Raw genomic sequence first — 52,622 nt, forward strand, 5'->3', positions numbered from 1 at the left:
TTTGTGCTCGCTGAGTCCACGCCCGCACAAGCTTGCGAATTTATCTTGGGCATCCAGGGCTGCCCTTGCCTCGTACCATTCCTGGATGAGCGATGGCGCGGCCCGCTGACCATCAAGGATATCCAGAACCCAGCGACGGAAATCTTGAGCCTTTGCAGTGCGAGCAAACATTCCGATGAGGTGGGCTCCGCGCAGACTAAAAACCCGCGTCTGGGTCAAGAGGTTACCCGACACCCCCGAAGTGGGGGTCTCGACAATTGCGGTCATTGACGCAGTGAACTCCACGCGGTGACGATCAAAAATACGCGTCACCTTGTCCGCGCGCGAATACCCGAGCGCCCGAGCTATATCGGCAGCACTTGCCCACTTCTTCCCATCCTTTTCGATGAGTCGGATCGGCTGGTTTTGGAACATCAGTTCTTTCATCATTTGCCTTTCGGAAATATAAAAACCGCCTCGGCGGGCGGTTTGATGTGAGGCTGCTGAGCAGCTCTTTGGATGCGAAAATGAAAAAGCCCGCAATGCGCGGGCTTGGGCTACGGCCAATTGGCACCAGCTTGCCTGAAAACTACCACAAGTCTCTATGGTGTAAAACTCATTTCACCAACTTCGCCATCATGAATTTCAGCAGCATCGGCTAGATGCCGACTCCACTGTCATAGATGCTGGCCTCCTGCTCGGCCTGCTTGCCAGGCATTGCGCGGCCGATGGCCATGATCAGTGCTACGGCTCCGTCAATCTTGTTGTCGTTGCCTTGCTTGATGGGGCGCACGATGTCGTCGTTGCCGACCAGGTGTTTGCCGATCACATTGCCCATGCACCAGGTCATCAGCGGGTTGCCGTCGTGATGAAAGCGCCCGGACATGATGGCCGCCTCGAGCTCCTTCATCGGGTCGCTCATGTTGGTGTAGTTCTGCACGATGGTGATCGGAAGCAAGCCTTCATCGTCGAGCTGGTGGGCCAGGTTGGTGGCGCCGTGCGGATCCATGGGCGATGCTTCAACAGGATTTAACCTTGCGGCTTCCTTGGCTTCTTCCAGAATCTCGCGGTAGTCAATCTCGGCACCGTCGGTGGTCAGCAGATGACCTGTGTTGACCCACTTCTGCAAGCGCTCGGCCATCCGCCGGTTGTCGCTGTTGTTGACCGTGTCCTCTGGCACCCAGAAGCGCGGAGCGATGCTGTAGTAGTGCCGCTTTCCATCGATGTCGCGCCAGAACAGCCGGGCCATGCTGTTCATGTCCAGCTTGCGAGCCAGGTCGAACGACAAGACCACCGACTGGCCTTCGAAATCAGCCAGATTCAGTGTGTCGTCTTCACAAGACTCCCACTGAGTCATGTTGAAGTAACCAGTTTTGGCGGTTACCCAGAGACCCAGGTGCTTGGTTTTGAAGGTATTCGTGAAGCGCGCCTGCTGGATGGCTCTTCGCTGCTGACTCTCCAAGTACTCTTGATAGACTGACACACCGATATTGGGGTTGGCCTTGGCTAGCACCTTTGGATCCGTCCAGTCATCCTCTGGATCAACCGTCCAGATCCAGCCAAACAGCTCGTCGTTAGGCACCGTACCGTCGAGCATTTCCACAACTTCGCGCCGCTTGTCGTAGCACGGACCTTCGATGTTGTAGCCAGCCGTGGTGATGATGAACATCAGAGGCTGTTTGCGCGCGCCCATGCCAGTGAGCATGGTGGTGTAGAGCGCATCGCTGTCGTGCTCGTGGTACTCGTCAACGATGGAGCACGAAGGACTGGCACCGTCACCGGGGTTGCCGATGATGGGCTCAAAGCGGCTGCCATCGCCTGGCTTGTTCAAATTGGAGGCATTGACCTCGATGCCGGCAGCTTCCAGCAGCATGGGAGAGCGCATCGCCATGAGACGCGCTGGCCGAAACACCTCCCATGCCTGCTTTTCTGTAGTGGCCCCGGAGTAAATCTCGGCGCCAAACTCGTTGTCGGCGGCAAACATGGCCAGACCCACGCCGGCTGCAATGACGCTCTTGCCGTTCTTGCGATTAACCTCCCAGTAGCTTTCACGAAAGCGGCGAAGACCATCCTTCTTGCGCTTCCATCCAAAGGTGCACGCCAGACCGAACTTCTGCCACGGCTCAAGGGTGATCAACTGGCGCTTGAAGCCCCATTCGCCCTTGGTGTGCGGCAGCAGCTCAATCAGAGCAATCTTCTTCTGCGCCTCCTTCGCATCAAACTCATAGGGGTACGCTTTGCTTTTGCTGGCCAGCAGATCATCCAGATGACGCTGGCAGGCCTGCCGGACATATCGACACGCCGGAATCTTGCCGGCAACAATGGCCTTAGCGAACTTGTTGGCTGCATCCACCGCCGGATATTTAGCCATTGATGACCCCTGCAAACGGGTTGTCGCTCTGCTTCTGTTTACCTGTGCCCATCATTCGCTGTCGACTGGACGGGTCCAGCCCCAGCATTCCGCCATAGCTGGCCATCATGGCCGTCGCCTCTTTGAGGGCCGTCGCGGCGGGGTTCTTGATCACGCCTCCCATGGCCCCAGAGACCGTCACTCCGTTCTGGGCGATATCCGCCTGGGCCATCCGAAACTGGTCATAAGCGGAGCAGTACACCTCAAGGTTCTGAATATCTGTCGCCGCCAAAATGCGCTCTTTGCACAACTGCGGCGCCACGGTTTCCCAGAGCATCCGGCCGTTATCCCCCATCCAATCCGGGCAATCGATATTCAGAACCAGCTCGAAGTCTGGTTCAGATTTATTGAGAGCTCGCTTGCCTGGATTACCAGCCAATAGCTTCTTTGCCGTAGGTTTGGGGCGACGGCCAGAGCGCCCAGCAGCACCTGCCATCGGGCCTCCAGTTAAATTTCATATTTCGCGGGCGTAAAAATGTGACGAACCGGTCGGTCTAGAGCGCGAGGGCACCCTGGTTTCGACCCTCCCCCCTCCCCGCCCAGAGCCACCCAAGCTGCACGATGCGTGCCCACATGCGAAGCGATCAGGTCAAGAGGGAGGTGAACAGACCCTGCGACTCCCGCGCCGTTTTGACGGCGTGACAAGCCTTGCAGATCGCCTGCAGATTTTCTCTTGCGTCCATCTGTTCTCGCGTCCAACCCAGCCGCTTGGCCTGGGCCTTCGGGACAATGTGATCGACCTCTTGCGCGCCCGACACCGCACCGAGCTTGAGGCATGGCTGGCACAAGCACGCATCGCGTTGCATGACCCACTCTCGAATCTTCTGCCACGCATAGTCATAGCCACGCGACTTGGCCGAGCCTCGCCCCGGATGATTCCAGCCGCTGGCTTCGGACTGGTGTTCATCGCAAAAACCCGAGGACGAGCGCGACAGAGTATTGCAGCCTCGATGGCGACAAGGCTTGTTAGGGCGCTGAGGCATTACCAACCCGTCCCTGATGCTGCACCGCCTTTTCGATGCGCATCCCAGCAAAAACCCAAGGGTTAACACCTAGCAACCTCCTACACCAGAAGATCAGAATGGAATCACTCACCAGAAGCTCCATCCAGAGAGAGATCACGACTGAAGTTCATTTACACCCTCGTCTATCGGCAAGTTTCAGTGAGTGAAGGGCCTACCTAGTAGGCCCTTTCTGTTTATGTCACAGACATAGGTGCCGCCACCGAGTGATCCGCCCCTACTGCAATGTGCGTGATCGTCGGGCGTGCTCGGTGGCAGCGAACCGTGAATAAAAAGCTGTCGAGGTGATCGAAGAAAAGTCCCTGCAGCACAGCAATAGGGAACACAAATCGTCTTGGACGGAATGTAGGCACATCCACCTACACCAACACACTGCTAGCAAGCACCAAATCGATAGTGAGCTTTCACACACATTCAGGAGAAGTCAATGAACTCAACCTATCAATACTTAGGGTGCATCGATGCTTGCAACGCCTGCATCACTGCATGTAACGCTTGTATTGCCGAGTGCCTTAAAGAGCAGGACGTAAGCCCCATGGCTGGTTGCATTGCAATGAACATGGATTGCGCGGCCGTATGCGCACTTGCTTCAGGCGCTATGGCTCGCAACAGTGAGATGGCCAAGCACTTTTGCAAGCTGTGTGGCGAGATCTGCCTAGCATGTGCCAACGAATGTGAGCAGCACCTTCGCGAACACACTAGGAGGTGCGCAATTGATTGCCACGCTTGTGCCAAGGAATGTCATGCACTGATCAATTGACCAATGCAGATTGCAAAAAGCCCCAGCGATTAGGCTGAGGCTTTGGAAATTTTGGACGCGACTATCCATCAATTACCTAAAGTCATAAGGCTCCACGCCTCAAGACCGTTTAGCGATGATGGCAAGGCGGTTTAATTGCGCCTGCGCTATTCCTGCGCATTCTAGGCCAACTTTTGGCCAGCGGCAAACTCCTTGTATCGCTTCATGCACCGCAGGTTGCTTTTTGTGAGCTGGCGGGATCGATCTACGTGCCGAGCGATGTGCTCCGAGATCTTCAGCCCGTCGGCTCCATGAGGCACATCGCGGGTACCGAAGCCGTGGCACGCCTTGCAGGTCTTCCCTCGGGCAAGGTTCGTGCCGCCGCACTCATGGCAACGGCGATCGCACCACCAGAGCAGCACATCCGACAGCTTGGCCAGCCCTTCCTCTATGCCCTGCGCAAGAACCCATGGAGTGAAGCCAGCATGCTGGTCTGTCAGCTTGATGAAGCTGGGCAGCTTTGCCAGGATCTCGCGCCGCGTCTGCGCCTGCCATTGGGCCGCTGCCGCCTGGGCACCCGCAATGTCCAGCACCTCCGTCACCCGCTCGCCGCGCTTGTCCTTGGTCTTCTTGGCCAAGCGGGGCATGCCTTCCGCAACGCGCTCAATGTCAGCCGCAGTCAGCATGCGCGGCTTGAGGCGAGAGTCCCACTCAGCCATGAGCTGGTACACCAGCCGCCCCAGCTTGGCGGGCTGCATGCCAGAGGCAATCAGGAAATCGGCATCACCTCGAAAATCAAGGCTTACGGAGAGGTCGGAGCTGTTGCTGGCGCTGGTCATGCGTTCAATTAAGGTTGGTTTGGTGGGGTCGCTACTCATCGTGTCCTCTTTCTCAATTTCCCATCAGGCGCCGCACAGTCACGTTCAGCGCGTCTAGTTCGCTCATCTTTTTGATTGCCCACATGCGGCGCTGGCCGTGCAGCCCCATCAACGGGCCGCGGTGGCAGCTCTCGCACAAGGCAACGACCGTGTATTGCTGGCGCTGCTCGATGTGGTGAGCCTCACTGGGCCCGGACTGGTCGCAGACGCTACAGGGCAGCTCCTTGACCGCAGCCAGGTGAGCGCGTTCTTTGTCGTTCAGTCGATTCAGCATCCAGCGCGCTCCCCAAAGTCCTGCACCTCCAGACCCAAATCCAGCGCCAGCCCATGCTCGATGCGGGCGCCACGGGATGCGCGCCAGCCAGGCAGCATGTAAAGACAGTCGCTGGCCGCGATCTGGCACAGGGACATGCGCATGTAGCCCTGCCAGCTTCCACAGGCAGGCGGCGGGTTCTCTGCAGGGTTCTCAACGTGGTGACCCTGGGCGCGCAGCACAGCAGCTGCTGCATGAAAAGCTGGGTAGTTGAACTCGGGCAGGCCACTCATGGGGCCGGCGAGATAGATGCGCTTCACCACCATGCACGCCCCCTGTCCTCTACCGCCACCAAACTGCCGTAGTCGTCGACCACGCAAACCATGCTGCTGCCCACCTGCACCCGGTTGCAGCAGCGGTTCTCCATCCAGTGCTCGATCAGGTAGCGGCCGTCGCTCAGGCGCTTATAGGTCGGCCACACCAGCCGCGTGATGCGCGAGGTGCTCGGCGGCTTGCGCTGGCCAGCCAGCGGCACGACCTTGCCAAAGAATGCGGGGTTCAATGCCTGCGTCACTTGACCACCCGTACTTCCCGACCCAGCAGTGCCTTCATCAGATGGCGCTTGATCTTGAATTCAGGGGTCTCCACGCCCTTCACATCCTCGATTACTTCGATGCCCTTCTCCAGATACACGAAGTCTGCGATGTAGCGAATGGCGGGCCGAGCGCGCGCAGCGCCAACAAACTTGACCGATGGGACCATCTCGAACACAACCTGCCGGCGCAAATCGCTGATGTGGCCGCCACGCTGCAGCATTTGCAAGTGACCCCAGCGGTTCAACTCGGCCAAGCTGTCGAACTTGGTGCCGTCTGCCGTGATGACCTTCCTATTGCCGTACTTGTGGCCAGATCGCTTTGCAAACATCAATGCACGCCCTCCTGCTGCCTGCGTGTGCTCAGGCCCAAGGCTTCTTTGGCATCCTTCAACGCGCGATAGCTCACGGTCTTGTCGCCAGCCTCCGAGCGGGCCAGGATCTTCCGCGCCCAGTCCTTGCCATCACCATGGGCCACGATGCGCACCTCCAGGCGTTGAAACTTGGGCGCGGGCAGCGCCAGCAGGCCGGCCTCTTCCGCATAGGTCTTGCGGGGCGTAGCCGCTTTGCACAGGGCCTCAAACTGCGGCAGGCTGGGCGGGAACTCGGGGTGGTGGTCGGCAATGCGATCGGCTGCAGCCTCAATCACCTCCGGCGCGTATTTGCGCAGCGAAGCCCCCCAGACCTTGAGCGCAGCCAGCATGCCGATGTCCTGCCCGTCATTGTCCAAAGCTCCAGAGCCGAACTTGCTCAGGAAAGCGGTACCGTAGGAGCCCTGCATCAGCAGGAACAGCTTTGCCACGCCGGCACTCACGGCCTGAGACTCTCCGCGACGGGGCGAAGCCGCCGCATGGGCCAGTTGTCCAATGGATTTCATTGCAGACCTCCGAGAATGGCAGCCATGGCGCCAGCGTGCTTGCCACCTGCTGCGGCTGCAGGTGCCATGGATGGACGGCGGGCCGCGGGCATTTCGGTGGATCGACGGATCCAGTTGCGCCAGGTCGCCCCCCAGTCGGCCTTGCGCCCGTCCTTGCCAGCCTTGGCGCGCCAGTGATCGGCAAACATCGCGGCCTGGCGGCGCACCTCTTCCTCGGTCAGGCCGGCATGTTCGGCAATGGCCCAGTCACCCCAGCTCTTGGGCAGCTTCCAGTCTTCGGGCAGGCGTGTTCCTGTCGCTGTCGCAGTCTTGCCCCTTCCCTTGCTGGCTTCTGGCTGAGCCGAAGGCGAAGTGTCACGGTCAGCATCACCTACAGCCTTTGAATAGTTAACTGTCTCTTCTTTATCTGTATCTATATCTGTATCTGTACGCGTGACATCCGTACCCGTCACGCGTGACTCGCCAGTGACCTCATCGTGACCACCCTCTTCTCCCTCTGAAACAGCGTCTTTTTTGCGCTGGCGCTGGCGGCGTTTACGCTCTGCTGCGGTGTTGTCGGTGTCGCTGCGCATCTGCAAGGTGGCCCACTTGGAAGGCTGCAGGGTGGCCTGTTCGATCAGCCCAACTTCTGCCAGGCGGCGGGCCACCTCTTCCAGGCTGCGCACATCCAGACCCAGCTTCACGGCGACCTTGCGCATCAGCAGCGCAGGTGCATCGCCCTTGTCCAGCAGCCCCTCGCCCTTGAGGCACAGCAAGGCCACAAAGTGCCAGCGATCCTCAAAGGCCAGCAGCTTCAGCTTGTCGTCGTCGACCATCCGCGTATAGGTACGGAACCATGGGAGCTTGCTCATCGTCCAAACCTCGCGTTATCTGCGGCGTGCTCTGCATCCAGGGATTGCTGAACAGCAAGCAACGCAGCCACGGCCTCGGCGATTTCACGCTGCACCACGCGCTTGTCGTTGTCGCTGACGTTGTTGTCTGCCTTCGCCATCGTGGTGGCCATCAGAACGTCGGCGCATTCACGCACCGCGATGGCTGCAGACTTGGAAAGGCATTTTTCAGCGCCTGGCTGCGCTTCGGGCAGCGCCAGCATGCCGGCGTTGAATGAGAAGACCGTGCCCAAGGCATGCGCTTCTGCGCTACCAGCCTCACGGCACATAGACGCAATCTCATCAGCGTCAGCGAGACCCATCTTGTGGCTTGGGGACACGCCGCTCAGCTCCTTGCGCAGAACTTCGTCGGATTTGTTCAGGCGGGCTGCAAGAGCAGCGCGGCCGCCTGGGTAGTTGGCGACCATGCGTCGCAGTGCATCAAGAGCATTCATGTCGTCCGGACTCCGAGAAAAAGGACGTTGCGGGCTTGGCCGCCGAGAAAGACACTGCCTGCATGCAAACGAAAACAGGCCAGAAGAGAAGAAAAGGTGCCCGCCGCACCCTGGGCTATGCTGGTGGCGTCCAAACCATTACCAACAGCCACAGGGAGGGCAGACATGAAGCGAGATATGGACTTGATCCGGCGTATTGCGCTTGCAGCGGAAGAGTTACCAATGGACGAGACACTGGATGGACTGGACGGTGTAGAGCAAGACGTCTTCTCTCTCCACGTCATTTGGATGAAAGAAGCTGGACTAGTCCATGCCGCAATCAATGAATACATGGACGAAAGCGCCGTAGCTTTTGTGTTCAGGCTGACTTGGAGTGGATGCGAGTTCGCAGATGCAGTGAGAAGCGATACCTTGTGGAAAAAGGCCAAGGACAACGTGATGAAGCCATCCATGTCATTCACTTTCGACGTGCTGAAAGACTGGCTCAAAACCGAAATCACGCAAGGCCTGCCGACCATCAGGGCACTGAGTCAGTAGCGCGCGCAAATCCATCGCAGCGGCTAGAAGCCCGGCTTTGGCGGTTCCCTCTTCACGAGCGACGTGCGATGCATGGTGCTGAAATGAAATATGAGAATCAGCCATGCTGAACCAGCGCGCAGCAGTTGCTGTAACGGCGGTCAGCAGGGCCGAATGGTCTCCGTCTCGCACGGCAACAAAATCCACGCGGGGCAACTTCGCACTATTCATTGCCCACCTCCTTGGTACAGGTGGATGGCCGCACCGCAGCCCCAAAGCCAGCGATGGCTATGGCGATGGACAAATTAATGATGTGATTCATGGAGAGCATGCAAATGGACTGGACAGCAATCGGTGGCATCGCAGGATCAATCTCCGCTGCCCGCGACATCGCCAAGGGAATGAGCGCGATGCGCGACACCGCTCTCATCAACGAGAAAACCGCTGCCCTTCTGGAGCAGTTGCTCAAGGCGCAGGAGGGACTCCTCGCTCACAACACCGCTCTTTTGCAGCTCCAATCGGATCTGGCCAAGGTGCAGAAGGAAAATCTGGAACTGAAGGCAACCATCGATGAGCGCGGCAAATACACGCTGGTCACGCTCGCTAGCGGTGCGGTTGCGCTGCGCAGTAATCCCACCAACGCATTGGCCGGAGCAGACGAGCCAGGAATCGATGAGGCGCCCCACTATGTCTGCCAGCCCTGCTTCTCCATCGGCAGGTCTGTTGTGCTCCAGCGCACTTGGGTCATGGGTACCGACAACGGACTTGCCTGTCCCGCCTGTAAAGCCCAAGTCTTCGATAAGTGACATCACTCCACCTCCTTGGTTGAGGTGGATGGCTGCGCCAGCTCAGGCCAAATCTGGGTGTACTGGTCGGGGAACAGATCCCGCCTAGTCACAGTAGTGAGCTTTTCAAGGCTTGCAGCGCAAGCAGCAGGGATCGGGCGCCGTCCGCTGATCCACTGGGATATCTCGGAAGGGGATTTGCCTAGGGCTCGCGCCAGAGCAGTCGGGCCACCTGCCTCGGTGCTGGCTCGCTTTGCGAATGCTGCATGTTTCATTCATAAAATTTAGCATAGCTAATCATAAAAATCAAGCCACGCTAAATTCATTAATTATTAGCATCGCTAACATGAAAGAATGGACTACTGAGGAAGAGGCTGCAAACCTGCGTCGCCTTCTTACCGGCGTTAAGAACAAGGCTCAGTTCGCCAAGGACAATGGAGTTCCAGGCGGTGCGTCCATGCTTTCCCAACACCAAAGTGGGCATCGCCCCATCAGCTTGGATGCGGCCAAAGCGTATGCAAAAGGGCTGGGTATCGGAATCGGAGAGATTGCACCTCGCTTTGCAAAGCTGGTGTCTGACGTCTCGGAGCTTGCTCAGCCAGCGCCTTACCCAAGGGGTCACGAGATAGACATGTCAGCGTACAGTGCTGTTCCGATGTATCACGCACCTGACGCTGTAATTGTTCCTCTGCTCTCTAACTGCGGCAGCATGGGCCCCGGTTCTGAGTTGCTGGAGTCAGATGTCATTGTGGGTGACTTGGCCCTATCCCCACACTGGATCAATCAGCAGATCAGGCCCCAGAACCCGCAAGAGCTGCGCTTCATACACGCATATGGCGACAGCATGGCCCCAACATTCACAGATGGCGATGTCCTGCTCGTTGACACAGGGCTTAGTGCACGTGACCCCAGTTCACGCGAAGGCGTCTACGTTTTGCGGGCGAATGATCGAACTTTCATCAAGCGTGTCACCCCCACCTTTGACGGCAAGCTGCAGGTGACCAGCGACAACCCCAGCGCCAAGACTGTACAAACACTGAATGGCGATCATCAAGTGGATGTGGTTGGTCGGGTGGTGTGGGCCTGGAATGGGAAAAGGCTGTAATCGGTGCGACTGATTCAGATCTTCCTAAGAGGTGCCTCATGAAAAATAACTGTGCAGCATTGCTTCCGGTTATTTTCTACTTCTGCGCCGCCCCCGCCCTGGGCCAGCAAACATGGCAGGCCGACCTCAGCAGCTACGTGGGCCCGGTCGCAAGAGTCGGGCTTCCTTCAGAAGGCGCCACGAGTCGCTTGGTTTTGATTGCATTTGAATACGCGACACAGTGCAACCCGCTATTTACCTACGTAGAACTGCAAGGCCCAAAGTTCGGAGTAGCTGAAAAGCAGTCTTCACTGCCTCCATCAAGCATCGGCGGAGCCATCAATGACAAGCGCTACTCAGGCAACTCCGCAGCAATGACGCTTTATAGCAATGGGATTGAGGTGGGTTTTGCCATGCCTGATGAGATGGCGATGACACTTGCATCCGATCCAATCACCTCGATCTCATTTACAACACCCACTGGCAAGGAAATACCGCTTCCAACAGCTGGTCTAAGCAACGCCGCTGCAAAGGCACTAGACGCCTGCACGAAAAAGGTTTTTTTCTAGGACTACTGGTTCTCGCTGTTTCACGGAAGCAATGGGTGCAGGCAGACTTGCGGGCGCTGGCCTGCATTGACCATCATTCCGAGACCCGATGACCGGCCTGCTTGTACTAATCACAGACAGCAAACGACCCAAAGCAGACAGCCAAATTACTAACGAATGAGTTCAGCGGTCGCCGCAGGCGGTCCGCTTGGACGATGGGTTAGGCACGGAGCTGCTTCCTTGAGAGCAGCCGAACGATTGGCAGAAGTACCCAAACCAGAACTCCAACTAAAAGAAGCTGGGCGAAGCCAATCCATGTTCTACCAGCTGAGTAGCCTCCACTGAAACCGGCAAAAATGGCTAAAAGCATGAACGCAAACCACCCGATGCCACCAATGATGAGCCGCCCGAGAGCTTGAAGGACAGCATCCGGCCCCGTGATTTTGGGCTTCAAGACACTAGGTACAGACGTTGGCTTCCACCCCTCGGCGTTCGAAAAGTTTGCGCCACAGTACTCGCACTCCTGCGCCTGTGCGGCGATCTCCTTTTCACAGTGGGGGCAGTACGCACTCATGTAGTGGCCTAACTAGATTTAGGAGACATGCGATGTACATGTTTAACTCGCCTAGTAGTGTATGAGTGCACAACCCGACAGGCAAATTCGCTGTGATTGTGTTTAGAAAAGCCTAAAAATTTTGATCTCAGTCTTTGGTGGATACTGAAGATCAATGTCCGAAAGACTGCTTCTGGCCGAACTCAGTCGGTCATGAACAGCAGCCTGGTCAGCCACAGCCGGCACAGGCGGTCAGCTCGACCGGAATACGCGCAGACCTTCCGTGAGCATTCTGCACAGCGCTGCTTTGCCATCACTTGTCGAGGACACAACGTAGAAGCGCTCATTGCTATCTGTAGCCGGCCCGAACTGGCTGTCTCAAAGCCCGCATCAGCGGGCTTTTTTGCATCTTTGTGATGTGCGCGCATGATCAATAGTAGCAGCGCTTCATTTTATATTTAGCAAAGCTATTGCTTATTTAGTTTAGCAAAGCTACATTACATCCATCGCAGCAAAGCGATGGGTGCCAAGTGATCGAGCCAGCACCTCAGGTCCTTAAAAAGCCAGAGATTCAATGCACGTCGTGAGACACGCTGCGCCCCGATGACTTACCGGAACGCGCCGCGACTCTGCCGCCCCGAAGCGGTGGATGGTGCTAACCGGCGCAGATAGTGATCTGCATAAAGCTGCCAGAGCGAAGCGCAAGCCAGTGACAGTGGGAGATATGCGCCGCCACCCGGAGCGCATCCGGGGTTCAAACGAAAGCCTTGCTAGCAGCGCGTTCGTTTGAGTACAGTGAATCCATGACACGCATAAACACCACCGAAATTTGGGAGCGACACGGCTACAGAGTCGAGCGCATCGAGCAAGTCATGGGCGCTCCACAGCGCAATATCTATGGCCCTGATGGCGTGCTGCTGATCGAGGACGCTGAGTACACCCAGGAGACAGAAGCGCTGCGCGACCTCGGCTTCATCGACTGACTGCGGCTTCAGCTGCGACAACATGGTGGGGCGTCTATTTTTTCAAGAGCACCGTTTAAGGTCATTTAAAAGCGTACTGTGGGACAAGGCAGTCAATCTTGACCAGCCACCTTAGACCGGAGGTCTATTTGTCAGGTAACCCCATTCCCATCTCTACCCCATCTTTTTGGAACACCTTGAAGCTGATGTTTTTTATCACTGATGGGCTACCAGCTCCACAGCAACAAGGCAAGCCTCGTGTCCCTAAAGAAAAGAATGAGGAAGAGCAGCAGCAGCAACGCAAACAGTAGCGAAAGAGAGCTACTTTTTAACTCAGGGTTGCGCTACCGCCCTAGCAAGCACACCAGCCACCTCCGGGTGGCTTTTGCTTGCGCCGTTTAAGGTCATTTAAAAGCGTAATGTGGACGCATGCGAGTCACTTTTGCTTCGCAGCTTTAGACCGGAGGTCTATATGTTTCCACTCCTTGTGTACCAAAGATATGTCGCGTTTTGGCATGACATGTGGTCGATCATCCTTGAGCCCATCTCTGAGCTCCCGCCAAGCCCTTCAAGCTTCGATCAAGAGCCTTCAGCAAAGCCAGAAACGCCACCATCCACGCTCGGCCCAGATGCAGCCAACGACAAGCCCTGATTGACACGTTCACGCCCCAGACTAAGCAGAAAGCCATGATCCTCAGCCACCTTTTCAGGTGGCTTTTCTTTGAGGAAACTGCTGCGGTTTAAGGCCTATTCGAGCATTGCTGACATGGACTTTGAGACCGCCGTTTAAGGTCATTAAAAAGAGTACCGTGGACTCATGTGGCCTATCTTGGACCGCTGCCATAGACCGGAGGTCTATATGTCTTTCATCGACAAAACTATCTTCAACATCCGCTCCCGGCTTCCCGCCGTGAAACAGGAAGTCGATTCCCGGAGCGTGGCGGATGACGACCGAATCTTTCACACGCCATTTCAAACGGATGCACAGCTGCAGGAGGAATCACCTGAGCAGATGCTGCGCAAAAAAACGAACCGCCTTTTGCTGCAAGCGGTCCTCAACAAAATCTCTGCCGCTTGAGCAAGCTTCTGACCGGAGGTCTATATGTTTTCACTACTTGGCTACAAACGTCAGTCCGAGTTCTGGCGTGATATGTGGGTGATGCTCCTCGAGCCGATTTCAAAGATTCAACCCATCGAACCCAGTCTCGATTCACCACTCGCACCGACGCCAAAAGCCCCACAGCCCAGCTCCGAAACACCTGCTGTCAACGACAAGGCGTGACAGCACCATACGGAGACGCAGCGAGCCCGTAGCTCGCGCGTGTCAGTCTGGAGGTCTATATGTCAGTAAGCCGCATCCCATCTTCATTCCTGAGGGTTTGGAGAACAGTCAGACGAGTCTTCGCCAGAGGCGAGCCACTCCCCAGTCCACCCAACATCGAACAGTGCGGACCTCCTGAAAAAGACAAGAGGAGGCAAGAGGAGAGGCAATCGCGCATGCGCCATAGCTATCGATACTGGTAGCAAGAGTGTTCGACAGCTCCCACGATTACGTGGCTTCATTTTCAACAGCCACCTTCTAAGGTGGCTTTTTTGTGCCCGGAGATCTTGAGATGTGAGCATTCAGCCAACATGTGCCATACATGCGCCCTCTCCCGCAGGGCTATAGCGGGGCCATCAAGAAAGAGCGCGGCAATGAAAAACTGCAACGTGGGTGGAGTTGGGTAATCCGCTCTTTTTCTTGATGGTGCCGGGGGTCGGCTCCCCGGCTCTTACAAAGCAAGCCTGAAAGGGCCTGGCTGGAAAACTGCAAGAGGGTAATCGCACTGGCCACAGGTGCCCATCATGACCACCCCGGGAAAGTAGCGGGGGCTATCTGGCGTGACTGCTCGAGCAAGTACGGCAACTCAGGAATGGGCCTGGGTTGGCGGCAGTCACGAGCACGGCGCATCCGCGTCGTGGCGACAGTGGTCACGCCAGAGGGTTTAACAACTTTTCTTAACGTAAATAAGCTTCAGATGTGGTTCGTCGCGGCGAGCGAATGCGACAAAAGCACTCATTGCGCAGCATCAGACGATAGGCTGTGAATTTATTTCAGTAACATCCGCCTTAGGCCCAGCTATTAGGACGTAGGTGGAGCCTCTTACGCCACCCACAAGGTGGCTTTTTTTGTCCTGAATTCAGGGCCATCCGGCGTTACTGCTTGAACAGGCATGCCCCCAAGAATTTGCCTGGGTCGCCGTCTATTGGGAGCGCGGCGCGGCTTCCGCGTCGTGAGCGACAGCGGTCACGCCAGATGACGTAGAGCCCGTTTATGAGCCCACACACATCTTGATTCCGTCACTCTCTTTGGGCAAAATTTGCGTCACGTACCTGTTTTGCCGGGCCTGGGGTCACAGACTCCTTTCACTTCCGCAACTTGCCCAGGCATGACCAAATAGGTCGCCGGCTTTTTATTCGTGCCCGCAGCAACTGCTTGCGGGCTTTTCTTTTGCCGCCGGCAGTTCAAGCTAAAAAACAGGATACACATAGTGGAAAACAGGCCCCCTAGATGCGCACCACCACAGCCGCATGAGTAGACATGGGGCTATCCAGTTTGGTGTAAGACGAGCTCCTATTGATCACCCAAAAAGCATCGTGCAGAATTCGACGCCATCTACCTGTTACGCCGGGCCTGGGGTTAACTCCTCCCTCCCTTTCTGACCTCTTCCCCAGGCATGGCCCGAAAGGGTCACCGGCTCTTTACTCAAGCCCGCAGCTACCGCTCGCGGGCTTTTTTTGCCCACAGGAGACCACATGCACTCAAGTCCAATCACCACCCGCACGACAAAACTGCTACTTGCCAAGCAATAGGCGCTCACAGGCTTAGGCCTCGCATGTACCTTCCCCCGCAGGGCTATAGCTAGACCACATCAAATAGTAAATATGAATTAATTCTTGAACACCAATAGAAAATGTTGACAACATCAGATGTTAGTGAAAGTATTCACCCTAAGTAAGTCTTTGAATGAGCGCTGCTCGTGTGTGAGTGAAGCCTCTTTAAGCCACCCTCCGCAGGGTGGCTTTTTTTGCACCAAAGTCAGTGCCATCCGGTGTGACCACTCGAGCAGGTACGGCAGTTCAGGAATAGGCCTGGGCGGGCGGCAATTAGGAACGCGGCACTTTGCGTCGTGGCGACAGTGGTCACACCAGATGGCAAGTCAGGTTTACTTCTTCCCACCACCGACAAGGTAGACGTTGCCCTCGGCCACGTTATTGAGAAGCTCGCGATACGCATTCACCAAGTGATCGCGGCCAAGCCTGAACTCGGGATCCGTTCTATCAGGTCCGTCCTGATGCTTAGCATCCAGCTGTGCAGCGCGCAGCTCTCTCGCCGCTTGATGGGCAGTCTCGCGCGGTAGCGCCTTGACGACTGCCGTCAAGATCATCGACAGCGCAGCAAATGCGCCAGATTCCTCCTGGGTCATGAGGCACCTCCAGTCTGATGACCCATTCTAGTTTCCAGCCGGGCCTGGGGTTTATCTCCTCCCTCCCTCTCTGACCCATTCCCCAGGCAGACCCGAAAGGTCACCGGCTCTTTATTCAAGCCCGCAGCAAACGCTCGCGGGCTTTTTCGTTACCCACACAGGAGATTCCATGCATTCGACTCAAACCACCGCCTACAACACAAAGCTGCTGCTCGCGGCGCAATGGGCTCTTACCGGCCTCGGCCTGTTCTGCCTGGTCGGCGCAGCCGTGGTGATCGCACTCACGCCAGAACCCTGGCCCCTCTGAGCATTCAACCTTGAAAACTGACAGGAGAGACTCATGCTGAAGACGATTGTCGACTCCCTGCTGGTCATCGTTGGCGCAATGCTTCTCGCAGCCTGGCTGTCCGCGCCTGATGCCCAAGCCGATGAACCCAAAACCTTCACCCAAAGCCTGCGCGATGAGTTCGCCTGCCCGGGCATGCATGCCGAGTGGCTGGACGAGAAGACCGTGCAATGCCTGAAAGAGCAACCGTAGATTGGCCATGACATGACCTTTTTGCAGGAAGTCTTTTCGCTCTTCTTGCACATAAGGATAGAGAATAGGCATTGCAAAATTCATTGCAATAGTTTGTCTTCAGACAGAGCTTTTGCCTTTCGCTGCGCAGACGTCCATTGGAGGTCATCAACATGCGAGCTCTAAGGCGCCAAAGGGTGCAATAGCGGCCGTTGCGTTCGCATCCATCAACATAGACTGAAGCGTATGGCAAAGCCACCAATCCAGCTTGAGTACCTACCCAAGAGGCGAAGCAGCAGGAACCACCTCCTCTGGAGGGCAGGATTCTTCTTGAGCGCCTCGGCGGTTCTGCTGACTTGCCTGGTCATGGAAGGCTGTAAGCCCGAATCGGGAAAGAAGTTTGAGGAAACAACTGCTGCATTCAAAAATTCAGCGCTTAGCGCCTGGCATTGCCCAGGAATGACAGCCATTTGGGTCAGCGAAAATATTGTGAAGTGCGTCAAAGAAGAGCGTTGAGCTCGAAAATTTAAAAATGCAAAAAGCCCACACCTTTACAGATGTGGGCTTTTTTACGCCAAGTAAAAATTACTTGCGTGTGTTGGCTAGAGATACAGAGATAACTCGACCACCCAATGACTGATCATTCAGGGAGTCGATCGCTGTCTTTGCTTGGGCAGCAGTGCCCATTTCAACAAAGCCGAAGCCGCGCGATTGACCTGTATTGCGATCCATTATGACTTCAGAGGAAATAACATCCCCACAGCTTGAAAAATGTGATTTCAGTGTTTCGCGATCGATGCCATAGCCAAGATTGGAGACGTAGAGATTGCTTTGCATACAGTACCTTCTAAATGAATTTCGCTACTTATTTTTCAGAGCGAAAGATGATTCCCAAGAGAACCACGAGAGTGCTTTGGTGAAGATTAGTCAGTAGCCAAAGCTTCTACTGAGGGTTGAAAAATGATCCAGCTCAATTCAGCTGGTGGCCAAGCACCATGCTCCGGCCTTCAGCCAAAGCATATTTAGAGGCAAGCGACTCATCAGAAAAATTCGGAATGAACCGAAAAATTCGGTCATAAGTTCCGCGACGAATAGAGACAGCAGCAGTGAATTGACCACTTGCGTCAGTCTGGGTGAGAGGTGTGACCACGTAGCGGCCAATCTGCTCTGTAGTGTTTTTGTGCAGCATGAAAGCGAACGATCACACGCACGATTGCGCAGACCGTCAAATGAGATAGGGAAGGCCCGTGCTAAGTGCAGGGGGCAACGCAGATCCGCGAGGATGTTCAGGATCTGGTGGAGTTCGCCTAGAGGGGTGTGACCACCGCGTGCTTTGCTAGAAGAGCGGCTACCTGCGGCCAAGGGGCGGCATTGGTGTCAGACAGGCGCTGTTGGGGCGAACGGCCTTAACAGCGAGTGAAACCAGTATAGGTGAACTGAAAGACCTTTGGTTGGAAATCTTCCGTTACCCCGACCTGACGCCCCTCACATCAAAGACTTCAAAAATAAATTGATAGACCACTAAGGATTAACCATGTACTGTGGGCCTAGCGTTCGCATATTTATAGAGAGCCTCACCAATGACCAAAACTAAAAAATCAACAGTTCACCATGTCGTGGAGGCCAAGCGATGGGAGCTCAGTCGCGAAAAAGAGCGCATCACCTACCCTCCTGAACATGCCGGCCCCGTGCAAATGGAATGGCGCAAGCGAGAAAACTACTCCGCCACCGACCTCGACTACCGAGGCCGCAGCAAGATTTAGAGAGCCTCCACAGAATTGCCTTTGCCCGCCATTGAGCGGGCTTTTTTATGAGTATCACCAGCATGACAAACACCACCACTGACAAGCGTTGCGGAAGCTGCGGCGCCCCTCTTCCTAAAGACTTCAAAGAAGAGCAGGGTCAACCACTTCCTTGCGGCCACTAACAGCCACAACTTCCCCAACATCAGAGCCCGCCAATCAGCGGGCTTTTTCTATTTCTGGAGTCTCAATGTTCAAGAGCATGACCATTTACCGCCTTGCCAAGAGCTGGCAAAGCGATCTGCAGGCGCTGAAAAATTCCCTGCAAAAGACGGTGTTTGAAGAGTGCGGCGCGACCCAAGAGCGCTCCGTGGGCTGGGTTCCGCCGCGCGGCGAGCAGCACGGCCCGCTGGTCGAGTCCGTGGCCGGCCAGTGGGTCATGCGCTTCATGACCGAGGCCAAGGTGCTGCCGGCCAGCGTGCTCAACCGTAAGGTCAACGAAAAGGCCGAGCACATCGAAAAGACCGAAGGCCGCAAGCCCGGCAAGAAGGAAAAGCGCGAGCTCAAGGACGAGGCCAAGCTGGACCTGTTACCCATGGCCTTCACCAAGCAGGGCAGCATGTGGGTCTGGATCGATCCGCAGGCGCGCACCCTGGTGCTCGATACCAGCGCCCAGGGCCGCGCCGACGAGATGGTGACGCTGCTGGTCGAAGGCCTGCCCGGCTTTGCCCTGGCCCTGCTGGATACCCAGACCAGCCCACAGGCCGCCATGGCGCACTGGCTGATGACACAAGAGCCGCCCGCAGGCTTCACTGCCGACCGCGAGACAGAGCTGAAAGCCGCCGACGAGTCCAAGGCCGTGGTGCGCTACGCACGCCACCCGCTGGATATTGATGAAGTCCGCCAGCACATCGAGCACGGCAAGCTACCCACCAAACTGGCCATGACCTGGGACGACCGAGTGAGCTTTGTACTGACCGAAGGCCTGCAGATCAAGAACATCACGCTGCTGGATGCTGTCATGGATGGCAACAGCAAGGACGATGGCGGCTTCGATACCGATGTGGCCATTGCCACCGGCGAGCTGTCGCGCCTGATTCCCGACCTGATCGAAGCATTGGGCGGCGAAGGCCGCACCCGCCTGGGCGACCTGCCCGCCTCGCTTCAGAACGCGCCTGCTGCGAAAACTCTGCCAGCAAGCACTGCCAGGACCGCGCCCGCCCCGCACTGCGAAGCTGCTGGCGACGGTCGGGACCCGCTCTATGCCGAGGCCGTTGAACTGGTGCGCAAGGACCAGAAGCCAAGCGTCTCCTATGTGCAGCGCAAGCTGTTGATTGGCTACAACCGGGCCGCCGCCTTGCTGGAGCGCATGCAGGCCGAGGGACTGGTGTCGCGCATGGATGGCAGCGGCAAGCGCACGCTTTTGACGCCGCCCGCCTAGGAGTCCAGCGCCAACAAATGACTAGGCTCTATCGACTCACTTAGCTGCTCAGCAGTGCAAAGAGTAGGCAGTGAAGGCTTGCTGGCCAGATCCAGGAAATCAAGAAGGTAGTCGCTTGAGCGTACGGATGATCCTGCCTATTGCTAGCTCTAAATGCCATAGTTGCACACGTATCAATGCTCAAAATTTCTATGTAAGTGTTTGCGTTAAGACGGTTTTTTCCATGAAATGGGCGTACCGTAGGGACAAGGCAATTGGTCAAATAACCTGCCTGTATAGATCCGAAACCTGCAGCTCTCAAATTGATAGAGCGGCTTGATCTCTCCAGATTTCAAGCGTGCCCGAAATCGAGCTAAATCAAAGATGGGCAAGACGTGGCGCAGTCAGTTGACCATCTAAGTGAGCGTCTGCCTCTTGTGCTTGCTCAAGCCTAGTCCCCTTTCGGAACTGCTTTCTTTTCCACTGAAGCAAAGCGAATCCTTGAGGATTGCTCAACTGACAAGACCGGAGACTTAATGCAACGTGAAGATCTAGCAATCACTATTGCTACAGCGCCACAGGCGCTGCAACCAGAAATCATCAGTCACTCGATTTCTCACGATGACCATGCACGGTCGCCGAATGTGCCTATGAAAAATAGCGATGTGGACATCGACAATCCGGATGCAAGGTCAGCGCAACCCTCCAATGCTATGCAGCTGGAGGCTGAGCATGGTTGGGATGTATATCCAGATCGGATGGCGTAAGGAGTTTTTATGCATGAACTTTCTCAACGCAAAGTTCACGGCTTCTGGGAAAACCTGAAGTGCATGTGTTTCCCGTGGTCAAAAGCAGAAGCGCCGGAAACGAGCGCATCCCCAAAAACAGAAGGCAATAAGCTAGCCGGCTTTCAACCAGGAAACACTATTGCAGGAATCATGCTGACGCTTGCTATCTTTGGCATGATTGCTGCAGGCTACTTTGCTTACAGGTATGGGGCTTTCTGAAAAGCCTTCTTTCTGTTTCCAGGGATATTTGCCATAAATAAGATAGCAAATATCTCCAATCTAGAGAGGCCCGCCATCGAGCGGGCTTCTTTATTGGAGCATGGATGAGAAGCCTAAATTAGTGACAAGAGCAAGCGCTCAATGCCCATCCTTATTCTTTCAAGCCTGTCCCTGAAGCTCTTTCCCTCTTCCACAAGCCGCGCTAAATCGGACTGCTGCCTGGCCTCTTTAAGAGCCGCAAGATGCAGATCCAGCTTCTCCCGCTGCTTAGTCGCCTGCTCTAGCAATCGCTCTATCTCCGCCTGATCAGACGCCTTTGCGCTCGCTTTCTGTGCATGCTTCATAAGCAGGTCAATATGATTCAGGCTAGCTTCGGATTCGCGGATGTGTCTGTCAGCCATCTGCTCTATCGTTTCCATCACGAGCTCCTTGCAGTGAACCCACTGCCTTGCGAATCCAGCTGGCGTGCCTAAGAGAGCTGACTCCTTAAGAAGGAGCAGGTCAAAACTACCAGCAAACCTTTCCCATAAGGTACTACAACGGACCTACTGATGCCAAGAGATCCGTTGCCATCCTTCAAGCAGCTGCCCAGCAATGCAAAGAGCTGGCTGGAGGTTCAGCGTCAGGAAGTCAAGAAGCTTGTCTCTTGAGTTGCACTCGCTGAAAGAGCACAAGACAAAGAAAAAGCCCACGCTTTCCGCGTGGGCCCTTCTTACAGATCGAAGAAGATTACTTGCGTGGACGGGCCAGGGCCACTCCCACAGCGCGACCGCCCAGCGGTTGGTCGTTCAGCGACTGGATAGCTTTCTGGGCCTGCTCAGGAGTGGCCATTTCAACAAAGCCGAAGCCGCGTGAGCGGCCGGTTTCGCGGTCGGAAATGACGTCTGCGGAGATCACTTCACCGCAACCGCTGAAATGTGCGCGCAGGGCTTCGCCGTCGATGGAATAGCCGAGATTGGTGACATAGAGATTGTTTTGCATTGTGTTCTTTCAAGTGAGCTCATGCATTTCAGCGATGAGCGAATAAGAGGTAGAGCGGGTTAGCGACGGCGCTTGAAGGCTGGTGCCGCGCCAGTGCGAGGAGCAAGATGACGGAAGGTCACTCGCCCCTTGTTCAAATCGTAGGGAGACATTTCAACAGTCACTTTGTCGCCTGCCAGTACGCGAATACGGTGCTTGCGCATCTTTCCGCCGCTGTAAGCAATGAGCTGATGACCGTTTTCCAGAGTGACACGAAAGCGGGCATCCGGCAGTACTTCATCAACGCGACCGGGCATCTCGATTAGTTCTTCTTTAGCCAAAGTGTCTCCTATGAGTAAAAGCAATAAGAACTCAGTTCAGGCGTTGGCTCATCACCATGCTCCGGCCTTCAGCCAAGGCGTAGTTGGAGGCGAGCGACTCGTTAGAAAACTGAGGGACAAATCGAATGACGCGGTCATAAGCGCCGCGGCGAATGGAAACGGCAGCCAGGAACTTGCCGCTGGTGCTCGGCTGTGTCAGAGGTGTGACCACGTAGCGGCCAATCTGCTCTGTAATGTTTTTGTGCAGCATGAAAACGGACGGCCGCACGCACGATTGCGCAGACCATCAAGTGAGATAGGGAAGGCCCGCTGTGAATTCAGGGGCAACGCAGATCCATAAGGATGTTCAGGATCTGGGGAGTTCGCCTAGAGGGGAGTGACCACCGCGTGCTTTGCTAGCAGAGCGGCTACCTGCGGCCAAGGGGCGGCAATGGTGTCAGACAGGCACTGTTGGGGCGAACGGCCTAAACAGCGAGTGGGACCAGTATAGGTGAAGTGAAAGACCTTTGGTTTACAACACGCAGCGCCGACAAGGGAGTGGTGCTTGAGCCAGATCTCCCCCCTGCTCTTTCTAACAAGAAATCGATAGACCTGCCTGTGGTAACCCTGTACCGTGGGATCAACTGTTCTGCAATCTACTGAGAGTCTTAGCCATGAGTACAACTAAAAAACCCGCCGTTCACCATATCGTGGAGGCCAAGCGATGGGAGCTCAGCCGAGAGAAGGAACGCATCACCTATCCCGCCGACCATGCCGGCCCCGTACAGATGGACTGGCGCAAGCGCGAGAACTACTCTGCCACCGACCTCAACTATCGAGGCCGAAACAAGGCCTAGAAGCCCTCTAACCAATTGCCATTGCCCGCCCTTGCGCGGGCTTTTTTATGAACAGCATGGACATGACAGAATCAATACCGCCAAGTGCTGCTGAAGCTGCGGCTCGCCCTTTTTGAAGCCTCAAAGAGGAGCAAGGTCACCCACCTCCTTGCCGCCACTAACAGGCACATATTTACAAGATCACAGCCCGCCACTGAGCGGGCTTTTCTCATTCTCTGGAGCTGAAAATTGTCTCGCTACTGTGGGACAACCTGGACTTGGCTCAGGTCCACACCGAGCGATTGGGCCTTCTCCAGCAATCGCCTAAAGTGTTGCTCCGGGATGCTCTTGCTTCGGGAAAGCAGCCAGAAGTAGTCGAGGCTGTTGCCAATCACCAAAGACGTCTGGTACTGGTCATCCAGACTCACCACGTTGTAGCCGCCGTAGAACGGACCGAAGAAAGACACTTTGAGCGCCGCGATGCTGGGATCGCCCAGGAATCGCGCCTTGCCGTTGGCTTGACGCCATTCCTTCTTCGATGCGTCATAGCCTCGATTGACCACGGCCACAGTGCCATCGTCGTTGAGACTGTACTGCGCAGAGACCTGAGTCAGACCTTTTTCAAAACTGTGCTCTATGCGGGCCAGTTCGTACCAAGTTCCCATGTAGCGCTTGGCATCAAAGCCAGCCACAGGCTGTATGCCCTTAGGCACAGAGACAGCGCAGCCATACAGCGCAGCAACTCCCGCTGCAACCACGGTCAACGCAGCAGTACGAATTAGAGAGCTTCTCGAAAAACGCATTGTTGTTTCCTGAGGTTGAAAGCCTCATTCAACCATCTACCAACCAGCCCGTCCTGAAGAGCGGGCTTTTTACTTTCTGGAGCCCTATGCGACTCAACATCGACAGCGATCAGGATGCCAAGCTCGCCAAGCTGCTGGAGAAGACCTCTCTCAGAATGCACTCGACGCCCGATATGCTCCGCCACCTGCCTGACGGAACTATTCAGCTGAGCTGCCCGCTTCCTGAAAAGTACAAGCCAGAAATGAATCCGTGGGCCAAAGAGTTACGAGCTCGCATCGATGCAGGTTGGCGGATTTTTGAAATCAGCGAATGCTCCCAAAGCGTCAGTGGCGGCTGGATGGCCTCATGCATACCGCCACCCCTCTTCCGAATTTTTTTCACTGCCTGGCTGAATCAACCCGAGCCGCTCCCCCTCGGGCAGCTTGAGCTGTTTCCCGCTTGACCACCAACACCCCAGCCCGCAGCCGCGGGCTTTTCTCATTCTGGGAGCCACCAAGATGACAGATAAGAACCCACTCGCGCACTACAGCGGCGTATTGTCAGAGGCCGTGCAAGAGATCGCGGCAGAGCCTGATCAGGCACAAATCAAAGCGCTGATGCGTAAGCATCGCATTTGGATAGAGCATTCCACGCTGTTCGAGGATGATGAGCCGCCGCGTGAGCTTCGTGCAGTCCAAGCCGAGCAGCATCAGTTCGAAGCCTTCGTTAAGGACTTGGTCGCACTTGGTACCGCTCCAGCAGCTCAGGTGGCTGATTTTCAGCAGCGCGTGCAGCCCTGGATGATGGCCTGCTTTGGTCCTGAAATCTCCGCTGACCGCATCGAGCGCAACCACCGCTTTCTGGAAGAGTCCTTGGAGTTGGTGCAGTCGCTTGGCTGCACGGCCAGCGAGGCGCATCAACTGGTGGACTATGTATTCGGGCGGCCTGCTGGCGAACCCGTGCAGGAGGCAGGCGGCGTGATGGTCACACTCGCGGCTCTGAGCCTGGCTAGTGGCCTTGACATGCACGCATGCGGCGAAACGGAGCTGGCCCGCATCTGGACAAAGGTCGAAGCCATCCGGGCCAAACAGGCAGCAAAGCCGAAGCACTCGCCTCTGCCCATGCATACACCCCAGGCGCAGGATGTGGACGGCATTTACTACCTGCAGGACGCGCGCTGGAGCGCCATGGTTGGAAATTGCCCGAGCTTCTGGCGCTTAGGTGGCGGCTACACGACGAGCCTTGATGATGCAGAGCGCTTCACCTTGGAAGCCGCAATGAAGCAGCACAAGTGCCGCGAAACCGATTTGCCTTGGCTTTGCTCGGAGCTGGATAAGTTGCGCCGCCCAACAATTGATTGCCAGTACATGCCGCGAAGCTGGGACGATCAGCGCGCCGCCATCGCCGCCCAGGCAGCTCAGCAGGGAGATGACAAGCAATGAGCAAGGCAGAACGACTGGGACATGCGAATGCCCTCATAAAAGTCATCAGCAGTCATGGCCGCCGCTTCTTCTACAACGCCAAGGCTGGGACCATTGGCAGCCTGGAGCTTGATACGCGCGGTCGGGTCTGGTGGATTGACGACTATCGCGGCGCTCGCATCTATACGGCGTACCAAGGGCGCTGGCGAGGTTTCAGCCATGGCGGCACGATGCGCGACCTAATACGCGCCCTGCGCGAATACATCCAGCACGGTAAGCCGCTTCACCCCGAATACATAGCCCCGGCCATGAGCTACGGCGATATGTGGGGGTACGGCACTGATGCAGCGAAGGCTGTTCGCACCGAGGCACACAAGCTGCCCATGTTCGCGGCAGCCCAGCAGACACAAGGGGGCGAGTGAACGGCAGCACCAACTATTCCAGACAGCCCGGTCGCAATGCGCCGGGAATATCTCAACACCGCCCGCGAGGTGGCAACCAGGCGGCCAACAGAGGAAAACACGGCCTACCTGATTGCTCTGACTCAGGCGCTGTTGCGCGACGTGTGCGGTGAGCCATATTTGGAGATCCGCATCGGCGTGCCACGGTCTGCAGTGAAACGCGCCCAGGCTCAGAAAGGCCAAGCATGAGCTATCGACGTGAAGACTACTGCCCCACCTCAGGGGAGCCATGCCAGTCGATGTGCGAAACGCCTTGCGGATCGCATGAAAAAACAGTGGCCGAGCTGGCGATGCTTGTGCGCAAGCTAGTCCAGCAGCTCCGCAAAGCCGCGCCGGGTAACGATTCTGCTGAAAAGGCGCTGGACTACCTGAAGCGCAAAGGCTTGGCAGGAACATTTCTTCGTGGAAATTCCGCACCTCATTCAAGAGGCTGCCAACGCCCCGAGTGCATGTCGAACGGCTGCTTTGGCCATTGCATGAAGGACAGCACATGAGCCGCCGAGCCCGCAAACGCGGCGACAAGCGCGACAGATGGCGCGAACCAATCAACCACCCCGAGCCCCGCTGATGCGGGGTTCTGCATTTTGGGTGACCTCATGGCGACCAGCGCCAGCACTGCAGGCCTGCCAGAAGACAAGGCCTACATAACCCACCACTTCAACTGCCCTACCTGCTGCGCTGCCGGTCTATCTGGCGGCAAGCAGGCGCGCTGCGCCGATGGAGTTCAGCTCTGGGATGCATACAACCAGGCTGCAATCGCTTCGCAGTCTCAGAACAACAAGAAGACCCCAGCCGGGCTTCACTTTGAATGAGGAACCTGAAATGACTCAACAAGACACCGCCATAGCCATCAAAGAACTGACGTCAGTCAATGAGGACCTAAAGGCCCAGGTGGACACGCTGGTCTATGCGGTAAAGGCACTTTGCGTTCAAAACGGGGGCCGGCTCAATCGGCAGCAGTTTGCAGATCGGCTGGGGATCCATCGCAACACCCTTGTCAAATTCTTGGCCAGAGACAGATCCATGCCTCGCCCTGGCGATGACGGGAAATGGATGCTGACAGAGATCATTGACTGGGAGCTACGCACCCGCCGCAAGCGCATCTAACTATGCAATGCCGTCCAGCCGCTCCGCAATTTGGTCGGCGGTCGGGTTGTAATAAGTCATCGCCCGCTTTGGGTCTGTCCAACCAAAGACCTTGCACAGGTCGAGCACGTGCAGCTTTTGCGCCATCCGCGTTGCGGCGGTGTGGCGAGAATCGTGAAAAGTAAAACCGTCCAGCCCGGCACGCTGGCGGTTTCTCCTAAAGATCGCATCCAGCACAGATGCATCTATATTGAACACGAATTCATCGTCGTTCCCTCGCAAGGATTCCAAGTTGCGCAATGCAGCTCTGGTCAAGGGCACATTGCGGCCCATGCCTGTTTTTGTCTGTCCTTTGTGCAGGACGCAAAAATTCTTGCGTACATCCTTCCAACGCAACTTAGTCACCTCCCCTGCTCTCATGCCGGTTTGCAGAGCAGCAATGAAGCATCGAGCAGCAATCTGCTTTGCCTTCGTGATGCCACCTGAGCGCGACCACTCCATCTCCCTAAGCATCTTGCGAATCTCAACCCCTTCAATAATCCTCTCTCGGCTATGGGGTGTAGAGGGCCTGCTCACATCCGTCATTGGATTGCGAGTAATCCAGTGCCATTCCTTGCGTGCGTACTCCAGAACATTGTTCACCAGCGCCATTTCGCGCAGCACGGTTGAGTCCTTTACGGACTTCCTTCGTGCGTTCTTCCACTGGATAAGGTCTTGCTCGTCCAGTTCGGCAATGGTTCGCTCACCTGGCCATTTAGGGTGTTTCGTAGTGATTGCCTCAATCCGAATCTGCTCCCAGCGCCAGCCACGCTTATCAGGCGAGACCTCTTCCTTGTACTTGTTCATGGCGTCATTGAGGGTCTTCGACTCCCCGTGCAACTTGGCGCCAGCCTTGCCGCCTTTGGCTGCAGCCCTCAGCTCTATAAGCCTGATGCGTCCCCATTCCTGCGCCTCTCGCTGGGTATTGAACGTGGAACTATCTCGCGCTCCGTCAAACTCAACCTGTTGACGCCATTTTCCAGATACAGTTTTAGTGGGTTTTCTCATTGCTGCGGGGTGCAAAAATTGGGCGAAATTGGGCGCTGAGTGTGTGCAAAAGGTGTTTTTTGCTGCAACCCTGCGCCTACCCCGGATAGCATAAGTCTTTGATTTATTTAAAAAAGTGCAGCTATTGCACAATCTTGAAACCCTGTCGATTCATCTCTCCGGCACCAAGTCAGTAAAGAAAAGCCCGCTATCCAAACGATAGCGGGCTTTCTTCTTTTTTGCTCCGTGTAGCCACCAGTACATAGTTTTCGCGCTTTGAGCACCGGCTGATTCTGTCCCCACCCTGCTTTCGCTTTCAGCTCCTGCTGCTTTTGGATGCCACATTCAAGAGAGTAACTTCTGACATCTACGACCTTCGCTTTTTGTAGCAATCGGCAGACAAAAAACCCACTGGATTAGCAGTGGGCTATATGAGGTTTTATTATGTTGCGACGTGAGGTTTTGTGAAGTCGCAATATTGGGTTTTGCTGCGCAGTTCCCCTCCAGAGGGGGCGCCGGTCGTGTGCTCAAAAACCGGCGCAACTCCTCTTTATTTCTTCTTCAACGGAATCACATAAAACCTCAGCCATAAATCCAGCATCAGTATCGTTGGCAGCGCGATGAACGTTGGAAAGTCAACGATCCGCGAATCGACCTTAGTCAGGCTGGTCATGATCACAAAACCAATGGACAGCGCGGTGACCAAAGTCAACGGCAGAAACCAATACGATGCTTTGTGCTTGCGCTGGCACTGGGAGCAGCGAAAGCTCCATGCTGGGCCAAAATGCAAAATCTTGCTGGCACTCACCCCGCATTCATGACAGTGTGGGCATTTGAGCTTGCGCTTGCGTACAAAAAATACCTGAAACACCAGCATCCAAAAAATCAGACCACCCACTTTGACACCTCATTCTTTTGTGCATGCAGTCACGGCACCCATAAATTAGTGACATGAAGCAGCGCCAGCCAGCCAGCCAGCACTGAACTGACGCCACGAGCGAGGGTGATCAAAATTCACGGACCATCAAAATACGGCTTTTGTGCATATAGCCCTGTGTGTTGGCATTCACCCGTACCTGCCACCAATCGCCCGCCTGTGGGTGGGTGTAGAAAGACTCTTCTTTATCGACGCGAGCAATGATCGCGCTCTTGCCATCGGGGGCCTTGCGCAGGTTGGTGTAGCCATCAGGGTCGTTGATCACAGCCGTCACCGAGAATGGCCTGCTGGAATACACATCCGCCACGACCTTGCCGTTGTCTGTCAGCACGCCATCGGCAAACACATATTTGTGCTGACCTTGCCGCCCCTCCATCTCAACCACCAGCGACTTATTCAACAGCTGGATCTTGTGAGGCTCATCACAGGTACCAAATGTGGGCGATGAAACCGCCTTGCCTGCGTCCAGCGTGATGACGTTGAACAGCTCCGGGCAAGCTGTGCCACCGATATTGGTGGTAAGCACCAGAACCTTGCCGCCGACATCGTAGGCTTTCCCGATAGAGAGACTGCTATTACCCATCACCCCCGGAATGACGGGCTTGCCATTGAAATGCAGCAGCCGGTTCTCATCCACCGACAAAGTTCCAAACTTGGTTTTCAGATAAGTCTCATAGGCCTGCACCTGCGATGCGGCCAAACCCAACAACACCAGAGCGCCCAGTTTCCAATTCATTTTTTTCATCACATCCTCTCCTTCCTTATTGGTTAACCAATTCACGCAATCAATTCATCGCAAGCGAATGAGTGCCCCAAACTACTGTCGACATACCAGACAGTCTCATTGAACCGAAGTCAAACCAGGCCTTGATTTGGGGCATCAGCCGACTCAGCGCAGCCACGCGCCCCTAGCAGTCTCGCAATGAATCAACCGCCAAAAACTCAGGCCGCCAGTCGCTCAATCGCGATATTGGCGGGCTGCCTGAACAGCAGCAGCTGATTGACGGGAGACTGCATCAGCTCCAGCAGCTTGGGCTTGTACTCGGCAAAGACGCGCTCACCCTGCTGGCCCAGCTTGCCTGCCACCACTTCACGGTTGAGTTGGTTCATCAGCCCCCGATAACTGCCCAGCACCTGCTCATACTTGCGCGAACCGCTCCACAAAATGGACTGCGCCAGTGAAGGCTTGCCAATACGCGCTGCCAGCAAATGCTCGGCATGCAATGCACCCGGCAAGATATCCACCAATAGATGGATAAAGTCCAGCATCAGCTTGAAGTGCTTGCTCTCGCTACGCTCTGCAGCGCTGGCCTTGACATAACCAGCGATGTTGTCCACCAGCGATGTGATGTGATTGCGCTTGCTGCCCAGTTGCGCCAGCAAGGGGGCAGCAACATCGTGAATCTCGGCAGCCAAGGCGCGCTCTTGCAGCAAGTCGCGGGTGTACTCCACACTGCCCATGTAGTCGCTAATCTTGTCCATATAAAAGACCAGATTTTGCTCATGCTGAGTTAGTGCAATTTCATCGACCGTGTCTTGAATCGCATCCAGCTTGCGGCCCAGGTACTGCGTCTGCACCACGATGGCACCCACAATCACCACACTGCTGAGCACCTGCGTCGCCATCAGCACGTTTTGCATGCTTTGCACGGCTTGCGCAACATTCTGGGTCGCCGTGGCCACCGATTGCAGTTGCTCGATCACTTCCTTCACCGACTCTACCGAGCGCTCCGTGAACTTCAGGTGCTGGATGATGCCCGTTTTACCGCTACCTTTTGCCCAGTAAGCGACGCCATCGACCACGACCGCATGGCCTTTTTGCAGAGCCTCCAGCAGCACAGGGCGAATCTCGCTCTCGTCAAGTACCCAAATCTTGCTGGCCAAATCACCAAAGGTATTGATCAAAACACATCCCTCTCTAAATACTTCTTGCGCATATAAGCAATCTGAATCACCGCCGGCATGGTCACGCGATAGGCCGTGCCAGAGAGCATGGGCACAGTCAGCGCCACACCCAGCACCACGGCAAATGGCCCTGCAAAAGCCGCAGCACCCAAACGCGTACCAATGAACTGCGCAGCCATGGGGCCTGCAAAACGCGCAGCCAGCCCGGCCCCCAGCGAAGCCAGCATGGCACCCGCCACATATTCATAGAGAAGCATGGCTGCCGCACCACCCGTCGCGAGCGCCAGGCGCACGGGCGACAGACCCGCTGCATCCTTGAAGCGATCCAGCAGGTTGATCTTCTGCAAGAAGTCTGTGCGCTGCGCCTCGTCCATCTTCTCCCAGGCCTTGTCCGCCAGAAACTCGATCAGCTTGGCCTCTTTCTGAACAATCTCCTTGTCCTCTGCCCCCAGCTTCACGCCGACGCGCTCGCACACATCGGACAAAATTTCCTCGTACAGCACGCCCGTACCCCGGAACAGATTGACCACCGAGTCACCGCCATACAGCTGCAACTCGCCCGCCACCACCTGCCAGCTCTTGAGCCATTTCTGGGGCAGATCCAGATGCGCGGTAAAGCCCGGGTCCGTCAAGATGCTGCTGGTGCGGCGCTTCTCGCCATCAGTGTCGTAAATCAGAATCTGCGCCAAGTTGGACACATCGTCGTTGTCACACATGGACAAAAACTTCAGGCCCGGGTCTTCACGGTACTTAATTGCCATAACGGCTCGCCTCTCTCTCTTAAAAATTTTTCATTCATGGCCGCCCGCACTGAGTGCTTTTCCGGTGCGGGATCCGGTGCACCAGGTGCTAGCGGCAGGTATTGCTTGGCAAACGTCAGGCTGTCGCCGCCTTGCGGCCACGCGTTTTTTTGACCGGGGCTTCGGCTGCACGCGCCTCGCGCAAGCGGCGCAGCAGCTCGGTGGCCGGTTCGTCGTTCGGGTCTTGCGGCACCAGCTCGCCGCGAAAGGCCTTGGCCAGCAGAGCGGGCGTGAGGCGGTCGGCGGCGGAGCGGGCGGTTTGCAGCCGGGCTTCAAGCCGGTCGGCATAGGCGAAGAGGATTTCTACGCGGCGGACGATTTCGGTTTGTTCTCCAGCTGAAGCAACTGGCACAGGGATTTTTCCCAATTCCTTAGTGTTTATCTTTGGCAGAACTGTTCGACTTTCTGCATTAGAAGCCCAACTTGTGAAACGCTCGCCCAACATCCATAACAGCAAATAATCATCGTTAAGCTTCGTTGATATTGGATACATATCAGCACTGCATAAACCTGAAAAATCAGGTATTGCAACCTTGCATAAATTCGGACGAATTTTTGAGTAAACAATTTGCCCGGCATTAAACCAATTCTTAGGGCTCTTTACAGCATCATCCGCGATTGTTTGACAGCCAGATATTCTCCCAGACCAAGGTTCAATGTGATTAGGCGCAAGGTGGACTTCGTTTTGATATTTACTTGGATCACGCAAATCACTTTTTACACCCGCAATTTCAGAGAACTCTACCCATTTCCAAGAATTGGGTAGATCAAGCAGTGTTTGCTCTCTAAACTCTGTTATCGATTTCCAAGACAAAGCAGGTAGATCATTTTCTTGACGCCAATCCTCCGTCAGTCGCCCCGAAGTGGCGGCGGCCAAGACCGACTGGCGAAAGCGTTTGAGCAAGGGGGTGATGCGGGCGAGACGGTCGTTCAGGGCATCGACACGGGTCAGGACGGTGTCGAGTTTGTCGGCGATGCGGCGTTGTTCCTCGTATGGAGCTACAGGAATTTCTGCCGCTCTAATCTGCTTCAGGACAAGCCTTTTAATCGCTGTCCCAGTCATGCCATTAGTCATAGTCTTTTTCGTGAGAGGACTATTCAACCAATGCTTTAGATACGCTGAATTTAAATAATTCTTTTCAGGCTTAAGCAATGCCACACTTGAAAGCAGAGAAAATTCTTCTCTCAATGTATTTATTGCTGCGATTCCCGTTGTGACGCCATCTTTAATGTATAAAACATCCCCATATTCAACAGGACATCTTGTATATATTTCTCTATGAACACTCTCGTTAACATAATAAATATCACTTAAATCCAATCCCCAAGGCCTGATATTTTTTGCAGTTACATAACGAAAATCGCCTGTTGGGGTATTGACTGGAGAGTGGTGTGTTCCATCTGTGACCAGTGAGCAGATTTCATCCAAGCGAATCGAAGCCCAATTACTCATCAATTTCCCCCAATTCCGCCAATATCCCCTCCAACTCCTCCAGCGCCGCATCCAACTCGCCCTTAATCTCCCGCGCCAGCGCCGCAGGTTCGGGCAAGTCCGCTGCGTCTTCCACGCTGTCGTCCTTGAGCCAGGCAATGTCCAGGCTATCTTGCTTCTCCGTGCGAATCCATTCGCGCGAAAAGCAGCGCCAGCGGCTTTGGTCACCGCCGTCGGTGCGCGGACTGTTGCCGTTCACGTCTTCGCCATAGGCCGCGATGAATTCGGCAAAGTGCGCGTCGGTCAGCGGCGTGCGCTTGCCAAACTTGGGGGCGTTGGCGCGCATGTCGTACACCCACACATCCTTGGTGCTGCCCGTGGCGGCTTCGCCCACTTTTTCAAAGAACAGCACATTGGTCTTCACGCCCTGCGCATAGAAGATGCCGGTGGGCAGGCGCAGCACGGTGTGCAGGCGGCATTTGTCCATCAACGCGCGGCGAATGTCGGCGCCTACGCCTGCTTCAAACAGCACGTTATCGGGCAGCACCACGGCGGCACGGCCACCGTCTTTGAGGTGCTTGATGATGTGCTGCACAAAGGCCAGCTGCTTGTTGCTGGTGGCGTAGGTCAGGTCATCGCGCGTGGCACCGCCGCCGCCTTTGGCCGTGCCAAAGGGCGGGTTGCTCAAGATGATGTCGCTCTTGGGCAGGCGCTGGCCGGCGGTGCCCAGCGTGTTGCCCAGGTGAATGGCGCCTTCGGCATCGCCTTCAATGCCGTGCAGCAGGCAGTTCATCAGCGCCAGGCGGCGCGTGTTGGGCACCAGCTCCATGCCGGTGTAGGCCTTGCGAATCTGAAAGGCGCGCTGGGGCTCGGTCAAATCCAGCAGGTCATCGGTTTGGGCGCGAATGGCGCGGTCGGCGGCAATCAAGAAGCCAGCGGTGCCGGCGGCCGGGTCTTGAATGGTTTCGCCCACCTGCGGACGCATGACGGCGATCATGGCGTCGATCAGCGGGCGTGGAGTGAAGTACTGGCCGGCGCCGCTTTTGGTCTCGCTGGCATTCTTTTCCAGCAGGCCTTCGTACAAGTCGCCCAGGCCGTCTTTGTCGGTGTCGAACCAGTCGATGCGGTCGAGGTCATTGATGAGCTGCTCCAGGTGGCGCGGCTCGCTCAGGCTGGTTTGGGCATTGGCGTAGATGGCGGCAATGCGGGGGTTGGTGGACTCGGACAGCTGCTGCAGCGTGCGGCGATAGGTGTTGAGCAGGTTGATGCCCGAGAGGTCGCGCAGCTGGTTCCAGCGGGCGTAATCAGGCAGCAGCGGCTGCTGGAGGACGCCGGATTCGAGGTTTTCGTGCTCCATCTTGATAAAGAGCAGCAGCACCAGCTCGGTGACGTAGTCGCTGTAGTTGATGCCATCGTCGCGCAGGACGTCGCAAAGGTTCCAGAGTTTCTGGACGATGTCAGAGGTGGTCATACCGAAATAAAGGTTCCGTTATTTTGATAGCTTCTTGCGCTTTCTATTCATGCGTTTCAGCATGTTTTATGCATGAAATCTAATGAATACAAGCGCAGCAAGCTATTGTTTTAGATAGCTGCGCTGCAGCTGGCAGCGGTGATGGAATGAGATTGATGCATTGCATGCGATGGGGCGTGAGCATAGTCGCTGCCAGAGGGCTTGCGCCGTAAGTCTGGCCGCGCAAGCCGCTGGTGGTGGCGGTGGGCATGGGTCGTTCAGGCCACTTTTTGCCATAGCGCTTCGGCCAGTTGGGTGACAACGGTATCGAGCTCACCGCCCAGCACCTTGTCCACCTGCTTGGTGCCGCCTTGCTGGCGGAAGGCTTCGTTGAGAAAACGGCTGTCCACCACGGTCTCATGCTTGAGTTGCTTGGCAATGCGGTCCAGCCAGCTGCGCTGTGCGGTGCTCCAGCTGCGCAGGCTGTAGATGCGCTGCATGGCGCGGTTGACGCGGTCTTCAAAAGGCAGCAAGGCCTCTCCCAGCGCGGCTTTGCGGATATGGGCCACGATGCCGGCGGCAATGTCCTGGTTGCTCTGGTTGCGCCAGGCGGCCTTGAGGGCCGCTTCTGAAAAACCTGCACCGTCGAGCAGCAGGCGCACTTCGCGCAGCAGCTCACGCGTGAGGTCTTTGGGGCGGTTGACCACTACCGACAACGCCACCGACTGGTTGAGCTGCTCTTTGATGAAGTGGGCAAAGCCGTCCAGATAGTCCTCGGGCATGGCGTAGCTGCCCCAACTTTGCTCGCGGGCGACAAGCTCGTCATGGTGGTCAGACAGCACGGGGCGGTAAGCCGTGCCCATGAGTTCTTGCACCTCACCCAGTTGCTGCAGCAGGCGCGTGTGATTACGCAGAAAGTGGGCGACGGCCTGGGTGCCCTGCTTTTTGGCCATGTCGTGCAGGTGCTTGTGCAATTGGGCCGGGGGTATGCCCCAGCTTTGCTCCAGCTCTTGGAGGCGTTCTTTGAGGGCCGGCTTTTTCTCGGCCTTGTGCGTGGCCTTGCGCAGCACGCGCATGAGCTTTTGGTTGAGCTGATCGAGCACATCATCGGCATGTTTGCGCTCAGCCGTGCTGCCGGGGGCTGTGTAAGAGGCCGGGTTGTGCAGCTCGTCGATCAACTGATCGATGGTGACGTTGGGGTCTTTGACCAGCGGCTGCATGGTGTTGACGCCCTGCAGCGTGGCGTACAAATCCACCGGGTCGTAGATGCGAAACACGGTTTTGCCAATGTCATCGCAGCGGCGGGTGGCGCGGCCAATCATCTGCTCGTACAAGATGCGCGAGCGCACGCGGCGCATGAAGACGAGGTTGCAAATGCGCGGCACATCAATGCCGGTGGTGAGCAAGTCCACCGTGACCGCCACTTTGGGGTATGTCTCGTTTTTATAGTTGCGAATCATCTGGCTGACCTTGTCGGTCTTGCCGGTGATTTTGGCAACGATGGCCTGGTTGTAGGCGTCGCCATGCAGCTCCTTGAAGGCCTCGCCCAACATGCGCACCACGGTGTCGGCATGGGTGTCGGTGGCGCAGAAGATCATGGTCTTATCGTCGCTGAACGGGTCCAGCTCCTGCGCCAGCTGGTTGCAGATGACTCGGTTGAAGTTGTCGTTGAGCACGGTTTTGTTGAAGCTGGCCACATCAAAGTGCAGCTCGTCCTCCAGCTCGGCCGTGTCGATTTCGCCGGTTTGCAGGTGGATGCTTTCAACGGCATCGCCTTTTTCAAAGTGAATGCCGTTTTGCGTGAGCAGCGTGGTGTAGCGAATGGGCGGCTCGTGGTCGATCAGCCAGTCATCGGCCACAGCTTCGCGATAGCTGTAGGTGTAGATGGGGTGGCCAAAGATGTCGCTGGTGTGCTTGGCCGGCGTGGCGGTGAGGCCTACCTTGAAGGCATCAAAGTAATCGAGCACACGGCGGTAGGTGGAGAGGTACTGGCTGGCGTCGCGCAGTTCCTGCTCACCTTCGGTCATTTCCTGGTCTAGCGTGTAGCCGCGGTGGGCCTCATCGACGATGACGCAATCGAACCTGTCCACGGGCGGCGGGCTGTCACTGTCAAAGATACGCTTGACCATGGCCTGCACGGTAGCGACCTGCACGCGGTCTTCGGCCTCGGCCGCCATGTCGCCCAAATCTGCAATGTTGTAGAGCTTGGACAGGGGCATGTTCTGCTCGAGCAGCATGTCGTCAAAGGCCTCCAGCGCCTGGTCGCCCAGCGCGGTGCGGTCTACCAGAAACAGAATACGTTTGAAACGTTCGGCCTTTAGAAAACGGTAGATCAGGCCAATGATGGTACGGGTTTTGCCCGTGCCGGTGGCCATGGCCAGCAGGCTGCTGCGCTGACCTTGGGCCAGACATTGCTCCACCGCGCTGATGGCGTTGAGCTGGTAGCTACGCAGGCCCAGATAGGCGGCGGTCTCTGTCTCTAGCTTGCCCTGCGCCTTGGCAATATCGCGCCGCAGCACATCAAGCAACCCCTCTGGCGAATGAAAGCTAGGCAAAGGTCTGGCCAGATTGGCCGTGTGGCGCAGGTCACGAAACCAGGTGCCGCTGGATTGCTCGTGCTGCCGGACAAATGGTCGGCCGTTGCAGGAGTAGGCAAACGGAATCTGGAACAGAGCGCCCTGCCCGTCTTGCCAGGGCTGGGGCGGCTGCTCATGCTTCCAGGCCGCCTCACAGTCAACAGAGAGCAAAAAACTGCGCGCATAGCGCTCAGCCTGACCGATCTTGCCGGCCACGTTCTGATTAAGGCGCTTTGCCTCCACCACAGCTACAGGCGTGAGGCCAGCAAACAAAACGTAGTCTGCGCTCTGTTGCCCCTTCATCGGCCACTCGGCAATCGCCATGTTCTGGCCCCGCGCCGGTCGTGCGCCCTTGGCATAAGTCTGGGCTACGGTGTCTGCACTCCAGCCTGCGTCGCGCAGCATCTGGTCGATGATGAGGCGCGTGGCTGGCTCATCCATTTGCACCAGACTGGCAGCTTTGCGGGAGCGGCTGCTCCAACTGCGCACGGTTTCTGGGCTGGGGGCTTTCTCAACGGCATCGCTCTTGGCAAGCTCGGCCTTGAGCTGCTCGATAGTGGCGCTTGCCTCCATGGCCAACTGCTCATAAATATCGCGTTCTTGCAGGGCTTTGGCCGCCAGCGCTTTTTCCTGGTCAGCCTGTTGCTGCAGCAATTGCTGCATGGCCTCCTGGTCTGAGCTCAGGGCCTGCGCACTGCTCAGGCGCGCATGCAGTGCCTCCATCTGCTTTTGCAGGTCATAGAGCTTCTGGCTGGGATCATCCGGCAGCAAAAACGGGCCGGCCTTGTAATCTGCATTGCTGCCAAAAGTGCGGTGAAACCAGAGAGCTACTTCGCGGGCGACCTTGAGAGATTCAAGTGCCTCCCGATAGCCAATCGCAGCTCCAACCTCATGCACCGCTTCATTGCCTCGCATGCGCAGCAGGTGAAACATCTGCCGCAACTGCGGGTCCAGCCCCAACTTGGAATCAATGCTGCGAATGAGGTCCGACTGTGTGGATGGCTGCAACTGCGGCTGCAAGCCAATGCGGCCGGCGACCTCTTTGGCAATGGCTTCGGCCAGTAACCTCAGTTTGGCAACACAGCTGGGCGGGTCGTGGGGAAAAATTTTCTCTGCGGCTAAGCCCAACGCTGCCAATGATTTGGAATAAGCGCCCAGAAAAGCGAAATTACTCACCCGCTGCCTCGATTGATATTGGTATAGCGCATATTATGTAACCATGCGTTGCAATATCAAAAATTAATCCCGGCCGGGACAGGAATTAAATTGGAACGTCCTCGGCAGCTGGTCAACGATATTTTTGGATCAAGGAAATAGCGGGGCAGACGAAGGCCTGCCCCCTTACGCGCCACCAAATTGACAGTTTGAAATTGGCTCCATCGACAGTGCAGGCCCATGGACTAAATACCCCGCGCATGTCTAAGACATTGCGGCACAGCACCCCAATAGACATGGCACATGCTTTTGCTTTTCACTGGCGTTGTTGCATAAATCGTTCTCTACCGTCGGGTAGCCTCGAGCGATGAGTCAGTCTCTGCATTCCAAGTCCCGCTATCGCACAAACAACTGGAAGCAGTACCACGCTGCGCTCAAAGCGCGAGGCGCCTTGACTTTCTGGTTGGACAAGGGTATGTCATGGTTTGCCGCTAGCAGCGGCAAACGCGGGCGTAGCCCGCAGTTCTCGGATGCAACTATCCAGTTCTGCCTGACCATCAAGAACCTGTTTGGCTTGGCCTTGCGACAGACACCGGCTTTGTGCAATTGCTGTTGGCTTTGTCTGGACTGCCATGGCCTGTTCCAGACTTCAGTACGCTATGTCGCAGACAACGCAGTCTGGATGTGCAAGTGGCAATCGCCCCAGTTCGTGTGGACTGAATTTGCTGCACGCCTGCACGGGCATAAAGTTCCTGGGCGAAGGCGAATGGAAGTGCAAAAGCATGGCGCGGAACGTCGACGTCAACGGCGCAATCTGCACATCGGCATTGATGCCCAGACGCTGCAGGTGCGAGCCATCTGCGTGACCTCCAACAACGTCGGCGATGCGGTGGTAGTGCCACACTTGTTGGAACAACTGCCGGCAGATGAGTCATTGCTGAGCGTTACCGGTTATGGTACCTATGACACACAGCCTGTGTATGCCGCAGTGATGAAGCGCAATGCCATGCCCATCATCCCTCCGCGAAAGAATGCCCGGATGCGCAAAGGCGCTGCCTTTGCGCACCGCAATGCGGCGATTGCCGCATGCAGGCGCTTTGGGCGCAAGCTATGGAAGAGTTGGAGTGGGTATCACCAGCCCAGCCTAGTGGAGACCAAGATGCACTGCATTAAACGCTTGGGCGAGCGGGTCATGTCTAGAACCTTCGAGCGCCAGGTCAACGAACTACACATCCGAGCCGCCATTCTCAATCGGTTCACTGAACTGGGTTGTCCGCAAACAGTGGTTGTGGCATAGCCACGTGGGAAGCTTGACTTGGCATTGATTTGTGCAACAGCACCTCTCTGAAGGGGTGTTGTAGCGGTTGCACATCAACCGCCCTCTGCATCCCTGAACTCCGCATCGAGCTCGCGCCAATACTTGGCCATGGTCAATCGTGCCTCCTCCATCGACTCTGGTTGCATTGCACGATGAATGCACTCGCTCGGGGACTCATCGACCGGCAGCGCTAGTCGCGCATACCAGGCACAGCGTTTGATAATCGCGCCCGCATATCGGCGCATCTCTTCCGTGATCCACTCACCTTGCTCTATGAGGCCAGCCTCCGCCGCGAGCGCATTCAGCACTGCAACCCTGGATCTCGAGCGGCTGCAGCTATCGGCCTGTCTGAACTCCTCCAAGGGCTCAGGCAACATCGCACGCTCGACGTATTCCCTCGGAGATTCCTCAAGCTCAACAGCCTTGTAGGCATTTCGACAGCAGCGATCAACGATCGCGCCGGCAAACTCGCGCATCTGCTCGGTGATCCACTCGCCTCGAGGGATGAGGCCGAACTCCGCGGCGAGTGCATTCAGCACCGCCACATTGGATTTCGGCTGCGGCATCAGCGAGGTGTAGAACTCTCGCTCCACATTTCCAAACTCCCCGTCGTCATCCTTGAAATCATCTTCAGAATCGGTCATGGGGGACCTCCTTTAACCTGGCCCTCTATTGGACTCCAGATCAGCCTCGCCTTCAAATTTACTGTGCGAATAAACAGTATTTTTGAAAAAAGGGCTCGAAATGTCATCGACCAACGGATGCCTCCTGCATGTGACCGGACTGGAGCTGGGGGCGGCGCTTAAGACTCTGCCCATGGCTGGCCGTGAGTCGCCTGCATCGATCACCACCGACATTGACACAATGATGCCGGGGCGCGTGCGCCTGACCTACGCACTACACAAATCCAATATGCACCGGTGGGCCACCCAGTACTTCTGGGGGACTGTCCACGCCGAAGTGCTCTCAACGCTCAGCCCTGACGAAGTGAAAGATGAAATGCTGGCTGGGCGCTCGTTAATGGGCACTGCATCGACGATCCGGCCATGGATCGGCATCTTCTGGGTGTAATGGCGTGAGCGACGCATTCCTCTGGTGCGCCGCAAGTGCTCCAGAAGCTCCTTCTTCAAGGCCCCGCGTGTTTGGACGAAGAGCGTGCTGTAGATGGCTTCGTGAGACACCTGCATATCCTTTGCGCCCGGGTAAGTTCGTTTGAGCCATCCTGCTATTTGCTCAGGTGACCATTGACTCTGCAATTTACCCGCCACGATCTGCGCCAACGCAGGATTGCAGGCCAACTTGCACGTCTTTGGGCGGTGCGCTCGCTGCCAGGCTGCCTCATCTGCTTTTGTAGCTCGGTAGCAGGTGTTGCCGCCATTGCGCATGAGTTCTCGACTGATGGTGGATGCTGCTCGCTTCAAGCGCCTGGCAACGCAGCGGATGGATTCACCTGCGGCCAAGCTGCGCGATATTTCCTCGCGCTCAGCCAGAGCGGCCGATGCCTTGCTGGCGGGCGGATGCCCCCTGTCGCACTCAGGGTGTTGTGAATCGAGGTGCGCGGTCGCTCAAACAGCTTGCCGATCTCGTGCAAGCTATCGCCGGCTTTCAAACGATCCCACATCAGGGCCTTCTGAGCTTCGGTGTAGTAAATCCGCGGTCTTTGCTTCATGCCAGCACTCCATCCGCCAGAGGCAGTCATTGTGTTGCATTGACCAGTTGAATCCACAGTCGTGAGCAGCCCTCGGTGGCTGGCTGCTATCCGCCAACCTAGGACTGTCGCTGACCGCCACTAAGGCGACCTTGCCTGTTTAAATCCAGCGCTTTGCTGCTACCTCTGATGGGCATCCATTGGGCACGCGAGCGCCAATGAGGTTGGCCGATACATAGCTTCCGATTACAGCAATCACGAGCTGTACTGCTTGTCCTGCGTACGGAACAAAATGCCATGAAAGATTAAACAGAATAAGCGTAGCCAAGCCAGTAAAAATGCCAAGGACGAAGCCCTGCTTGTACAAGAAAAGTGTTTGCCCAAGGCAAGGCACTTTCTGCAAAACTTCACCTCGAAGACGTTGCAATAGAGACACGGTCACTCCAGTGATATTTGGCATTCATTGTGAAATTCATCCGCAACCGAAGTCAACAACCCAATGACCGCTCATGGCTGGCAGCAGCCAGCCACCGAGGGCTGCTCACGACCCTAAGCAGGCAAAAGCAGCCCACTTCGTTAATAGTCAATCCAGTGGTCGAAGCATCGCTGCAACGGGAAGCACTCTAGGGGCGTCACCTTCAAATCCACAAACCTCTATCCCGCTAAGCAGGCCTCCGCTTTCATATATGAATGCGCCAGCCAATTGATCTTGATCGTTAAAAAGAAAGTCTCCCAAGATATGCACGCCTGGAGGAGCCGGATTGTGGCCATCCAGCTGAAAGTCAATGCTGGCGCAACCGCATACACAACGCCAAGGCGTAACTTGCAAAGATTCAAGTTGCCCAAGAAATGCCTTTGCTTCGGGGACTCCGTTCTCTAGCATCCAGCGAGCCAGCGACATTTCTGCAACCGTTAGAGAGCGATTCATTTCTAAGCCATATGGAGAGATCAACGCATCCAGTCTAACGTTCCCTCGGAACCGTTGTGAGGGAGCAGAGCGACTGCTACTGGCCGAAAGGAGCCTGCCAGGGAGTGACCTCGGTAGCCAGGGATGATTATCTTCTCAGTCAATCCTTGATCGGAGCTGTTGCCGCTCTGATAGCGCGCATTTGGCACAGATGATCAATGTTGCCGGCACATCCATTTCAACCGCACCTACAAAAACGGAGGTGCTCGACTGCTATGTCTTTGAATCGTTGCAGAAAGAGCGCTCAATGACCGAGGGCTGGCTGCATCGCTACAACCACCATCGCCCACATGAATCGCTAGACCGGACTCCTCCGGTCCCGTATCGTGTCAAACGTTTCCCCAACCTCGGCTTGCAGGTGGCGCGGGGAAACGAGGAGGCTTCACTGACCTACCGGGGCGCCGCCTTGATCGCAGCATTCAGGGTAGTCCACAGCTCCTTGGTGACGGGCACCATGTCCTGCCTGAAGTACCACCAGAAGTGACCGCCCACGTAATTCGGGGTGGTGATCTTCATCGTGTAATAACGGGTCAGGTACTCGGCCTTCTTGGTTTTGCGTGAGGTACCCACCTCCCCAAACCCGATCTTGGAATTGGGGAACATCACGCGCAGCTTATCGAACACCTGCTGCCAGTTGGGCTTGAGTCCATTGCAGTCATCCTCGTAGTAGGAAATCCAGACGTAATCCAGACCCTGCTTCATGTAGGCAGGGACATTGGCCTCGGCCCACTTGAACATTTCATTGGCAGGTTTCGACCAGCAATCTTGGTTGTAGTAGAGCGTGACCGCAGCCGCCTTGTTCTGTGACTTCACGATGTTGTAGGCGTTGGTCATCTTCGCCACCACATCGGCATTGGCCCCCAGCCACTCGCCGTTGACCTCGTTGGCTACTTCCCAAATATCCACGACATCCGACAACGCATTGAGGTATTGATTAGTCCGTTGGATGTACGCATCCACGCTGTACTGCTTGACGTAGTACGAGTCCAATATCTCACCCATCACATAGGAAACTTTGGAGATTTCCACTGCTGGCTTGCGGTAATAGTCCGGGTTGACGAACTCATCGAAGACGATGCGCGTGGTGGGCCGGTAGGCCAGCGACGATAGGCTGCGCGTGATGTCATTAAGCCTGCTCACATCGTCCACGGTGACGCCGTAGATAGGGGTTGGGACTATGCGGCCCGAGGGCACGCTGGTCTGAGCAGATACGACGGAGCACAGCGAGGCAATGCACAATGGGATAAACGCTTTCATGCGGTATCCCCCAATGAAGGGTTCAATGAGTTTTTTCACTTGGATCAATATGAATCGAGGCATGACGAGGGTAGGATGTGACTGCTTCTAGCTGGCAGCACCGGCTTAGACCGCCCCTCAGTTGGCGCTCGATAATTAGCTAAACGGGCGACTTTAGTCCGTGAAGTTTGGCTAACAGTAGCCAAATGAAACGAACACGCTCCATGAGCCTGCACACATATCGAGCTCGCAGCTACTCGGCCCTTGTTGACGCGCTCAATGCTATGCGGCAGCTACCGGTCAATGAGTTGATTGCCAGAGTTGACTTGATGTTTGGGTAATGTGGGTGAGCCCTAAACATGAAGCGTTACGTTTGTTGCCTGCGGTATGAGCCGTTTTCAAAATGAGCGCATCGAGGAAAGCGTCATCGCGCGGTCGCCAGGCGCATGAGATGAAAGGTGCTTTACGTGGCCGCTTGTCCTTCACTTCTCAGTCCGCTTTGGGCGTTTTCAGCCAAAGGCGTCAAGGTGCACGTGCCACTGGATTACGCAGTCCGCTGCGGCCACTCAAGGCTCAATATCTAGCCTGCAGAGAAAAACCTGGATCTGGAGCACCCCAATTGAAATCGCCCTCAACGCCACGGGCGTGATGATTGCGGTCGATGAGACGGAAATGCCTCTGGTGGAAGGCCACTGACAGGGTGTCAAGCCGTAGCCGCTCCTCTGCTACATTCCCTTTCACAGGAGGAATGAGAGGATGAAAGCTATTCAGGGCACTGCCGCGCTGCTGGTCGCATTACTCTGTGGACCACATTTGCACGCGCAGCAGATCACCGGGAATGAGCTGCATCAATGGCTCTCTGAAACACAAAAATCTCAAGCGGGTATCGCGCTGGACCACCAACAGGTCAGTATTGCGCGCGGGTATGTATTGGGAGTTGCCGAAACACTGGTGTCGTCCAAAGCCATTTGCATACCAGACGGCATCACACGCGACCAAATCTTGGACATCATTCCTATGATGCTTTACGCCAAGCCGCAGCTTAGGCACATGAATGCCAACTCACTGGTCTCAAGGGCGTTGCAAGATGTCTTCCCTTGCAAGCCAAGATAGATGGCAACTGCTCTGCTGCATTCCTTGACCAGTTTGCGTTCGACTGCGTCACGTACTGTAGCTAGATCGCTGCGATCTGGTTGCGGGTATTCGCGGCCCCGGCCAACCCAGCCTGGAGCGCCCGCGTCTCCCGAACTCATACCTCCCTCAACACAAGCTTAGAAACGGGCGATACGCTTGCCCAGGATCACGGACAGCTCGCACATCACATCGAGTTGGCGACGCATGCGAGACTGCTCTTCGGGGTCCAACTGGCGGAACAAGGCATTGCGCAGCATGAACTCATCCAGCTTGGTGATACGAATGTCCGTTTCCTGCTTTTCATCCAGCATGCGCTGCTGGTGGGGTGACGGCCCACTGGCTCTGGCAGTGCTGCCATTGATGCAGTGCTCCAGCATCGCCTTGGCCTGGCCGAAGTACAGCAGATTCGTGCCCGTGGGGCTCATGCAAGCGTGTAGCGAGCGGGTGAATGTGATGCCACAGTCAGGCGCAAGTCAGCCGGCAGCGGCCAGGACAATAAGCGGCCGACCAATTGCTCCGTGATCGCAATTTTGCTCATCGGGTTTCCTTGGTTTGGGGGATCACTGGCCAGGCTGCGCGGCACCTTGCTGCATCAACTGCGTGGCCATCAGTTCGGATTGCCATCTCCGTGTACCGCTGGCAGCACTGTCCGAATATTTTTCCGAGGGCTCGGGCGTACTCGATGAGAGCGGCGGGGGGGGGGAGGCGTCAGCAAGTCGCTGCTCGGCACTCAGGTGCTGGTGAATGCCCAGCAGCGCCAGCATTGATACGAGAGCTTTTTTCATGCCCAGGAGTTTTCCGGAGCAGAGCTCAACGATCGAACCCTGGCGGGGTGCAACGAATATCGATCTATGGCCAGAAGCAATCCTTATCGTTTCTAGACATACCGCAACAATGCGCGGCAAATCAGTTGGGAATGTAGAACGTCTATCAAGCACCGTGCTAGCCTTGCCTCGATAAGTCTTGAACAAGCCCGAATGTGCTGGAGCCGCCTGCGGTGAACGAACCAGAGCTATTGCGTGCATCTGTTTCTGCACTCTGCTCTGGTTCTGCCGGCCATCGAGCCAACCGGAGTGCTGTCTTGCGCCGTTCCATTCTTCTTGTCCTTGCTTCTTTCTTTGTGATTTGGGCAGTGGAGGCTTTTTGGCTCTCACCGTCGCCACCTGGTGACCTGCTGTGGGTGATGCGGCAAGAAGGCATGCTGCTTACCGGCATTCTGGCTTTGGGGGCCATGACGGCCATCATGGTTTTAGCCTTACGCCCTCGCTGGGTGGAGTCGCCTTTGGGCGGCATGGATAAGGCATACCGGTTGCACAAATGGCTGGGCATCATTGCCATTACGTTGAGCTTGGCGCATTGGCTGGCCAAGCAGTCCAAGCCCCTCATCGCGACGGCTATTGGCAGCACTGGCAGGCTGGCCAAAGTACCCGTGCCCGAGTGGGTCAGCCTCCTAAAGCCCTATGCCAAAACCTTGGGCGAATGGACCTTTTATGCATTGATCCTGATGCTGGTCATTACGCTTGCTCGTCGCTCAGTGCCATACAAGCGCTGGTACTGGTTTCATCGATTCATGCCTCTGGCGTATCTGATATTGGTGTTCCATGGCATTGTGCTGACTCCTCCTGGCTACTGGAGTGGTGTGGGCGGCTGGCTGCTGGCGTTGACAATGGCCCTCGGCGTCGTCGCCGCCGTGATGCAACTGGTGCGTGACCTGCGCTCGCGCTATCCCCATGCGGGCACCGTACTGTCATTCACGCAGCTTGGCGATGTGCTGGAGCTGCAGTGCCGTATGGATGATTCCTGGCCGGGCCATGCTGCGGGGCAATTCGCCTTTTTGCGCTTGGCAGGGGAGCAAGAGGCGCACCCGTTCACGCTGTCCGATGCCGACCAGCAAGATCATGTCGTGCGCTTTCACATCAAACAACTGGGCGACTGGACTCGCAGCCTGCCCAAGCGCCTGCAGCCCGGTATCGTTGTGGAGCTGGACGGTCCTTATGGTCGCTTTGTGCCTCCGGATCACGACGATGGTGCCGTGCACGTATGGGTTGGCGCCGGCGTTGGCGCGACTCCTTTTCTATCGTGGCTAGGCCAACTACACCATGACGGCCATGCTCCCCAGGCCTGGCTGCAATACGCATGCCAGCATGCGGTCGACCCCCTTGCTCAAGCGCTGAAAGAGGCTGCTGCGCTTCATCCGGATGTGCATCTGGATATCTTTGCCGACGGCCATCGCTGGACGCCCAAAGAGGTGCTTCAACGTTATGGTGCCGACAAGCCACTACGGGTGTGGTTCTGTGGTCCTGCAGCCATGGGCGAGCAATTAGAGCTGACCCTCAAGCAATCGCTGCCAGCGGATTCCTGGCAACTTCACAGAGAACACTTTGAATTTCGGTGAGCACGGTATAAAACTATCGCGGAAGAAATTCACCAGACCTGCCAGAGCTTTGGCCTGGATTGAATCGTCACCATACGCTCCTCACTGATCAAGCGATCCGCTATAGCTCCAGCCAACTCCGCCAGTGATACCTGCCGAAGCGGACACCTTGCCCCAGGCGCTGGCCACGCACTGCGCCGATGTCGTGAGGCCAATCTTGGCTGCATCCAGGCGCACGGCATTGCTCTGGATCGCCACATCCGCATTGAGCTTGGCTGTCTGCAGGGCGTAGTTGCATAACTCCAGCTTCGCAGTGCAGCAGGCTTGCCAGATGAGTGAGTCGAGCTGGGGGCGCAAGCGTTAGCGCACCACAAACTGGAAGGTGTACAACGCAGCATTGAAGGCCGAGGCGTGAAGGCCCGAGGCGACTTGACCATCTGGCTGGACCAGGGCATGCCGTGGTTCGCCCCTCCAAGCGACAAGCGTGGTCGCAATCGCACTTTCTCAGATGCTGCCATCCAGTTTTGTCTGACCATCAAATGTCTGTTCGGCTATGAGCCCGATGACGCGCTCCTGATCGAGGACGCCGAGGACACCCAGGAAACAGAGGCGCTGCGTGACCTCGGTTTCATTGAGTGATCTTTGCCCGCCCCGCGCGGGCTCTCTCTTATCAGCCACCCCAGAGGTGGTTTTTTTGTGCCTGGAGATTCTGCAATGTGAGCGTTTAGCCAGCATGCGGCCTGCATGCGCCTTCCCCCGCAGGACTATAGCGGGATCATCAATGATAGAAAATTGGCATCAATATGTATCAGTCAATAGAAAATACTGACAAGGCCAACCGTTTGTGAAAGCATTCACCTTAAGTAATGTCTTTGAATGAGCGCAGCTACTCAGATGTGAGAGAAGCCTCTTTAAGCCACCCTCCACAGGGTGGCTTTTTTTGCACCAAAGTCAGAGCCATCCGGTGTGGCCACTCAGGCAGGTACGGCAACTGAGGAATGGGCCTGAACTGCCGTCAATTAGGAACTCGGTGCATCTGCGTCGTGGCGACAGTAGTCACACCAGATGATCCCCCCCCACTTTCGTGTAAGCCGAACTCGTATTGATCGCCCTAAAAGCATCATGCAGAATTCGCCCCATCTACCTGTTATGCCGGGCCTGGGCTTCTCTCCTCCCTCCCTCTCACCTTCTTTCCCAGGCACGACCCAAAAGGTCACCGGCACTCTATTCAAGCCCGCAGCAACCGCTCGCGGGCTTTTTCTTTGCCCTCAGGAGACCCCATGCATTCGACCCCAACTTCCGAAGCCCCGGTGACCCGAACCACCCGCGCCGTTCTGCGCCCTGCGGTCAGCCCCTCCCGGAAACGTTTCATCACCAATGCCGGCAGAACTCGCCTGGTGGATGATGGGGTTTCCTCCAGAGTGGGCCCTGCGCCATATCTTTGATGTCACGCGCGCCATGCTGCCGCTGCTGCGCAAGCAGGGTGCAGGCGCGAGCATCATCAGCCTGTCCTCCATCGAAGGGCTGCGTGGTGCACCAACCTGCGCCATCTATGCGGCCTTCAAGGCGGCGCTGGGTGGCTTTACCCGCACGCTGGCGCTGGAGCTGGCGCCCGAAGGCATTCGCGCCAACGAGATTGCTCTGGAGACCACCGAAACCCGGCAAGTGCCCGTCAGCCTGGCCATACCCGATGCCAACAAACACCATATTCCGCGCTGGATTCCGCTGGGCCGGTTTGGCCAGCCACAAGACTGCGCAGGAGCAGCGCTGTACCTGGCCAGCCCGCTGGCAGCGTGGGTGACCGGTAGCACGCTCACAGTCGATGGCGGCGCCATGGCAGCTGGCGGCTGGATGCGCGACCCCAGCGGCGCGTGGACCACCATCCCCGTCATTACTGGTAACGGCTTTATCGACGCCAGCCAGGGCGCGCCCGCACAGCTGCGGCCCGAGGCCCAGCCCGCCTGAGCACTTTTCTCTTGTTGATTTCACACAGGACAATTCATGAATATTCTGATCGTTGGCGGCACCGGCCTGCTGGGCGGCCACGCCGCGCTTTATCTGCACTCCCTGGGCCATCAGGTCACCATCGCCGCACGCAGGCCTGCGCCAGCAGCCACGCCCATGGCCCAGCTGCCTTTTGTGTCCATCGACTTTGTGGCCGGCAACGCGCGCAAGGAAGACCTGCAAGGCTTTGACGCCATGGTCTTTGCCGCAGGCAATGACATCCGCCATGTGCCACCCGAGGCCGATGCTCCCGCCCACTGGCTGCACTCCAATGGCGAGGCCCTGCCCCGCTTCTTTGCGCTGGCTCGCGAAGCAGGCATCCGCAAAGCCGTGCTGATCGGCAGCTTCTACCCGCATGTGGCCCCCGAGCTGGCCGAAAGCGATCCGTATGTGCGTTCTCGCTATCTGGCTTGCACGGGAGCACGCGCACTAGCCGCGCCAGGCTTCGAGGTCTGCAGCCTGAACGCACCCTTCATGGTGGGTGCTGTGCCCGGTTTGCCCAGTCCCATTTTTGAGGCCTACACCGCCTACGCACAGGGCAAGATGGGCGATATGCCGATCTTCGGGCCCACGGGAGGCACCAACTTCATGTCCGCACAGTCGCTGTCCGAAGCCGTAGCTGCGGCTCTGGAACATGGCGAATCCGGCCAAGCCTATCTGGTGGGCGATGAAAACCTGAGCTTTGCCGAGTTCTTCACACTGTTCTTCAAAAGCCTGGGTAGCGACACCGTGGTGCCCGCGCTGGATCAAAGCCACCCCATGCTGCCGGACGAGGTTCTGTCGGCCGGTCGTGGCACGCCGGTGCGCTATGAAGCTGATCCCCGTCTGCAGTACCGCCGCGGCGACGTGACCCGAGCCGTGCAGGAAGCCGTAGACCAGGTACTGACAGGCCAGTTGCAAGCGGCCTGATCGCTAAAAACATAGCAAAACACGGTGTAGCCAGGCGTTGTTGACCTATCCCTAGCCTGCATGCAGCAATAGCCGCATGCAGGCGCTTCGGTTGCAAGCTATGGAAAAACTAGAGTAATGACTACCGGCGCAGCTTGGTCGAGACCAAGATGAACCGAACATTCGAGCCGCCATCCTCACGGTGCAGGAGCCACTGGGACATTCGGACCTGAGCACGATGGTGAACTACACACATGTCCTGAAGGTCGCTGTCCCGCCCATTGGATGCCTTGGTGCTGCACGTGCAGTCTGGCTTAGCAACGGGTTTCGAGCTTCTGACTGAACAGCCGCTCAGAGTCGATAGCACCAGTGCGGCGCAGGTAAAAGCGGTCACCCGAAATTCGTGACAGTTTAGCGACTGCTTTTAGGTTTGGAGCGGACCTTTGAGGAGGCCACGCTCCAATGAATCCTCTGGGCACTTGCAGTCGTTGGCATCTTCGAGTTGAGCGACAGTCGACAGACTAGGCCTCCCGTTCGCGGCCTCGTGCTGAACGGGGCTGCTTCTGGCCGAACGCTGCCATAACAGGCTGAGGTGGTCGGTTCAATGAGAACGCCCAATTCGACCCGTTTCTCACGGTGGGTATCGATTGACGGGAATATTTGCTCCATTGGACACATCCAATGCGTAGATCCATTGATTGCGAAGGAGTGAATCATGGGCATGGAGCACAGCAAAATCCTCGAACGCGAAGAGGTTGCACAGGGTACGATGGCCTTCCATCTCGCCAAACCGGCGGGGTTTGATTTCCGCCCTGGACAGGCGTTTGAAATCCAGCTTCCGGGCGCGCCCCCCGGAGAGAGCAAAGAGGAGCGATGTCACGCATTCTCCATTGTCAGCGCGCCACACGAGCGTGAATTAGTGTTTGCCACGCGGATGAGGGACAGTGTTTACAAACGCGCTTTGGCAGCTCTGCCCGTAGGTGCTGAGTTGGACATCGATGGACCATTTGGTTCGCTTACCTTGCACAAAAACACGGCGCGAGCGGGTGTGCTCATCGCCGGTGGGATTGGCGTGACGCCGTTCATGAGCATGTTGCGAAACGCTGCAATGCAGCAGTCACAGCAGGATTTGCTTTTGCTGTATTCCAATCGTCGTCCGGAAGATTCGGCGTTTCTCTCTGAGCTTCAAGCTCTCGAAAAGACGAATCCCAAATTCCGGCTCAAGGCCACCATGACGGATATGGCGCACTCTGCCCTGGATTGGAGTGGTGATACACAAACGATCGATAGAGAGTGGCTCCAGCAGGCCATTGAGGGCTTGGCTAATCCGATCTTTTATGTTGCTGGCCCACCTTCCATGGTGGCAGCAATGCAGCAGTTGCTGCTATCAGCCGGCATTGATGAGGACGATGTGCGTAGTGAGGAGTTCTTTGGATATTGAATAAGGGAAAAGTCTGCCATGACGCATTTGGATGCAGCCGCTTGGCATACCTCGCCAGGCTCCTACCAGTGCAGATAGAACATGGCCTTGGCCAGCAGGACAATGACCAGCACATGGCAGAACACGCTCAGATGCAATCGGTGCGAGCGTCGTCCATCAAGTTGCCCTTGGCGGCGCCACCACATGGCGCTGGCGAAGTGCGCAAGCACGCTGAGCGCCAGAGCAATCTTGAGCACCATCAGCATGCCGGTACTGCTGGCCAATGGGTGCGCCAGTACCGAGCGATGCTGCCAGGCCAAGCCTGCTCCCGCAAAATACAGCACTAGCAACACCCAGGGCATGACGACGGTGGCGCGTGTCCCCAACGCCTGCTCCACGGGGAGCATGTGCTGCCGCGGCACCCGGCTGTGCACATTGGCCAGCAGCACGACTTCGAAGAACACTGTGCCTGCAAACGCCACGGCGGCCAGCAGGTGCAGTGTGATCAGCAGGCCATAGCTCATGTCTGGGCCTCCTCTCTTGACAGTCGTCTGGCAGGAATCAACGGCACTGCGCTGACAAACGTTGGCGGCATCAGGTCCGCAAGAGTGAATCCATCTAGATGCGCCATGAAGCTGTGCAAAGCTCCTTGCAACATGCCAGCGAGGCGGCAGTCGCCGGTCAGCGTGCACCGGCTGTCGCTGCCAAAGCACTCCACCAGCGTGAAGTCGGACTCTAGTCCACGTATCACTGCACCGATATGGATCTGCTTAGGTTCACGGGCGAGACGCATGCCGCCTCCCTTGCCACGTACCGTCTCTATACAGCCCTGCAGGGCCAGTTGATGCGTCACTTTCATCAGATTTGCCTCGGAAATGCTGTAAGCCTGTGCAACCTCGGAAATCGTGCACAGGCGCTCTGGCCGCTGGGCCACATGCATGAGCAGCCGCAGCGCATAGTCGGTCATCAGGGTTAGACGCATTGAGTGATCTCGTTCAAACAGATTTTCTGGACTTGCTGACGACATGTCTTGACGGCTGAGCCGCTGAGAGTCCATCTGGTGGCAGGCGCGGCCGAATCAGCAAGGGCACAAATCGCCACAGGTACAAAGCAAATGCCACCACCCATGCAAGCGCCGAGGCGTGCAACGCGGCTTGAGGGAGCCCCGCAGGCAGAAGCGCCAGCAGGCGCAGCAAAGCGGCGGCAAGCACCAGCACATACATGACTACGATGCTCCCATCGGCGCGCAATGGTCGCCCCAGATGGCCAAAAGCCGTACGTGTCACCATGCCGATTATCAGCACCGCAAAGCCGGCCACACCGATCACATGGACCGGCCAGGCCAAGCGCAGTACCCAGTTGCTCGCCTGGAGCGCTGCCACCAGCAGGCCCGCACCCAAGGCCGCATGACCCAGATACAGAATCCACAGCAACGGCACCTGACGCACAGCCCAGGGTTTCCAGGCCAACACCTGCCATAGGGTGATGAGTCCCGTGACAGCCAATGCGGTCACCATACCCGGCACCCATCCCAGCAACAGGCAGACAATGCCAAGCACGCCAGTCCAGAGTTGCCACTGCCCGCTGGCCGTATGCATGGGAATCTGCAGATCCGTCACCGCCCGCATAGCGAAGAATGGAATAACGCGCCGCGCCACCAGTAGTGCAATCACAGCCATGCACAACAGCCCTGCATAGAGGTAATGCATCAGCGTTGCGTAGTCGCTGCCTTGCCATACCGAGCGCAGAAAGAGTGCATCGGCTACGCCCAGACCTGACACCAGCAGCGGCAGGCCGTAATTGCGTCGGC

The 52,622-nt window shown here is 56.5% G+C and carries 68 protein-coding genes and 2 pseudogenes (2 of these 70 running past the window's edge); 30 read left to right on the top strand and 40 right to left on the bottom strand.

Going from position 1 to position 52,622, the window contains the following annotated elements:
• From DFO48_RS17085 to DFO48_RS25655, 4 genes are all read right to left on the bottom strand, one after another.
• Positions 1-429, bottom strand: the 5' portion of a protein-coding gene (locus tag DFO48_RS17085; RefSeq protein ID WP_114864192.1) for a BRO family protein. 75 nt of this gene lie to the left of the window's left edge; 429 of the gene's 504 nt are visible here — the first part of the coding sequence; the start codon lies at positions 427-429; its stop codon lies off the left edge, out of view.
• Between the two features lie 208 nt (positions 430-637).
• Positions 638-2,350, bottom strand: a complete 1,713-nt coding sequence (locus DFO48_RS17090; protein ID WP_114864193.1) for a terminase large subunit — start codon at positions 2,348-2,350, stop codon at positions 638-640.
• Positions 2,343-2,825, bottom strand: a complete 483-nt coding sequence (locus tag DFO48_RS17095) for a phage terminase small subunit P27 family (RefSeq protein ID WP_114864194.1) — start codon at positions 2,823-2,825, stop codon at positions 2,343-2,345. The genes DFO48_RS17090 and DFO48_RS17095 overlap by 8 nt, the downstream gene beginning before the upstream one ends.
• A 148-nt stretch (positions 2,826-2,973) precedes the next feature.
• Positions 2,974-3,195: an HNH endonuclease signature motif containing protein gene (locus DFO48_RS25655; RefSeq protein WP_003077382.1), complete on the bottom strand. Its 222-nt coding sequence runs from the start codon at positions 3,193-3,195 to the stop codon at positions 2,974-2,976.
• Positions 3,196-4,027: 832 nt separating this feature from the next.
• Between DFO48_RS25655 and DFO48_RS25885 the strand changes: the two genes are divergently transcribed.
• The gene (locus DFO48_RS25885; RefSeq protein WP_370449591.1) at positions 4,028-4,171 is read left to right on the top strand and encodes a four-helix bundle copper-binding protein; all 144 of its coding nucleotides are present in this window, start codon (positions 4,028-4,030) and stop codon (positions 4,169-4,171) included.
• Positions 4,172-4,332: 161 nt separating this feature from the next.
• Here DFO48_RS25885 and DFO48_RS17110 read toward each other — a convergent pair whose 3' ends face one another.
• The 8 genes from DFO48_RS17110 to DFO48_RS17145 are packed head-to-tail and all read right to left on the bottom strand — an operon-like array spanning position 4,333 to position 8,074.
• Complete coding sequence (locus DFO48_RS17110; protein WP_034349194.1) at positions 4,333-5,028, bottom strand: hypothetical protein; 696 nt, start codon at positions 5,026-5,028, stop codon at positions 4,333-4,335.
• A gap of 13 nt (positions 5,029-5,041) precedes the next feature.
• On the bottom strand, positions 5,042-5,302 hold the full coding sequence (locus tag DFO48_RS17115; protein WP_114864195.1) for a hypothetical protein: 261 nt from the start codon (positions 5,300-5,302) through the stop codon (positions 5,042-5,044).
• The gene (locus DFO48_RS17120; RefSeq protein WP_114864196.1) at positions 5,296-5,607 is read right to left on the bottom strand and encodes a DUF4406 domain-containing protein; all 312 of its coding nucleotides are present in this window, start codon (positions 5,605-5,607) and stop codon (positions 5,296-5,298) included. Before DFO48_RS17120 ends, DFO48_RS17115 begins: the two co-directional genes overlap by 7 nt.
• On the bottom strand, positions 5,598-5,855 hold the full coding sequence (locus DFO48_RS17125; protein ID WP_114864197.1) for a hypothetical protein: 258 nt from the start codon (positions 5,853-5,855) through the stop codon (positions 5,598-5,600). Before DFO48_RS17125 ends, DFO48_RS17120 begins: the two co-directional genes overlap by 10 nt.
• Positions 5,852-6,205, bottom strand: a complete 354-nt coding sequence (locus tag DFO48_RS17130) for a DUF1064 domain-containing protein (protein WP_114864198.1) — start codon at positions 6,203-6,205, stop codon at positions 5,852-5,854. Before DFO48_RS17130 ends, DFO48_RS17125 begins: the two co-directional genes overlap by 4 nt.
• Positions 6,205-6,750: a hypothetical protein gene (locus DFO48_RS17135; protein WP_114864199.1), complete on the bottom strand. Its 546-nt coding sequence runs from the start codon at positions 6,748-6,750 to the stop codon at positions 6,205-6,207. Before DFO48_RS17135 ends, DFO48_RS17130 begins: the two co-directional genes overlap by 1 nt.
• Positions 6,747-7,601 (bottom strand): hypothetical protein, encoded by an 855-nt coding sequence (locus DFO48_RS17140; RefSeq protein WP_114864200.1) that lies wholly within the window; start codon positions 7,599-7,601, stop codon positions 6,747-6,749. The genes DFO48_RS17135 and DFO48_RS17140 overlap by 4 nt, the downstream gene beginning before the upstream one ends.
• A complete protein-coding gene (locus tag DFO48_RS17145) occupies positions 7,598-8,074 on the bottom strand; it encodes a phage regulatory CII family protein (RefSeq protein ID WP_114864201.1) in 477 nt (158 codons plus the stop codon). Before DFO48_RS17145 ends, DFO48_RS17140 begins: the two co-directional genes overlap by 4 nt.
• Positions 8,075-8,239: 165 nt before the next feature.
• On the opposite strand from DFO48_RS17145, the gene DFO48_RS17150 reads away from it, so the two are divergent.
• Both DFO48_RS17150 and DFO48_RS17155 read left to right on the top strand, forming a co-directional pair.
• Positions 8,240-8,611 (top strand): DUF2513 domain-containing protein, encoded by a 372-nt coding sequence (locus DFO48_RS17150; protein WP_114864268.1) that lies wholly within the window; start codon positions 8,240-8,242, stop codon positions 8,609-8,611.
• Positions 8,612-8,910: 299 nt separating this feature from the next.
• Positions 8,911-9,396, top strand: a complete 486-nt coding sequence (locus tag DFO48_RS17155) for a hypothetical protein (protein WP_114864202.1) — start codon at positions 8,911-8,913, stop codon at positions 9,394-9,396.
• 2 nt (positions 9,397-9,398) lie between these two features.
• Here the strand turns inward: DFO48_RS17155 and DFO48_RS17160 are convergent, their stop codons facing one another.
• Positions 9,399-9,650, bottom strand: coding sequence for a YdaS family helix-turn-helix protein (locus tag DFO48_RS17160; protein WP_003077352.1), 252 nt, complete (start codon positions 9,648-9,650; stop codon positions 9,399-9,401).
• Between the two features lie 71 nt (positions 9,651-9,721).
• Here DFO48_RS17160 and DFO48_RS17165 point away from each other — a divergent pair, with 71 nt between their 5' ends.
• From DFO48_RS17165 to DFO48_RS17200, 5 genes are all read left to right on the top strand, one after another.
• On the top strand, positions 9,722-10,480 hold the full coding sequence (locus DFO48_RS17165) for a S24 family peptidase (RefSeq protein ID WP_003077349.1): 759 nt from the start codon (positions 9,722-9,724) through the stop codon (positions 10,478-10,480).
• A 38-nt stretch (positions 10,481-10,518) separates the two neighbouring features.
• Positions 10,519-11,028: a hypothetical protein gene (locus DFO48_RS17170; RefSeq protein ID WP_003077345.1), complete on the top strand. Its 510-nt coding sequence runs from the start codon at positions 10,519-10,521 to the stop codon at positions 11,026-11,028.
• 1,335 nt (positions 11,029-12,363) lie between these two features.
• Positions 12,364-12,543, top strand: a complete 180-nt coding sequence (locus tag DFO48_RS17180; RefSeq protein WP_114864205.1) for a hypothetical protein — start codon at positions 12,364-12,366, stop codon at positions 12,541-12,543.
• An 838-nt stretch (positions 12,544-13,381) separates the two neighbouring features.
• Positions 13,382-13,600, top strand: a complete 219-nt coding sequence (locus tag DFO48_RS17195; protein ID WP_114864207.1) for a hypothetical protein — start codon at positions 13,382-13,384, stop codon at positions 13,598-13,600.
• 24 nt (positions 13,601-13,624) lie between these two features.
• Positions 13,625-13,804, top strand: a complete 180-nt coding sequence (locus tag DFO48_RS17200; protein WP_087085882.1) for a hypothetical protein — start codon at positions 13,625-13,627, stop codon at positions 13,802-13,804.
• 1,924 nt (positions 13,805-15,728) lie between these two features.
• Here the strand turns inward: DFO48_RS17200 and DFO48_RS17205 are convergent.
• Positions 15,729-15,989 (bottom strand): hypothetical protein, encoded by a 261-nt coding sequence (locus DFO48_RS17205; RefSeq protein ID WP_003061334.1) that lies wholly within the window; start codon positions 15,987-15,989, stop codon positions 15,729-15,731.
• A gap of 169 nt (positions 15,990-16,158) precedes the next feature.
• Between DFO48_RS17205 and DFO48_RS25480 the strand changes: the two genes are divergently transcribed.
• On the top strand, positions 16,159-16,296 hold the full coding sequence (locus DFO48_RS25480; RefSeq protein ID WP_199407019.1) for a hypothetical protein: 138 nt from the start codon (positions 16,159-16,161) through the stop codon (positions 16,294-16,296).
• 33 nt (positions 16,297-16,329) lie between these two features.
• Positions 16,330-16,527, top strand: coding sequence for a hypothetical protein (locus DFO48_RS17210; RefSeq protein WP_114864208.1), 198 nt, complete (start codon positions 16,330-16,332; stop codon positions 16,525-16,527).
• Positions 16,528-17,091: 564 nt separating this feature from the next.
• Here the strand turns inward: DFO48_RS17210 and DFO48_RS17220 are convergent.
• Together DFO48_RS17220 and DFO48_RS17225 are read right to left on the bottom strand one after the other, a co-directional pair.
• The gene (locus DFO48_RS17220; RefSeq protein WP_003061328.1) at positions 17,092-17,343 is read right to left on the bottom strand and encodes an RNA-binding protein; all 252 of its coding nucleotides are present in this window, start codon (positions 17,341-17,343) and stop codon (positions 17,092-17,094) included.
• Positions 17,344-17,476: 133 nt separating this feature from the next.
• Positions 17,477-17,695, bottom strand: a complete 219-nt coding sequence (locus DFO48_RS17225) for a hypothetical protein (protein WP_114864210.1) — start codon at positions 17,693-17,695, stop codon at positions 17,477-17,479.
• A 391-nt stretch (positions 17,696-18,086) separates the two neighbouring features.
• Between DFO48_RS17225 and DFO48_RS17230 the strand changes: the two genes are divergently transcribed.
• From DFO48_RS17230 to DFO48_RS17245, 4 genes are all read left to right on the top strand, one after another.
• Complete coding sequence (locus tag DFO48_RS17230) at positions 18,087-18,269, top strand: hypothetical protein (RefSeq protein WP_034349191.1); 183 nt, start codon at positions 18,087-18,089, stop codon at positions 18,267-18,269.
• A 229-nt stretch (positions 18,270-18,498) separates the two neighbouring features.
• A complete protein-coding gene (locus tag DFO48_RS17240) occupies positions 18,499-19,689 on the top strand; it encodes a recombination-associated protein RdgC (protein WP_114864212.1) in 1,191 nt (396 codons plus the stop codon).
• A 515-nt stretch (positions 19,690-20,204) separates the two neighbouring features.
• Entirely contained in the window at positions 20,205-20,435 is a 231-nt protein-coding gene (locus tag DFO48_RS25200) for a hypothetical protein (protein WP_147282750.1), read from the top strand.
• A 9-nt stretch (positions 20,436-20,444) separates the two neighbouring features.
• Positions 20,445-20,675, top strand: coding sequence for a hypothetical protein (locus DFO48_RS17245; protein ID WP_080944582.1), 231 nt, complete (start codon positions 20,445-20,447; stop codon positions 20,673-20,675).
• A gap of 113 nt (positions 20,676-20,788) precedes the next feature.
• Here DFO48_RS17245 and DFO48_RS17250 read toward each other — a convergent pair whose 3' ends face one another.
• The 4 genes from DFO48_RS17250 to DFO48_RS17265 all read right to left on the bottom strand — a co-directional run bounded on the left by DFO48_RS17250 (position 20,789) and on the right by DFO48_RS17265 (position 22,226).
• Positions 20,789-21,094 carry a hypothetical protein gene (locus DFO48_RS17250; protein WP_114864213.1) on the bottom strand — a complete coding sequence of 102 codons (306 nt, stop codon included), beginning with the start codon at positions 21,092-21,094 and terminating at the stop codon, positions 20,789-20,791.
• Positions 21,095-21,404: 310 nt separating this feature from the next.
• On the bottom strand, positions 21,405-21,656 hold the full coding sequence (locus DFO48_RS17255) for an RNA-binding protein (RefSeq protein WP_114864214.1): 252 nt from the start codon (positions 21,654-21,656) through the stop codon (positions 21,405-21,407).
• Between the two features lie 59 nt (positions 21,657-21,715).
• Positions 21,716-21,976, bottom strand: a complete 261-nt coding sequence (gene infA / locus DFO48_RS17260; RefSeq protein WP_003054641.1) for a translation initiation factor IF-1 — start codon at positions 21,974-21,976, stop codon at positions 21,716-21,718.
• Positions 21,977-22,007: 31 nt separating this feature from the next.
• Positions 22,008-22,226, bottom strand: a complete 219-nt coding sequence (locus DFO48_RS17265; RefSeq protein WP_114864215.1) for a hypothetical protein — start codon at positions 22,224-22,226, stop codon at positions 22,008-22,010.
• Positions 22,227-22,629: 403 nt separating this feature from the next.
• Here DFO48_RS17265 and DFO48_RS17270 point away from each other — a divergent pair, with 403 nt between their 5' ends.
• Entirely contained in the window at positions 22,630-22,812 is a 183-nt protein-coding gene (locus DFO48_RS17270; RefSeq protein ID WP_114864216.1) for a hypothetical protein, read from the top strand.
• 236 nt (positions 22,813-23,048) lie between these two features.
• Here DFO48_RS17270 and DFO48_RS17275 read toward each other — a convergent pair whose 3' ends face one another.
• On the bottom strand, positions 23,049-23,594 hold the full coding sequence (locus tag DFO48_RS17275) for a lipocalin family protein (RefSeq protein WP_370449587.1): 546 nt from the start codon (positions 23,592-23,594) through the stop codon (positions 23,049-23,051).
• 86 nt (positions 23,595-23,680) lie between these two features.
• Between DFO48_RS17275 and DFO48_RS17280 the strand changes: the two genes are divergently transcribed.
• The 6 genes from DFO48_RS17280 (at position 23,681) to DFO48_RS17310 (ending at position 26,563) form a co-directional block, all read left to right on the top strand.
• Complete coding sequence (locus DFO48_RS17280) at positions 23,681-24,037, top strand: hypothetical protein (protein ID WP_147282751.1); 357 nt, start codon at positions 23,681-23,683, stop codon at positions 24,035-24,037.
• Between the two features lie 55 nt (positions 24,038-24,092).
• On the top strand, positions 24,093-25,016 hold the full coding sequence (locus DFO48_RS25665) for a hypothetical protein (protein WP_233506429.1): 924 nt from the start codon (positions 24,093-24,095) through the stop codon (positions 25,014-25,016).
• Positions 25,013-25,417: a hypothetical protein gene (locus DFO48_RS17290; RefSeq protein ID WP_114864218.1), complete on the top strand. Its 405-nt coding sequence runs from the start codon at positions 25,013-25,015 to the stop codon at positions 25,415-25,417. The genes DFO48_RS25665 and DFO48_RS17290 overlap by 4 nt, the downstream gene beginning before the upstream one ends.
• Positions 25,418-25,641: 224 nt before the next feature.
• The gene (locus tag DFO48_RS17300; protein ID WP_147282752.1) at positions 25,642-25,950 is read left to right on the top strand and encodes a hypothetical protein; all 309 of its coding nucleotides are present in this window, start codon (positions 25,642-25,644) and stop codon (positions 25,948-25,950) included.
• 102 nt (positions 25,951-26,052) lie between these two features.
• Positions 26,053-26,268 (top strand): hypothetical protein, encoded by a 216-nt coding sequence (locus DFO48_RS25670; protein ID WP_233506430.1) that lies wholly within the window; start codon positions 26,053-26,055, stop codon positions 26,266-26,268.
• Positions 26,269-26,278: 10 nt separating this feature from the next.
• Positions 26,279-26,563: a hypothetical protein gene (locus DFO48_RS17310; RefSeq protein WP_114864221.1), complete on the top strand. Its 285-nt coding sequence runs from the start codon at positions 26,279-26,281 to the stop codon at positions 26,561-26,563.
• On the opposite strand, the gene DFO48_RS17315 is transcribed toward DFO48_RS17310, so the two are convergent.
• The 8 genes from DFO48_RS17315 to hsdR all read right to left on the bottom strand — a co-directional run bounded on the left by DFO48_RS17315 (position 26,564) and on the right by hsdR (position 37,844).
• Entirely contained in the window at positions 26,564-27,589 is a 1,026-nt protein-coding gene (locus DFO48_RS17315) for a site-specific integrase (RefSeq protein WP_114864222.1), read from the bottom strand.
• Between the two features lie 529 nt (positions 27,590-28,118).
• Entirely contained in the window at positions 28,119-28,466 is a 348-nt protein-coding gene (locus DFO48_RS17320; protein WP_114864223.1) for a hypothetical protein, read from the bottom strand.
• 109 nt (positions 28,467-28,575) lie between these two features.
• A complete protein-coding gene (locus DFO48_RS17325; protein ID WP_003077880.1) occupies positions 28,576-29,250 on the bottom strand; it encodes an SH3 domain-containing protein in 675 nt (224 codons plus the stop codon).
• A gap of 197 nt (positions 29,251-29,447) precedes the next feature.
• Positions 29,448-30,389 (bottom strand): hypothetical protein, encoded by a 942-nt coding sequence (locus DFO48_RS17330; RefSeq protein ID WP_147282753.1) that lies wholly within the window; start codon positions 30,387-30,389, stop codon positions 29,448-29,450.
• A gap of 17 nt (positions 30,390-30,406) precedes the next feature.
• On the bottom strand, positions 30,407-31,171 hold the full coding sequence (locus DFO48_RS17335) for a DUF3944 domain-containing protein (RefSeq protein WP_034365975.1): 765 nt from the start codon (positions 31,169-31,171) through the stop codon (positions 30,407-30,409).
• Between the two features lie 115 nt (positions 31,172-31,286).
• The gene (locus tag DFO48_RS17340) at positions 31,287-32,663 is read right to left on the bottom strand and encodes a restriction endonuclease subunit S (RefSeq protein ID WP_114864225.1); all 1,377 of its coding nucleotides are present in this window, start codon (positions 32,661-32,663) and stop codon (positions 31,287-31,289) included.
• A complete protein-coding gene (locus tag DFO48_RS17345) occupies positions 32,656-34,113 on the bottom strand; it encodes an N-6 DNA methylase (RefSeq protein ID WP_114864226.1) in 1,458 nt (485 codons plus the stop codon). Before DFO48_RS17345 ends, DFO48_RS17340 begins: the two co-directional genes overlap by 8 nt.
• Positions 34,114-34,370: 257 nt before the next feature.
• Entirely contained in the window at positions 34,371-37,844 is a 3,474-nt protein-coding gene (gene hsdR, locus DFO48_RS17350; protein ID WP_114864227.1) for a type I restriction-modification system endonuclease, read from the bottom strand.
• A gap of 346 nt (positions 37,845-38,190) precedes the next feature.
• On the opposite strand from hsdR, the gene DFO48_RS17355 reads away from it, so the two are divergent.
• A complete protein-coding gene (locus tag DFO48_RS17355; protein ID WP_255413102.1) occupies positions 38,191-39,120 on the top strand; it encodes an IS5 family transposase in 930 nt (309 codons plus the stop codon).
• A 74-nt stretch (positions 39,121-39,194) separates the two neighbouring features.
• On the opposite strand, the gene DFO48_RS17360 is transcribed toward DFO48_RS17355, so the two are convergent.
• The gene (locus DFO48_RS17360; RefSeq protein ID WP_114864228.1) at positions 39,195-39,785 is read right to left on the bottom strand and encodes a hypothetical protein; all 591 of its coding nucleotides are present in this window, start codon (positions 39,783-39,785) and stop codon (positions 39,195-39,197) included.
• A gap of 100 nt (positions 39,786-39,885) precedes the next feature.
• On the opposite strand from DFO48_RS17360, the gene DFO48_RS25485 reads away from it, so the two are divergent.
• The gene (locus tag DFO48_RS25485) at positions 39,886-40,212 is read left to right on the top strand and encodes a hypothetical protein (protein WP_199407024.1); all 327 of its coding nucleotides are present in this window, start codon (positions 39,886-39,888) and stop codon (positions 40,210-40,212) included.
• On the opposite strand, the pseudogene DFO48_RS17365 reads toward DFO48_RS25485, so the two are convergent.
• The 3 genes and pseudogenes from DFO48_RS17365 to DFO48_RS25210 all read right to left on the bottom strand — a co-directional run.
• Positions 40,140-40,810: pseudogene (locus tag DFO48_RS17365) on the bottom strand (transposase); the annotation flags it as partial. The gene DFO48_RS25485 and the pseudogene DFO48_RS17365 sit on opposite strands and share 73 nt — an antisense overlap.
• A 139-nt stretch (positions 40,811-40,949) precedes the next feature.
• A complete protein-coding gene (locus DFO48_RS25205; RefSeq protein WP_138983834.1) occupies positions 40,950-41,225 on the bottom strand; it encodes a hypothetical protein in 276 nt (91 codons plus the stop codon).
• Between the two features lie 147 nt (positions 41,226-41,372).
• Entirely contained in the window at positions 41,373-41,717 is a 345-nt protein-coding gene (locus DFO48_RS25210; protein ID WP_138983835.1) for a hypothetical protein, read from the bottom strand.
• 190 nt (positions 41,718-41,907) lie between these two features.
• Here DFO48_RS25210 and DFO48_RS25890 point away from each other — a divergent pair, with 190 nt between their 5' ends.
• Positions 41,908-42,240: an integrase core domain-containing protein gene (locus tag DFO48_RS25890; protein WP_114864229.1), complete on the top strand. Its 333-nt coding sequence runs from the start codon at positions 41,908-41,910 to the stop codon at positions 42,238-42,240.
• Here DFO48_RS25890 and DFO48_RS17375 read toward each other — a convergent pair.
• Positions 42,147-43,052, bottom strand: coding sequence for a hypothetical protein (locus DFO48_RS17375; RefSeq protein ID WP_233506431.1), 906 nt, complete (start codon positions 43,050-43,052; stop codon positions 42,147-42,149). The two genes, DFO48_RS25890 and DFO48_RS17375, sit on opposite strands and share 94 nt — an antisense overlap.
• Before the next feature lie 696 nt (positions 43,053-43,748).
• On the opposite strand from DFO48_RS17375, the gene DFO48_RS17380 reads away from it, so the two are divergent.
• The gene (locus DFO48_RS17380; RefSeq protein ID WP_003073196.1) at positions 43,749-44,105 is read left to right on the top strand and encodes a Rap1a/Tai family immunity protein; all 357 of its coding nucleotides are present in this window, start codon (positions 43,749-43,751) and stop codon (positions 44,103-44,105) included.
• Positions 44,106-44,263: 158 nt separating this feature from the next.
• Here the strand turns inward: DFO48_RS17380 and DFO48_RS17385 are convergent, their stop codons facing one another.
• Together DFO48_RS17385 and DFO48_RS17390 are read right to left on the bottom strand one after the other, a co-directional pair.
• Positions 44,264-44,551 carry a hypothetical protein gene (locus DFO48_RS17385; protein ID WP_114864230.1) on the bottom strand — a complete coding sequence of 96 codons (288 nt, stop codon included), beginning with the start codon at positions 44,549-44,551 and terminating at the stop codon, positions 44,264-44,266.
• A 135-nt stretch (positions 44,552-44,686) separates the two neighbouring features.
• The gene (locus tag DFO48_RS17390) at positions 44,687-44,911 is read right to left on the bottom strand and encodes a hypothetical protein (protein ID WP_233506432.1); all 225 of its coding nucleotides are present in this window, start codon (positions 44,909-44,911) and stop codon (positions 44,687-44,689) included.
• 296 nt (positions 44,912-45,207) lie between these two features.
• On the opposite strand from DFO48_RS17390, the gene DFO48_RS17395 reads away from it, so the two are divergent.
• Entirely contained in the window at positions 45,208-46,521 is a 1,314-nt protein-coding gene (locus DFO48_RS17395) for a ferric reductase-like transmembrane domain-containing protein (protein WP_114864231.1), read from the top strand.
• A gap of 81 nt (positions 46,522-46,602) precedes the next feature.
• On the opposite strand, the gene DFO48_RS17400 is transcribed toward DFO48_RS17395, so the two are convergent.
• A complete protein-coding gene (locus DFO48_RS17400; protein WP_199407020.1) occupies positions 46,603-46,857 on the bottom strand; it encodes a hypothetical protein in 255 nt (84 codons plus the stop codon).
• A gap of 25 nt (positions 46,858-46,882) precedes the next feature.
• Here DFO48_RS17400 and DFO48_RS17405 point away from each other — a divergent pair.
• The 4 genes and pseudogenes from DFO48_RS17405 to DFO48_RS17425 form a co-directional block, all read left to right on the top strand.
• Positions 46,883-47,052 (top strand): annotated as a pseudogene (locus DFO48_RS17405) (transposase); the annotation flags it as partial.
• A gap of 825 nt (positions 47,053-47,877) precedes the next feature.
• Positions 47,878-48,465, top strand: coding sequence for an SDR family NAD(P)-dependent oxidoreductase (locus DFO48_RS17410; protein WP_233506433.1), 588 nt, complete (start codon positions 47,878-47,880; stop codon positions 48,463-48,465).
• Between the two features lie 36 nt (positions 48,466-48,501).
• Entirely contained in the window at positions 48,502-49,413 is a 912-nt protein-coding gene (locus DFO48_RS17415) for an NAD(P)-dependent oxidoreductase (RefSeq protein WP_114864232.1), read from the top strand.
• 694 nt (positions 49,414-50,107) lie between these two features.
• Positions 50,108-50,833, top strand: coding sequence for an FAD-dependent oxidoreductase (locus DFO48_RS17425; protein ID WP_114864233.1), 726 nt, complete (start codon positions 50,108-50,110; stop codon positions 50,831-50,833).
• Between the two features lie 62 nt (positions 50,834-50,895).
• Here DFO48_RS17425 and DFO48_RS17430 read toward each other — a convergent pair whose 3' ends face one another.
• The 3 genes in view from DFO48_RS17430 to DFO48_RS17440 are tightly spaced (at most 13 nt apart) and all read right to left on the bottom strand, a layout consistent with a single transcriptional unit that may run on beyond the window.
• Positions 50,896-51,336 (bottom strand): CopD family copper resistance protein, encoded by a 441-nt coding sequence (locus DFO48_RS17430; RefSeq protein ID WP_114864234.1) that lies wholly within the window; start codon positions 51,334-51,336, stop codon positions 50,896-50,898.
• On the bottom strand, positions 51,333-51,794 hold the full coding sequence (locus tag DFO48_RS17435) for an Rrf2 family transcriptional regulator (protein ID WP_114864235.1): 462 nt from the start codon (positions 51,792-51,794) through the stop codon (positions 51,333-51,335). The genes DFO48_RS17430 and DFO48_RS17435 overlap by 4 nt, the downstream gene beginning before the upstream one ends.
• Positions 51,795-51,807: 13 nt before the next feature.
• Positions 51,808-52,622, bottom strand: partial view of an NnrS family protein gene (locus DFO48_RS17440; RefSeq protein ID WP_114864236.1) — the 3' portion only. Its footprint extends 451 nt past the window's final position; only the last 815 of its 1,266 coding nucleotides appear in the window; its start codon lies beyond the right edge, outside the window; it ends in the stop codon at positions 51,808-51,810.

The organism is Comamonas sp. AG1104, assembly GCF_003350425.1.
Taxonomy (GTDB): domain Bacteria; phylum Pseudomonadota; class Gammaproteobacteria; order Burkholderiales; family Burkholderiaceae_C; genus Comamonas; species Comamonas testosteroni.

What these genes read in the sequence shown, in the direction of transcription:
- DFO48_RS17280 (WP_147282751.1), top strand. Translation starts at nt 23,681, where the DNA reads ATGCGACTCAACATCGACAGCGATCAGGATGCCAAGCTCGCCAAGCTG.
- DFO48_RS17110 (WP_034349194.1), bottom strand. Translation starts at nt 5,028, where the DNA reads ATGAGTAGCGACCCCACCAAACCAACCTTAATTGAACGCATGACCAGC.
- DFO48_RS17115 (WP_114864195.1), bottom strand. Translation starts at nt 5,302, where the DNA reads ATGCTGAATCGACTGAACGACAAAGAACGCGCTCACCTGGCTGCGGTC.
- DFO48_RS17360 (WP_114864228.1), bottom strand. Translation starts at nt 39,785, where the DNA reads ATGACCGATTCTGAAGATGATTTCAAGGATGACGACGGGGAGTTTGGA.
- DFO48_RS17145 (WP_114864201.1), bottom strand. Translation starts at nt 8,074, where the DNA reads ATGAATGCTCTTGATGCACTGCGACGCATGGTCGCCAACTACCCAGGC.
- DFO48_RS17275 (WP_370449587.1), bottom strand. Translation starts at nt 23,594, where the DNA reads ATGCGTTTTTCGAGAAGCTCTCTAATTCGTACTGCTGCGTTGACCGTG.
- DFO48_RS17265 (WP_114864215.1), bottom strand. Translation starts at nt 22,226, where the DNA reads ATGCTGCACAAAAACATTACAGAGCAGATTGGCCGCTACGTGGTCACA.
- DFO48_RS25670 (WP_233506430.1), top strand. Translation starts at nt 26,053, where the DNA reads ATGGCGACCAGCGCCAGCACTGCAGGCCTGCCAGAAGACAAGGCCTAC.
- DFO48_RS17335 (WP_034365975.1), bottom strand. Translation starts at nt 31,171, where the DNA reads ATGGCAATTAAGTACCGTGAAGACCCGGGCCTGAAGTTTTTGTCCATG.
- DFO48_RS17150 (WP_114864268.1), top strand. Translation starts at nt 8,240, where the DNA reads ATGAAGCGAGATATGGACTTGATCCGGCGTATTGCGCTTGCAGCGGAA.
- DFO48_RS17230 (WP_034349191.1), top strand. Translation starts at nt 18,087, where the DNA reads ATGACCAAAACTAAAAAATCAACAGTTCACCATGTCGTGGAGGCCAAG.
- DFO48_RS25210 (WP_138983835.1), bottom strand. Translation starts at nt 41,717, where the DNA reads ATGAATCGCTCTCTAACGGTTGCAGAAATGTCGCTGGCTCGCTGGATG.
- DFO48_RS17165 (WP_003077349.1), top strand. Translation starts at nt 9,722, where the DNA reads ATGAAAGAATGGACTACTGAGGAAGAGGCTGCAAACCTGCGTCGCCTT.
- DFO48_RS17120 (WP_114864196.1), bottom strand. Translation starts at nt 5,607, where the DNA reads ATGGTGGTGAAGCGCATCTATCTCGCCGGCCCCATGAGTGGCCTGCCC.
- DFO48_RS17290 (WP_114864218.1), top strand. Translation starts at nt 25,013, where the DNA reads ATGAGCAAGGCAGAACGACTGGGACATGCGAATGCCCTCATAAAAGTC.
- DFO48_RS17240 (WP_114864212.1), top strand. Translation starts at nt 18,499, where the DNA reads ATGTTCAAGAGCATGACCATTTACCGCCTTGCCAAGAGCTGGCAAAGC.
- DFO48_RS25885 (WP_370449591.1), top strand. Translation starts at nt 4,028, where the DNA reads ATGGCCAAGCACTTTTGCAAGCTGTGTGGCGAGATCTGCCTAGCATGT.
- DFO48_RS17180 (WP_114864205.1), top strand. Translation starts at nt 12,364, where the DNA reads ATGACACGCATAAACACCACCGAAATTTGGGAGCGACACGGCTACAGA.
- DFO48_RS17355 (WP_255413102.1), top strand. Translation starts at nt 38,191, where the DNA reads ATGAGTCAGTCTCTGCATTCCAAGTCCCGCTATCGCACAAACAACTGG.
- DFO48_RS17205 (WP_003061334.1), bottom strand. Translation starts at nt 15,989, where the DNA reads ATGACCCAGGAGGAATCTGGCGCATTTGCTGCGCTGTCGATGATCTTG.
- DFO48_RS25480 (WP_199407019.1), top strand. Translation starts at nt 16,159, where the DNA reads ATGCATTCGACTCAAACCACCGCCTACAACACAAAGCTGCTGCTCGCG.
- DFO48_RS17245 (WP_080944582.1), top strand. Translation starts at nt 20,445, where the DNA reads ATGCATGAACTTTCTCAACGCAAAGTTCACGGCTTCTGGGAAAACCTG.
- DFO48_RS17095 (WP_114864194.1), bottom strand. Translation starts at nt 2,825, where the DNA reads ATGGCAGGTGCTGCTGGGCGCTCTGGCCGTCGCCCCAAACCTACGGCA.
- DFO48_RS17160 (WP_003077352.1), bottom strand. Translation starts at nt 9,650, where the DNA reads ATGAAACATGCAGCATTCGCAAAGCGAGCCAGCACCGAGGCAGGTGGC.
- DFO48_RS17195 (WP_114864207.1), top strand. Translation starts at nt 13,382, where the DNA reads ATGTCTTTCATCGACAAAACTATCTTCAACATCCGCTCCCGGCTTCCC.
- DFO48_RS17315 (WP_114864222.1), bottom strand. Translation starts at nt 27,589, where the DNA reads ATGAGAAAACCCACTAAAACTGTATCTGGAAAATGGCGTCAACAGGTT.
- DFO48_RS17345 (WP_114864226.1), bottom strand. Translation starts at nt 34,113, where the DNA reads ATGACCACCTCTGACATCGTCCAGAAACTCTGGAACCTTTGCGACGTC.
- DFO48_RS25485 (WP_199407024.1), top strand. Translation starts at nt 39,886, where the DNA reads ATGTCATCGACCAACGGATGCCTCCTGCATGTGACCGGACTGGAGCTG.
- DFO48_RS17135 (WP_114864199.1), bottom strand. Translation starts at nt 6,750, where the DNA reads ATGAAATCCATTGGACAACTGGCCCATGCGGCGGCTTCGCCCCGTCGC.
- DFO48_RS17170 (WP_003077345.1), top strand. Translation starts at nt 10,519, where the DNA reads ATGAAAAATAACTGTGCAGCATTGCTTCCGGTTATTTTCTACTTCTGC.
- DFO48_RS25890 (WP_114864229.1), top strand. Translation starts at nt 41,908, where the DNA reads ATGATCAATGTTGCCGGCACATCCATTTCAACCGCACCTACAAAAACG.
- DFO48_RS25665 (WP_233506429.1), top strand. Translation starts at nt 24,093, where the DNA reads ATGACAGATAAGAACCCACTCGCGCACTACAGCGGCGTATTGTCAGAG.
- DFO48_RS17410 (WP_233506433.1), top strand. Translation starts at nt 47,878, where the DNA reads ATGCCGGCAGAACTCGCCTGGTGGATGATGGGGTTTCCTCCAGAGTGG.
- DFO48_RS17200 (WP_087085882.1), top strand. Translation starts at nt 13,625, where the DNA reads ATGTTTTCACTACTTGGCTACAAACGTCAGTCCGAGTTCTGGCGTGAT.
- DFO48_RS17415 (WP_114864232.1), top strand. Translation starts at nt 48,502, where the DNA reads ATGAATATTCTGATCGTTGGCGGCACCGGCCTGCTGGGCGGCCACGCC.
- DFO48_RS17425 (WP_114864233.1), top strand. Translation starts at nt 50,108, where the DNA reads ATGGGCATGGAGCACAGCAAAATCCTCGAACGCGAAGAGGTTGCACAG.
- DFO48_RS17300 (WP_147282752.1), top strand. Translation starts at nt 25,642, where the DNA reads ATGAGCTATCGACGTGAAGACTACTGCCCCACCTCAGGGGAGCCATGC.
- DFO48_RS17310 (WP_114864221.1), top strand. Translation starts at nt 26,279, where the DNA reads ATGACTCAACAAGACACCGCCATAGCCATCAAAGAACTGACGTCAGTC.
- DFO48_RS17340 (WP_114864225.1), bottom strand. Translation starts at nt 32,663, where the DNA reads ATGAGTAATTGGGCTTCGATTCGCTTGGATGAAATCTGCTCACTGGTC.
- DFO48_RS17390 (WP_233506432.1), bottom strand. Translation starts at nt 44,911, where the DNA reads ATGAAAAAAGCTCTCGTATCAATGCTGGCGCTGCTGGGCATTCACCAG.
- DFO48_RS17090 (WP_114864193.1), bottom strand. Translation starts at nt 2,350, where the DNA reads ATGGCTAAATATCCGGCGGTGGATGCAGCCAACAAGTTCGCTAAGGCC.
- DFO48_RS17255 (WP_114864214.1), bottom strand. Translation starts at nt 21,656, where the DNA reads ATGCAAAACAATCTCTATGTCACCAATCTCGGCTATTCCATCGACGGC.
- DFO48_RS17385 (WP_114864230.1), bottom strand. Translation starts at nt 44,551, where the DNA reads ATGAGCCCCACGGGCACGAATCTGCTGTACTTCGGCCAGGCCAAGGCG.
- DFO48_RS17220 (WP_003061328.1), bottom strand. Translation starts at nt 17,343, where the DNA reads ATGCAAAGCAATCTCTACGTCTCCAATCTTGGCTATGGCATCGATCGC.
- DFO48_RS17325 (WP_003077880.1), bottom strand. Translation starts at nt 29,250, where the DNA reads ATGAAAAAAATGAATTGGAAACTGGGCGCTCTGGTGTTGTTGGGTTTG.
- DFO48_RS17435 (WP_114864235.1), bottom strand. Translation starts at nt 51,794, where the DNA reads ATGCGTCTAACCCTGATGACCGACTATGCGCTGCGGCTGCTCATGCAT.
- DFO48_RS17130 (WP_114864198.1), bottom strand. Translation starts at nt 6,205, where the DNA reads ATGTTTGCAAAGCGATCTGGCCACAAGTACGGCAATAGGAAGGTCATC.
- DFO48_RS17155 (WP_114864202.1), top strand. Translation starts at nt 8,911, where the DNA reads ATGGAGAGCATGCAAATGGACTGGACAGCAATCGGTGGCATCGCAGGA.
- DFO48_RS25200 (WP_147282750.1), top strand. Translation starts at nt 20,205, where the DNA reads ATGCAACGTGAAGATCTAGCAATCACTATTGCTACAGCGCCACAGGCG.
- DFO48_RS17430 (WP_114864234.1), bottom strand. Translation starts at nt 51,336, where the DNA reads ATGAGCTATGGCCTGCTGATCACACTGCACCTGCTGGCCGCCGTGGCG.
- DFO48_RS17380 (WP_003073196.1), top strand. Translation starts at nt 43,749, where the DNA reads ATGAAAGCTATTCAGGGCACTGCCGCGCTGCTGGTCGCATTACTCTGT.
- DFO48_RS17140 (WP_114864200.1), bottom strand. Translation starts at nt 7,601, where the DNA reads ATGAGCAAGCTCCCATGGTTCCGTACCTATACGCGGATGGTCGACGAC.
- DFO48_RS17270 (WP_114864216.1), top strand. Translation starts at nt 22,630, where the DNA reads ATGAGTACAACTAAAAAACCCGCCGTTCACCATATCGTGGAGGCCAAG.
- DFO48_RS17210 (WP_114864208.1), top strand. Translation starts at nt 16,330, where the DNA reads ATGCTGAAGACGATTGTCGACTCCCTGCTGGTCATCGTTGGCGCAATG.
- DFO48_RS25655 (WP_003077382.1), bottom strand. Translation starts at nt 3,195, where the DNA reads ATGCAACGCGATGCGTGCTTGTGCCAGCCATGCCTCAAGCTCGGTGCG.
- DFO48_RS17225 (WP_114864210.1), bottom strand. Translation starts at nt 17,695, where the DNA reads ATGCTGCACAAAAACACTACAGAGCAGATTGGCCGCTACGTGGTCACA.
- DFO48_RS17250 (WP_114864213.1), bottom strand. Translation starts at nt 21,094, where the DNA reads ATGGAAACGATAGAGCAGATGGCTGACAGACACATCCGCGAATCCGAA.